Source organism: Microbacterium sp. STF-2, assembly GCF_034650155.1.
GTDB classification, from domain to species: Bacteria; Actinomycetota; Actinomycetes; order Actinomycetales; family Microbacteriaceae; genus Microbacterium; species Microbacterium maritypicum_A.
In genome coordinates this window covers 2,153,083-2,208,328 of sequence record NZ_JARKMW010000001.1, presented here as the reverse complement: position 1 = coordinate 2,208,328, position 55,246 = coordinate 2,153,083, and the positions used below count along the sequence as shown (strand labels likewise).

Here is a 55,246-nt window from a genome sequence, read left to right as displayed (position 1 = left end):
GACGTGCGGCTGGTCGGCGTCGGTCAGACCGGGCGGGCCGTCGAATCCCGCACGACGAGCTCCGGCTGGAACACCACCCGCTCGCGATCGGACCGCCCGCCGGCCTCTCGCAGCATCAGATCGACGGCCGTGTATCCGATGAGTTCCGCGGGCTGACGGATCGACGAGAGCGGGACGACGGCCGCGGCGGCGAAGTCGATGTCGTCGTAGCCGATGAGCGCGATCTCGTCCGGCACCCGGATGCTGCCCCGCATCATGAGCGCCTGCAGGACCCCCATGGCGAGCAGGTCGTTCGCAGCGAAGATGGCGTCGGGCCGGTCCTCCGGAGCCCGCGCGCTGAGGGTCTCTCCGGCGGCGCGGCCGGCGAGCACGCTCAGCGAGTCGGTCAGGATGACCTCGAGTAAGACCTCCGCCTCGTTCGCCGCCTTGCTGGCACCCTCGAGACGGTCGACCACCTGGCGGATGCCCATCGGCCCGCCGACGAAGGCGATGCGGCGCCGCCCCTGGGCAGCGAGGTGCTGCACGGCGAGGTAGCCGCCGCCCACGTCGTCGACCGAGACCGAGGAGAAGCTCTCATCGGCGACCTCACGGTCGACGAGCACCACGGTCGTCCCGCGGTCGCGGAGACGGCGGAGACGCGGGAGGTCGTCGGCGAGGGGGGAGATGAGCAGCCCGGCGATGCGCTGCTCCTCGAACAGGTCGATGTAGGCGCGTTCGCGTTCGACCTTCTCGTCGCTGTTGCCGAGGGTCACCGTCATCCGGGCCTCGGCGGCGCGTTCCTCCGCGCCGCGGGCGATGTCGGTGAAGAACGGGTTGCGCACATCGAGCACCACGAGGCCGATCGAGCGGCTCTGGCCGGCCCGGAGCTGCCGGGCCGCATCGTTGCGCACGAACCCGAGCTTCTCGATGGCTGCCGTGACACGTTCCACCGTGGCGGGAGAGACCTTGTCCGGATGGTTCAGGACGTTCGAGACGGTCCCGACAGACACGGATGCGGCGAGAGCGACATCTCGAACACTGACGACCACGACGTATTCCTTTCCGCGGGATCCGCGAAACCTCTCCCTGAAACGTACCACTGCTCATTCCGTGACTTGACAGCAGCCCACCCAGGGTCGTAATTTACAGGTGCTCCACCTTTTAAAACGATTCAATCCGCAGGGATGATCCTGCAGTTTAGGTCCGATCAATGACGATTCCCTCTGGGGCTCCCGGTGCTCCACCGGCGCTCGAGCTCCGCGACATCCGAAAGTCGTTCGGTGCGGTGGTCGCGCTCCGTTCCGGGACGCTGTCGGTCGACGGCGGTTCCATCCACGCCCTGGTCGGCGAGAACGGGGCGGGCAAGTCCACCCTCGTGAAGATCGTCGCCGGCCTGTACCAGCGCGACGAAGGGATCTTCCGGTTCCACGGCGAAGACGTGGACTTCACCTCGACCGCGCAGTCCAAGAGCGCGGGCGTCGCCGTGATCTACCAGGAGCCGACGCTCTTCCCCGACCTCTCGGTCACCGAGAACATCTTCATGGGCCGCCAGCCCACGGGGCGCTTCGGACGGATCGATCGCAAGGCCATGCGGCACGAGGTCGAGCGGCTCTTCACCCGCCTCGGCGTGACCATCGACCCCGACCGTCCGGCGGAGGGCCTCTCGATCGCCGATCAGCAGGTGATCGAGATCGCCAAGGCCGTCTCCCTCGACGCGAGCCTGCTGGTCATGGACGAGCCCACCGCCGCGCTGTCCGGCGTGGAGGTCGAGCGTCTCTTCACGATCGCGCGCAGCCTCCGCGACGAGGGCCGCGCCCTCATCTTCATCTCGCACCGCTTCGACGAGGTGTTCGCCCTCTGCGACACGGTCACGGTCATGCGCGACGGCGCCTACATCGCCACCAGCGCGATCGCCGACACCTCGGTCGAGGAGATCGTGCACCAGATGGTCGGCCGCGAGGTGACCGAGCTGTTCCCGAAGCAGGAGACCACGGTCGGCGCTCCGCTGCTCGAGGTGGAGAACCTCACCAGCCCCGGTGTCTTCCACGACATCTCGTTCACCGTGCGCGCGGGCGAGATCGTGGGCCTCGCCGGTCTCGTCGGAGCCGGCCGCAGCGAAGTCGCGCGTGCCGTGTTCGGGGTCGACCCCTATCGCGAGGGCACCGTCACGATGCAGGGCGCGCGCATCCCGCGCAACCGCCCCACCGATGCCATGCGGGCCGGTCTCGCGCTCGTTCCCGAAGACCGCCGCAAGCAGGGGCTCGTGATCGAATCGGGCGTCGGCGGCAACATCACCCTCTCGATCCGCCGCCAGCTCGCGAAGCTGGGCTTCCTCACCACCGGGATCGAGAACCGCGCCGCCCGGGAATGGGCCACCCGGCTCGAGGTCAAGACGCACGCCCTCGACACGGTCGCCGCGACGCTCTCCGGCGGCAACCAGCAGAAGGTCGTCCTCGCCAAGTGGCTCGCCACGCAGCCGAAGGTCCTCATCATCGACGAGCCGACCCGAGGCATCGACGTCGGCACCAAGTCCGAGGTGCACCGCCTGCTCTCCGAGCTCGCCGGGCAGGGCATGGGAATCCTCATGATCTCGTCCGAACTGCCGGAGGTGCTCGGCATGGCCGACCGCGTCCTCGTCATGCGCGAGGGGCGGATCACCGCAGAGATCGCCCGCTCGGAGGCCACTTCCGAGAACGTCATGTACGCCGCGACGCACGCATCGGAGCTCTCCTCGTGACCACCGCCATCCCCGTCTCCTCGATGACGAAGAGGTTCGCAGCCCTCGGCAGGGCGCGAGAGTTCGGCATCCTCCTCGCCCTGGCGCTCGTGATCATCGCCGCCACGACGAACAACTCCAACTTCCTGTTCAGCCCCGACGGCTGGCGCGACCTGCTCCTCACGCCCTCGATCCTCGTGCTCGTCGCCGTCGGACAGGCCATCGTCCTCATCACCCGCAACGTCGACCTCTCGGTCGGCTCGGTCATGGGGCTCACCGCCTACCTCACCGGTCGCCTGTTCATCGACGTCCCCGGCATCCCGATCATGATCGTGGTGGTGGCCGCCGTCGTGTTCGGAGCCCTCCTCGGACTCATCAACGGGGCGCTGGTCGCCTTCGCCAAAGTGCCCGCCATGGTGATCACCCTCGGCACGCTCTACGCCTACCGCGGCATCAACGTGCTGTGGACCGGCAGCGACCGGGTGAACGCCTCCGACATGCCGAAGGACTTCCTCGCCCTCGGCACCGGGCAGCTCATCGGCATCCCGATCCTCACGATCGTCGCACTCATCGTGCTCGCCGCAGCCGCCTGGTACATGAAGAACACCCGCGGCGGCCGCGAGTACTACGCGATCGGATCCGATCCCGCGGCCGCGGAGCTCTACGGCCTCCGCGTCACGCGCCGCGTGCTGACCGCCTTCGTCGTCTCCGGTGCACTCGCCGGTCTCGCCGGGGTGTTCTACGCCGCCCGCTACGGCACCATCAACTCGCAGGCCGGAGCCGGGTGGGAGCTCGACGCGGTGGGCGCGGCCGTGATCGGCGGCGTCGCGATCACCGGCGGCATCGGCTCGGTCTGGGGGGCGGCGATCGGTGCGGTGCTGCTGCTCACGATCAACCGGGCCCTTCCCATCCTCGGCATCCCCGACTTCTGGCAGCGCGCCGTCGTCGGCCTCCTGATCATCGGCGCGATCGTGCTCGACCGTGTCCTCGCCGTCCGCCAGAAACGACGGCTCATCGAAGCGAGGGACAAGTCATGACCGCCGCGACCGCGACCGCGACCACCCGGGTGATCCGCGACTTCGACAAGCCGCTCTGGCGGCGTGTGCTCCTCACGAGGGAGATGGCGATCGTCGCCCTGCTCGTCCTCGTCGTCATCGCCTCCGCGAGCACGGTGCGCGGCTTCGGTCAGCCGATCACGCTCACCTACCTGCTCCTCGACATCGCCCCGATCCTCCTGATCGCCCTGCCGATGACGCTCGTCATGATCACCGGCGAGATCGACCTGTCGGTCGGCAGCATGGTGGGGCTCTCCAGCGTCGTCACCGGAGCGCTCGTGCAGGGCGGGATCCCCTTCGAGGTCGCCGCGCTCGCCGCGCTGCTCGTCGGTCTGGTCGGCGGTGCCTTCAACGGGTTCCTCGTGACCGTCGTCGGCCTGCCCTCGCTCGCGGTGACCATCGGAACCCTCGCGCTGTTCCGCGGCCTCGCGGTCGGCCTGCTCGGCACCGCGGCGGTCACGGAGTTCCCCGAGTTCTGGACCGACCTCGCCAAGGCAAAGCTCGCCGGCACGACGATCCCCGTGGTCATGATCCCCTTCCTGCTCCTGCTGGTGGGCTTCATCCTCCTGCTGCATTACACCCCGTTCGGGCGTGGTGTGTACGCGATCGGACTGTCGAAGGACGCCGCCAGGTTCTCGGGCGTGCACGTGGAGCGGACGAAGTTCATCCTCTTCGTGCTCTCCGGGGTGGTCGCCGCGTTCGCGGGGGTGTTCTACACGCTCCGCTACGGCAGTGCGCGAGGGGACAACGCCACCGGCCTCGAGCTGCAGGTGATCGCGGCCGTCGTGCTCGGAGGAGTCTCGGTGTTCGGCGGGCGGGGAAAGATCTACGGCGTCGTCGCCGCGGCCCTGCTCATCGGCTCACTCGCCAGCGCGCTGCGACTGATGAACGTGACCTCCGACGTGATCAACATCATCACCGGCGCCCTGCTGATCGTCTCGGTGGTCGCCGCCAGCATCCTCGCCTGGCTGCAGAAGGCTCGGCGCAGACCAGGACGTTCGACCACCGGCGCCGCACCCACAGCTTCATGACGCCGACGCCGCAATAGCGGCACCCCTCACGAAAGGAACAGAACAATGATGTTTGCACGCAAGCGTGTGACCGCGTTCGCCGCCATCGCGGTGGCCGCAGCGGTCGCCCTGTCCGGATGCGCGAGCACCGGCAGCGGAGACGGCGGCGACGGCGGCGGAGACGGCAACCTCGCCATCACCTTCCTGCCCAAGAACCTCGGAAACCCCTACTTCGACACGTCGAGCAAGGGCGGCAAGGCGGCCGTCGAGGAGTTCGGCGGCACGTTCGCCGAGGTCGGGCCGGCCGAGGCCACCCCCGACGCACAGGTCAGCTACATCAACACCGCCACGCAGCAGGGCGTCGGAGCGCTCGTCGTCTCGGCGAACGATCCGAAGGCGATCTGCGACGCGCTGAACGAAGCGCGCGACGCCGGCGTGAAGGTCGTCACCTTCGACTCCGACACCAACCCGGAATGCCGCGACGTCTTCATCAACCAGGCGGACTCCGAGGGCATCGCGAAGGTGCAGGTCGACCAGATCGCCGAGCAGATCGGCGGCGCCGGAGAGATCGCCATCCTCTCGGCCTCGGCCAACGCGACCAACCAGAACGCCTGGATCGACCTGATGAAGGAGTACCTCGCCAGCGATTACCCCGACATCACGCTCGTCGAGACCGTCTACGGCGACGACGACGACCAGACGTCGTTCGACAAGACCGCGGCCCTGCTGCAGACCCACCCTGACCTCAAGGGCATCATCTCGCCCACGACGGTCGGCATCGCGGCAGCCGCCCGCTACCTGTCCACCTCCGACTACAAGGGCAAGGTCGCCCTCACCGGTCTCGGCACCCCGAACCAGATGCGCGAATACGTCGAGGACGGCACCGTCACGTCGTTCGCGCTGTGGAACCCGGAAGACCTCGGCTACCTCGCGGCCTTCGCGGCGCAGGCGCTCATCGAGGGCGACATCACGGGCAAGAAGGGCGACACCTTCACCGCCGGTGACCTCGGCGAGTACACGGTCGGAGACGACGGCGTCGTGCTGCTCGGCGACCCGTTCGTGTTCAACGCCGACAACATCGGCGAGTTCGACTTCTGATGGACACCGGGCGCCCGGCCGGCACAGTGGTCGGCCGGGCGCTCGCAGAAAGGCCCTCATGACCCGCGTATGCGTCAAGCTCCAGGTGCGACCGGAGCTCCTGGACGAGTACCGCGAGCGTCACGCGCCCGTGTGGCCGGAGATGCTCGCCGAGATCGCGGCGGCCGGACGCCGCAACTACTCGCTGTTCCTCGCTCCCGACGGTGAGCTCATCGGCTACTACGAGACCGATGACGACGCCGCGGCCCAGGCGTATCTCGCCGCGTCGCCCGTCGCCGCGCGCTGGGAGGCCGAGATGAGTCGCTTCTTCGTCGGCCTCGACGGCCGACCGGACCAGGCCGCCCCCACACTTCCCGAGGTGTTCCACCTCGAAGACCAGCTCTCCTCCTCCGGTCTCCAGAACGAAAGCAGTGCATCGTGAGCATCCTCACCCCCTCGAACCTCGCCATCCTCGAGAAGCAGGGCATCGAGCTCCCCAGCTGGGCCTTCGGCAACTCCGGCACGCGTTTCAAGGTGTTCGGCACCCCCGGCACCCCGCGGGATCCGTGGGAGAAGATCGCCGACGCCGCCCAGGTCAACCGCTACACGGCACTCGCTCCCGCGGTGGCGCTGCACATCCCGTGGGACGTGGTGGACTCGTACTCCGATCTGCGCACGCACGCCGAGGATCACGGAGTCACCCTCGGCACGGTCAACTCCAACACGTTCCAGGACGATGACTACAAGTTCGGCGCCCTCACGCACGAGGACGCCGCGATCCGGCGGAAGGCGATCGACCACCACCTGGCCTGCATCGACGTGATGGATGCGACCGGCAGCCGCGACCTCAAGATCTGGCTGGCCGAGGGGTCGAACTATCCCGGCCAGGCCGACATGCGCGGGCGCCAGGACCGCCTGCAGGATTCGCTGCAGAAGATCTACGACCGCCTCGGCGACCACCAGCGCCTCGTGCTCGAGTACAAGTTCTTCGAGCCGGCGTTCTATCACACCGACGTCCCGGACTGGGGCACCTCGTACGCGCAGGTCAGCGCGCTCGGCGACAAGGCGATGGTGTGCCTCGACACGGGCCACCACGCCCCGGGCACGAACATCGAGTTCATCGTGATGCAGCTGCTGCGCCTCGGCAAGCTCGGCTCGTTCGACTTCAACTCGCGCTTCTACGCCGACGACGACCTGATCGTGGGCGCGGCCGACCCGTTCCAGCTGTTCCGCATCCTGTTCGAGGTGATCCGCGGTGGCGGCCTGAACAACCCCGACGTGGCGTTCATGCTCGACCAGTGCCACAACGTCGAGGACAAGATCCCCGGCCAGATTCGCTCGGTGCTCAACGTGCAGGAGATGACGGCGCGTGCGCTGCTCGTCGACCGTGACGCGCTCGCCGCTGCCCAGAGGTCGGGCGACGTGCTCGCCGCGAACGCCCTCTTCATGGATGCCTTCTACACCGACGTGCGGCCCGCCCTGGCCGAATGGCGGGAGTCGCGCGGTCTCGCCGCCGATCCGATGGCCGCCTATCTCGCCTCCGGCTACCAGGAACGGATCGCCGCCGAGCGGGTGGGCGGAGTGCAGGCCGGCTGGGGCGCCTGACCGCAGGTCCTCTGCAGAGCAGTACGCCGCCCGGCTCAGACGTGGGCGGCGTACTGCTCTCGGATGATCGGACGGTGGTCGACCGCGAACGACCGCGCCTCGCCGTCTGCCCAGGACGGGCGCTCGTCCGTGAGGGCCCAGGCCGCCTGCACCGCCGCCCCTCGGGCGACGGCCTCGTCGATGCCCGGCACCACGATCGGCACATCGAACACCTGAGCCGCGATCTGCGAGACGGCGGGATTGCGCGCGGCCCCACCGATGAGCAGGATGCGGGTGGCCGGCACGCCGCACCGACGGATCGCGTCGAGGCCGTCGGCCAGACCGCACAGAAGACCCTCTACCGCAGCGCGCGCCAGCGTCTCGCGTCGGGTCGAGGCGAGCGACATGCCGAACAGCGTGGCGGTGGCATCCGGGCGGTTCGGGGTGCGCTCCCCTTCGAAGTAGGGCTGCAGGACCAGGCCGTCCGCTCCGGGTTCGGCGGCCAGCGCCAGGAGGGCGAGTGCGTCGTGATCGACGCCGAGCAGCCCGGCCACCGTATCGAGCACCCGGGCCGCGTTGAGGGTCGCGACGAGAGGGAGATGATTCCCGCTTCCGTCGGCGAAGCCGGCGACCGTTCCGGTGGGGTCGGCGAGGGGCCGATCCGCGACCGCGAAGACCGTGCCGCTCGTGCCGATCGAGATCATCGCGTCGCCCGGTCGGGCACCGAGTCCCAGCGCACCACCGGCGTTGTCGCCCAGACCGGCTCCGACCGCGGTGCCTCCGGGCATGACGCCCATCCGCTCGGCGGGCCCGAGGACGCGGGGGAGGATCGGGACGCGACCGAACGCACGCTCGAGCAGGTCGAGGTCGTAGGCGCCTGTGGAGGCGCTCCAGTACGCAGTGCCGCTCGCGTCGGAGCGGTCGGTGGCGAGGGCGTCGAGGGCGGGACCGAGCGCGGACGCACCGACGGGCCCATACCCGCGCAGTCGCCAGGAGAGCCAGTCGTGGGGCAGGGCGACCGCAGCGACTCTGGCTGCGTTCGCGGGCTCGTGATCACGCAGCCACCGCAGCTTGGCTCCGGTGAACGACGCCACCGGCACGACTCCGACCCGACGCGCATACTCCTGCGCGCCGACCTCCGCCACGAGCGCCGCCGCGGCGTCCGCACTGCGCACGTCGTTCCAGAGCAGCGCGTCGCGGACGACGTGCCCCTGTGCGTCGAGTGCCACGAGCCCATGCTGCTGCGCGGCGATCGAGATCGCGGCCACGTCGTCCAGACCGCCGGCGTCGACGATCGCGTGCTGCAGGGCCGACCACCACGCCTCGGGAGCGACCTCCGTGCCGGGCGGATGCGATGCCCGTCCGGTGCGCACCACCTCCCCGGTCGCGAGTTCGTGCACGGTCACCTTGCAACTCTGCGTGGACGAATCCACGCCGGCGACGTACGTCGACGGCATCTGCCTCTCCCTCATCCGTGAACGACCCGAGCCGCGAAGACGCCGAAGCACCCTCGCGGCTCGGGTGCGGCCGTCACTCCGACTGGCCGGTGAGACCCTCGTAAGCGATGTTGCCGCTCTTGAGGTTCTTGTTGGTCATCTCGCTGAGGTTCTTCAGGAACGCGTCGCGCTCGGTGACCACGTGGCCGATCGCCTCGTCGACGTTGTCCTTCGTGATCGCGGGCATCAGGTAGACCGGGTTCTCCTTGACGTCCTCTCCGCGCACGATGGCCGCGGCGTAGGCCACGCCGGCCGACAGCTCGACCGTGCCGTTCTGCAGCGAGGTGCCGATGAAGTCGCCGTTCTTCACGGCTTCGAGCCCGTCGGCGATGCCGTCGATGCCGACGATCGGCACATCCGTCATCCCGGCTTCCTTGAGCGCCTGCAAAGCGCCGAGCCCCATGTCATCGTTCTGCGCGATCACGCCGTCGATGTCGTCGCCGAAGGCCGAGATCCAGTTGCTGACCTTGTTGACGGCCTCGTCGCGCTTCCAGTTCGCGGTGTCCTTGGCGAGCACCTTCACGTCGGGGTTCTCGGCGAGCACGTTGTCGATGCCCTTGCCGCGGTTGATCTCGCCCGAGCCTCCGAGTGGACCCTGGAGGATGATGACGTTGCCCTTCCCGCCGAGGGCTTCCATCATCATCTGCGCTTCCTGCTCGCCCGCCGCCACGTCGTCGGGCTGCACCGAGCCGGTGAGGTCGTCGCTGTTGAGCGAGGCGTTGACGTCGAAGAAGGGGATGTCGGCAGCCTTCGCGGCGGCGATCTGCGGCTGCAGCGAGTCGGCTTGCACCGGGATGACCACGATCGCGTCGACACCGGCGGTGACGTACTGGTCGACCTGGGTCGCCTGGGTGTTGACGTCGAGCCCTGCGGAGTTCCACAGGATCTCGATGTTGTTCTCCTCGGCGTAGCGCTCGATGCCCTCCTTGCCCTCGGTGACGAACGACGACATGTCGTAGACGCTCACACCGATGGTGATGCGCTCCTGGCCGCTGTCGTCTCCGCTGCCGGCACTCGCGTTCGGGTCGCCCGCGCCGCATCCGGCGAGCATCAGCGCGGCGACGGAGGTGACGGCGAAAGCCGCGGCGATGCGGCTCTTCTTGGTGAACATGGGATTCCTCTCGTTGGATGGTGCGATGAAGCAGGGTTCTTCGTCGTGATCGGTCAGCGGCTTCGTCGTCGGGTCGCCCACACGTCCACGGCGACCGCCGCGACGATGAGCACCCCCTTGATGACCTTCTGCCAGTAGGCGGGCACGGTCAGGATGTCGAGGCCGTTGTTGAGGGTCTGGATGAGGAGCAGTCCGAGGGCGGTCCCCCAGATCGAGCCGCGGCCGCCGAGCAGGCTCGCGCCGCCGATCACGACCGCCGCGATCGCGTCGAGCTCGTAGCCGACGCCGAGGTTCGGAGCGCCGAGCGTGACACGGCTGGCGAGCATGACGCCCGAGATGCCGGCGAGCATGCCGGAGATGGCATACACGCTGAAGATGGTGCGGCCGACGTTGATGCCCGCGATGCCGGCGGCGATCGGGTTGCCGCCGATCGCGTAGACCCGCATACCCCAGGCGGTGCGGCGCATGATGACCGCGAGTCCCAGGATGCCGACGATCATCAGGATGACCGGCAGGGTGAGCCCGCCGAACTGGGCGTTGGCGATGCGGGAGAAGTCAGCCGGCAGACCGGTGATGGGGGCGCCGTTGCCCGCGACGTAGGCGACACCGGACGCGAGGGTGAGCATGCCGAGCGTCGCGATGAAGGGTGGCACCTTGATCACCGACACCACGAAGCCGTTGATGGCCCCGGCGATGAACCCCACCACGACTCCGGCGACGATCGCGAGCCAGATCTGATCCGGGAACGCCTTCGCGGTGAGGCTGCCGAACACGGCCGCTGCGGCGATCACGCTGCCGACCGAGAGGTCGATGCCACCGGTGAGGATCACGAGCGTCTGCCCGAGGGCGATCAGGGCGAACGGTGCCGCCGCGACCAGGATCGTCTGCAGGTTGTCGACCGTGCCGAAGCGCGCGCTGCGGTAGAGGAAGAAGGCGATGATGAGCACCATCACGATCACCATCGCGTAGCGGATCGCGAGGTCGCCGAACCAGGTCGGGCTGAAGCGCTTCACTTCCGACTCGGGCACGAAGGTCGGCGCGGCGGTGCGGGTGTCGGTCATTGGTCGTCCTTTGCGGAAGGTGCGTCGGAGATGTCGAGTCCGCTCGCGAGTCGGAAGATGCGGTCCTGCACGTCGGGTTGCTGGAGGGCGGTGCGGTCGAGCTCCGCCACCACGCCGCCGTCCTTGAGCACGAGAGCGCGGTGCGACAGGGCGAGGATCTCCGGCATGTCGCTCGACGCCATCACCACGGCCATGCCCGAGGCGGCGAGGTCGGTGATGATGCGGTAGATCTCGCTGCGGGCGCCGATGTCGACGCCGCGGGTGGGTTCGTCGAGCAGCAGCACTTTCACCTCGCCGGTGAGCCAGCGCGCGAGCACCACCTTCTGCTGGTTGCCGCCCGAGAGCGTCTCCATCAGCTGCCCGAGACCACGGCTGCGCAGGCGCACGGAGCTCATCACCTCGGAGACGGCGTCCACGCGGCTGCGGCCCTTGAGCCATCCGGCGACCGAGAACTGGTTCATGCGCGGCAGGGTCGCGTTGGCGAGGATGTCCATGCTGAGCACGGCTCCCGCGCCCTTGCGGTCCTCAGGGACCAAGGCCATGCCGGCGGTGATCGCGTCGGCGGGGCGTCCGCGACGCACGCGAGCGCCTCCGACGGCGATCTCACCCGCAGTCGCGGAGCGCACGCCGAACAGCGCCTCGATCAGCTCGGTGCGTCCGGCACCGACGAGCCCCGCGAGCCCCACGATCTCACCGCGGCGCACCTGCAGGTCGACCGGCTGCGGGGCCGGTGTGTACTCGAGCCCGCGCACCGAGAGGGCGATGTCGTCGGAAGCCGGCGGCAGGTCGGGGAACAGGTCTTCGAGCTCGCGGCCGATCATCGCGGTCACGATGTCGTCGTCGCTGAGTTCTGAGAGCGGTGCATCCGCGACGAGGCCGCCGTCGCGGAGCACCACGACCCGGTCGGCGATCGCGCGGATCTCCTCCATCTTGTGCGTCGTGAAGAGGATCGCGACGCCGCGGTCGCGCAGCATGCGCATGCTCTCGATCAGGCGGGCGACCTCGCGCTCGGCGATCGCGCTGGTCGGTTCGTCCAGCAGCAGCACCCGCGCGCCGGTGCTGGTCGCCTTGACGATCTCGACGATCTGCCGCAGTCCCACCGGCAGCGATCCCATCCGGGCTCCGGGATCGATGTCGACGCCGAACTCGGCGAGCATCTGCCGGGCCTCCCTGGCCATGCGGCGGCGGTCGACCAGCCCGAACCGGTTGCGCAGCTCCCGCCCCACGAAGATGTTCTCGTACACCGTGGTGTCGAGGATCGAGGCCAGTTCCTGCGGCACGATGGCGATGCCGCGCTGGTGGGCGTCGCGCGCGGATCCCGCGGTGAGCTCCTCGCCGCGCACGAGCACACGACCGGCATCGGCCTTCATCTGGCCGGAGGCGATCTTCATGAGAGTCGACTTGCCGGCACCGTTCTCGCCCGCGAGCGCCGTCACGGTGCCCGGCACGAGGTGCAGCCCCACGCCCTTGAGCACGGGCACTCCGCCGAACGCCTTGCGGATGTCGATGCACGCGAGCATGTCGGGCTGCTCGTCGAGGGTGATGTTCCCCGTGCGCTCGAGGTCGGTCATGATTCCCTCGCGTGCTCGCGGTCAGGACGCACGATGCTCTTCAGGGTCGAGGGGTGCGAGGCGGAATCGAGAGCCTCGCGCACCTCGGCGAGGCCGAACGACCCGGTGACCAGCGCATCGAGGTCGACGGCGCCGGACGCGACCAGCTCGATCGCCGTGGGCCAGGTGTTCGCGTAGCGGAAGATGCCGGTGACGATCAGCTCGCGGTTCTGGATCGTGGAGACGGGGAGGGCGATCTCGTCGGCGCCCATGCCGACGAGCACGGCGATGCCGCCGGGCTTCAGTGCCGAGATGCCCTGCTTCACGGCGACGGGGGATCCCGAGGCGTCGACGAAGGCGTCGTATCCCGAGCCGAGCGGTCCGGCCGCCGGGTCGACGGCGGCGGTCGCGCCGAACCGGAGGGCGACCTCGCGACGCTCGGCCATCGGGTCGCTGATCACGATCTCGGTGGCACCGAATGCGCGTGCGGTCTGCGCGGTGACGATGCCGATGGGCCCCGCCCCGGTGATGAGCACGCGGCTCCCGGGTCGCACACCGGCCTTCTGCACGGCCGCGATGGCGACGGACAGCGGCTCCATGAGCGCTGCGGCGTCGTCGCTCACGGAATCGGGAACGGTGTAGGCGAAGTCGCCCTGGATCGCGACGTACTCCGCGAAGGCGCCGTCGATCGGCGGGGTGGCGTAGAACTCGATCCGTGGGCAGAGGTTGTAGCGCCCGCTGCGGCAGAACTCGCACACCCGGCAGGGGTGCTGCGGTTCGATCGAGACGCGCTCGCCGACGCGGGCGTCGTCGATGTCGGCCCCGACCGCGACGATCGTGCCGCCGGCTTCGTGGCCGAGGACGAGCGGCTCCTCCACGACGAAGTCGCCGATGCGCCCCTCGTGGAAGTAGTGGACGTCGGAGCCGCAGATGCCGACCGCGTTCACCCGCACGATCACCTGATCGGCGGACGGGATCGGCACGGGGCGGGTCGCCACCGTGAGCTCGCCGGCGCGCACCAGCACGCTCGCACGCATGGTCGTGGGCAGTTCAGTGCGCTTCATCGGGCTCCTCGTGGTGCGGGTGCAATCGTGGGGTCGTGATTGCTCGACCGACATTAGCCATGCATGACGGATGAGACAACTGGCCGCTCATATGAGCGCAGAAGGAGAAACCGGGATATGCTGAACCGACCTGACACGACGCGAGACGAAGAGGCGACATGGGACCCGATGAACTGGTGCGGATCTCGCACGTCGCGCGCCGGCACTACCTGGACGGGCGGACGAAGATCGAGATCGCCGACGAACTCGGCCTCTCCCGTTTCAAGATCGCGCGGATGCTGGAGGATGCGCTCGAGCAGGGGCTGGTGAAGATCACGATCGAGGCACCGGACTCCCTCGATCTCGACCTGTCCATGCAGCTGCGCGCCCGCTTCGGGCTGACGCGCGCTCTCGCGGTGCTCACTCCCGGCACCACGCCTGACCTCATTCAGGATCGGCTCGGGCGCGCAGCTGCCGACCTGCTCAGCGAGATCGTCACCGAGGGCGACGTGCTGGGGCTCACGGCCGGACGCACCCTGACCGCGATGGCCGGACACCTGCGCACCTTAGCGACGTGCGAGGTGGTGCAGCTCGCCGGCGTCGCCGCCCCCACGCCCGAGAACGGCGTCGAGGTGATCCGCCAGGTGAGCCGTATCTCCGGGGGACGCTCCCGCGCGATCTTCGCCCCGTTGCTGGTCGAGACCGCCGCCACCGCCTCGGCCCTGCGTCGCGAGCCCGGCATCATGGAGACCTTCCGCCGCTTCGACTCGGTGACCAAGGCCGTCGTCGCGATCGGTTCCTGGAGCCCGCCCGACTCGCAGCTGTACGACAATGCCGGGCGCGCGGGCGCGCTCGACGAGCTGCTCGCGGCGGGGGTGAAGGCCGAGATCTGCGCGACGCTCATCGACGAGAACGGTGCCGTCGTGGGGTCGGTGGCCGAGCGGTCTCTCGCGGTATCCACCGAGCAGCTGCGCCGTATCCCCGAGGTGATCGCGGTCGCGGGCGGAACCTCGAAGACGGGTGCCGTCGCTGCCGCCCTGCGGTCAGGGATCGTCGACTCCCTGGTGACCGACGCCGCTCTCGCCCGGCGCCTGCTCGAGACCGCGGTCTGAGCAGGACCGACCTGCCCGCTCAGCGGCGGACGGGCTCGTAGCGCCGCAGCTCGGTGGAGGCGCGCACCACGCGGCGCAGATCGCCGAGACCTCCGTGCACCGCGCTGTGCGCGCGGGCCTGCACCAGGATGTTGCCCATCGACGTGGCCTCCGACGGCCCCGCGACCACGGCGCGCCCCGAGCGGTCGGCGACGGCCTGCGCCAGGATCGACGACTCGGAGCCGCCGCCGACCAGGTGGATCACCCGCACGTCCACACCCGAGAGCGCCGCTGCTTCGTCGACCTGTCGGGCCACGAACGCCCCGAGACTCTCCAGCACCAGCCGCACCACGGCGGCGCGGTCGGTGGGCATGCGTCCGCCGGCCTCGGCGACGAGTTCCGCGATGCGCGCGGTCATCTGCCCGGGGCGCAGCAGGCGAGGGTCTCCGGTGTCGATCGGCACCCCGGTGCTCGGGGCGGCGTCGGCACGGGCCAGCAGCTCGCGACGGGCGGCGGTGCTGCGCGCTCCCCAGCCGTCGAGCCCCCATTCCCGCATGCACTCGTTGATGATCCAGAGCCCGGCGGCGATCCGGAGGAACCGCACGGTGCCGTCGAGGCCGAGCTCGTTCGTGAAACCCGCCTCGCGGGCCCGGTCGCTCGTGATGAGGCGATCGACCTCGACACCCGTGAGGATCCACGTGCCGCACGACACGAAGGCGAAGTCCTCGTCGCGCGCGGGGACGGCGATCACGGCGCTGGCGGTGTCGTGCGAGGCGACGGCGGTGATGTCGGTGGCATCCCCGGGCGCCAGGATGCCGCCAGCCACACGCCCGGTCACGGTGCCGGGCGCGACGATCTCGGGGAAGATCCGCGCCGGCAGGCCCAGCGCGTCGATCCGGCCGGCATCCCAGCCGGCACCGCGGGGGAGGGCGAGGCCGGTGCTGGAGACGTTCGTCGCCTCGGCGACCTCTTCGGCGCCGAGCCAGTGCGCGAGCAGATCGGGCATCAGCAGCATCCGCTGCACGGTGTCGAGGCGCCCGGCCTCCCGGTCGGCCATCAGCTGGTAGATCGTCATGATCGGGAGGGCGGTGACCCCGGTGTCTCGAAAGGCATCGGCGGCGGGGAGGATCGCGTCGACGAGGGGGAAGCTGCGGTCGGTGCGGGCATCGCGCTGGTGGAAGGGAGCATCGAGCAGGCCGTCGTAGGCGAGCAGCCCGTAGTCTCCCGACCAGGCGTCCACGCCGACGCTGGCGAAGGCGGGTCCTTCGCGGCGAAGCGCCGCGAGACCGGCGACCGCGTCGCGGCACAGCCGCTGGGCATCCCACCGCAGTCCGAGCTCGTCCGTGAACGCGCGGTTGCGGAACCGGTGCACCCCGTCGATCCGCAGCCGATCCCCGTCGACGGTCGCGCTCACGACGCGACCGCTGGACCCTCCGAGGTCGACGGCGGCAGCTCGGAAGGTCGCCGAGCCGAGGGGCAGTTCGGGCATGTCCCTCAGCCTAGGGTCCGGGCTTCCCGTCCGGCGGCCTCTCACACGCTGGTGTAACCACCGTCGATGAGGATGCTCTGCCCGATGACGTAGCTCGACCGCTCGCTCGCGAGGTAGACCAGGAGGTCGCCGAGCTCTTCGGGCTCCCCCATCCGCCCGGCGGGGATGCGCCGCACCCACTCGTCGGCCATCTCGGGGTTCTCCGCCACGAAGTCCCTGGTCATGTCGCTGGCGAAGTATCCCGGGGCGATCGCGTTGACGCGGATGCCGTGCGGCCACCACTCGATCGCCGCGCTCTTGGTGAACATCGACACCGCGGCTTTCGACGTGTTGTAGACCGCTTGGGTCTGCGGGATGTTCACCGCGAACGCCGACATCGACGACACGTTGACCACGCTGGCCGGGTTTCCTCGTGCGGCCTCGACGTGCCGACGCGCGAACTCACGGCTCGTGACGAATGTGCCGGTGACGTTGACGTCGAGCACCCGCCGCCAGTCCGCTGGCGTGGTGTCGAGGAGGGGCGTGCCCAGCGTGATGCCCGCGCTGTTGACGAGCACGTCGGCCACGCCCAACTGCGCGGCGACGGCGTCGAAGGCAGCCGCGACGGAGGCGTCGGAGGTGACGTCGACGCTGACGCCGATGCCACGCCGCCCCGTCTCGGACTGCAGGGCGTCGGCGGCATCGGCGACGGTGTCGAGGCGGTCGAGGAGGGCGACATCGGCGCCGGCGGTCGCCAGTGCCTCGGCCATGGCGTAACCGAGGCCCCGCGCCCCGCCCGTGACGACGGCGATGCGGCCGAGAAGAGGTTCCGTGGTGTTTCCGAGCATGAGCAGAGCCTAGCGGCGGCGCTCACCTCACGACACCAGCCGCTCATATGAGCGCAAAGAGCGAGGGTCGATGATCGGGGGATCGGCCCCGGCGTGCACACCGGATAGATTCCTCCCATGGCTCTTTCCGGCAATCTCGAGGCGCAACGACGTCGAGACGAACTCGTCGAACTCGCGAACGGCCCGCAGGGCGTGATGATCGAGGCCGCTGCCGAACTGTTCGCGGTGTCGTCGATGACGATCCGACGCGACCTGCTCGAGCTGGAGGCGGAGGGCCGAGTACGTCGGGTGCGAGGTGGGGCGACCGCCGCCCCCAGAGCGCGCCCGTTCGATGCGCGCCGGGCCATCAGGGCGAGCGCGAAGAGGACGATCGCCGAGAAGGCGCTGCGACTCGTCCCGGCTCGTGGCAGCATCGCGCTCGACGCGTCGTCGACCGTCAACATGCTCGCCTCGGTGATCGGTCCGCGCGCCGGGCTCACGGCGTACACGAACTCCTTCGAGTCGTTCCAGGTGCTGCATCCGCTCGACGGCGTGACGGCGGTGATCTCCGGTGGCACCGCGGAGCCCACCACGGGCAGTCTCGTCGGCCCGATCGCCAGCCGGAGCATGCGTTCGGTCTACTTCGATACCTTCTTCTCCTCGGCCGACGCGCTCGACGGCGCCGACGGCACGTCCGAGGTCTCGGTGGACGAAGCCGAGCTGAAGCAGGCGATGGCCGCGAACGCCGGCACCACGGTGGTGTGCATCGACTCCAGCAAGCTCGGGCGCCGGTCGGTGGCCCGCGCGCTCGAGCGCGACGAGATCTCGGTGCTGATCACCGAGCTCGATCCCGGCGACGAGCGGTTGGATGCCTTCCGGGATATCGCCGACATCCTCTGAATCTCCCAGACGCCCTCGCCAGACACCCTTTCTCCAGGACGTCAGTTCGTGTTATCTTTCACAAGAAGTAACAGCACGAGTGCACACGGTCGTGTGCATCGCCCCTGTCTTGGAGAGTCATGACCAACGCCACCGCCGCCGCTCTGATCGCCCGGTCGAACCGCCTCGGCGCCGACCCGAAGAACACCAACTACGCCGGAGGAAACACCTCGGCCAAGGGCACCGAGACCGATCCCGTCACGGGCCAGCCGGTCGAGCTGATGTGGGTCAAGGGCTCTGGCGGCGACCTCGGCACCCTGACCGAGAGCGGTCTCGCCGTGCTGCGCCTCGACCGCATGCGCGCGCTCGTCGACGTGTACCCCGGACTTGACCGCGAAGACGAGATGGTCGCCGCCTTCGACTACTGCCTGCACGGCAAGGGGGGTGCCGCCCCGTCGATCGACACCGCCATGCACGGCCTGGTCGACGCCGCGCACGTCGACCACCTGCATCCCGATTCGGGCATCGCGATCGCCACCGCGGCAGACGGCGAAGCGCTGACCACGAAGATCTTCGGCGAGAAGGTCGTCTGGGTGCCGTGGCGTCGTCCCGGCTTCCAGCTCGGACTCGACATCGCCGAGATCAAGAAGCAGCACCCTCAGGCGATCGGCTGCATCCTCGGTGGACACGGCATCACCGCGTGGGCCGACACGTCGGAGGAGGTCGAGGCGAACTCCCTCTGGATCATCGACACCGCGGCCGCCTACATCGCCGAGCACGGCAAGGCCGACCCGTTCGGCGGCGTCCGCCCGGGCTTCGAGGCCCTCCCCGCGTCCGAGCGCCGTGAGCGCGCTGCGGCCCTCGCCGGCACCATCCGGGGCATCGCCTCGACCGACAAGCCGATGGTCGGACACTTCACCGACGCCGACGTCGTCCTCGACTTCCTGGCATCGGAACAGGCGCCCGCCCTCGCCGCGCTCGGCACCAGCTGCCCCGACCACTTCCTGCGCACCAAGGTGAAGCCGCTGATCCTCGACCTGCCGGCCACGGCGTCTGCCGAGGAGCAGATCGCGCGCCTGCACGAGCTGCACGAGCAGTACCGCACCGACTACCAGGCGTACTACGACGCGCACGCGACGGCCACGTCTCCTGCCATCCGCGGCGCCGACCCGCTCATCGTGCTGATCCCCGGTGTCGGCATGTTCTCCTACGGTGCGAACAAGCAGACCGCCCGCGTCGCCGGCGAGTTCTACGTCAACGCGATCAACGTGATGCGCGGCGCCGAGGCCCTGTCGACCTATTCGCCGATCTCCGACGCCGAGAAGTTCGACATCGAGTACTGGGCGCTGGAGGAGGCCAAGCTGCAGCGCATGCCGAAGCCGAAGTCGCACCAGGGCCGTATCGCCTTCGTCACCGGCGCCGCATCCGGCATCGGCAAGGCCATCGCGACCCGCCTCGCGGCCGAGGGCGCCTGTGTCGTCGTCGCCGACCTCGACGCTTCGAAGGCGCAGGCCGCTGCCGCCGAGCTCGGCAACACCGATGTCGCGATCGGCATCGCGGCAAACGTCGCCGACGCCGAGGCCGTGCAGGCCGCCCTGAACGAGGCGGTGCTCGCGTTCGGCGGTGTCGACCTCGTGGTCAACAACGCCGGGCTCTCGCTCTCGAAGCCGCTGCTCGAGACCACCGAGAAGGACTGGGATCTGCAGCACGACGTGATGGCCAAGGGATCGTTCCTCGTGTCCAAGGCCGCCGCCCGCGTTCTCATCGACCAGAAGCTCGGGGGTGACATCATCTACATCTCATCCAAGAACTCGGTCTTCGCCGGCCCCAACAACATCGCCTACTCCGCCACCAAGGCCGACCAGGCGCACCAGGTGCGGCTGCTCGCGGTCGAGCTCGGCGAGTACGGTATCCGTGTGAACGGCATCAACCCCGACGGCGTGGTCCGCGGCTCCGGCATCTTCGCCTCGGGCTGGGGCGCGAACCGTGCCGCGACCTACGGCGTCGCCGAAGAAGACCTCGGTCAGTACTACGCGAACCGCACGATCCTCAAGCGCGAGGTCGTGCCCGAGAACGTCGCCGACGCCGTCTACGTGCTGACCGGCCCCGAGCTCAGCCGCACCACGGGTCTGCACATCCCCGTCGACTCCGGCGTCGCCGCGGCGTTCCTGCGATGAGCGTGCGCGCGGTCGCGGCCGTCGATCTCGGGGCGACCAGCGGCCGTGTGATGATCGGGCGGATCGGGGAGGGGAGGCTCGAGCTCGAGCTCGTGTCGCGCTTCCCGAACGGCCCTGTCGAGCGCGACGACGGTCTGCACTGGGACTTCTCGGCCCTGTACGAGCACGTCGTGGCGGGTCTGGCTGAGGCGGTACGGCGCGAACCGGCGATCGAGAGCATCGGGATCGATTCCTGGGCCGTCGACTACGGGCTGCTCGCGGACGGCGCTCTTCTCGCCGAGCCGTTCCACTACCGCGATTCCCGCACCGCCCGGGGCGTCGCAGAGGTGCACGACATCGTTCCTTTCGCCGATCTCTACGCCCGCGACGGACTGCAGTTCCTGCCTTTCAACACCCTGTACCAGTACCGGGTCGACGAGCGGATCGCGGACGCGGACGTGGCGCTGCTCATCCCCGACCTGATCGCGTTCCTGCTCACGGGCGTCAGCGCGGCGGAGCGGACGAATGCCTCCACGACGGGGTTGCTCGGAGTGGACGACGGGGAGTGGGACACCGATCTCGCATCGCGCATCGGCATCCCGTCGCGCATCCTCCCTCCGCTCATCGACCCCGGCGCGGTGATCGGGTCGCTGCGTCCGGATCTCGCCGCCCGGATCGGCGCCGACATCCCGGTGATCGCGGTCGGTTCGCACGACACCGCCTCGGCAGTGGTCGCCGTGCCGATGACGTCGCCTTCCGCCGCGTACATCTCGTGCGGCACGTGGGGTCTCGTCGGACTGGAGCTGACCGAACCCGTGCTGACGGATGCCGCGCGCGAGGCGAACTTCACCCACGAGCTCGGCGTCGATGGTCGATACCGCTTTCTGCACAACGTCACCGGTCTGTGGCTGCTGAGCGAGAGCGTGCGGGCGTGGGAGGGGGAGGACGGCGCGTCGATCGATCTGGCGGAGCTGCTCGCTGCGGCAGCCGCGGTCTCGGATGGGGTGCCGCTGTTCGATGCGAACGATCCTTCGCTCAGCGCGCCCGGCGACATGCCCGCCCGCATCGCCGCGCTGATCCAGGCGGACGGGGCCTCTGTTCCGACGAGCCGTGCGGCGTTCGCGCGCAGCATCGTGGAGAGCATCGCGGCGGCCTTCGCCGCGACCGTGCGGACGGCATCCGCCCTCTCGGGCCGCGAGGTCGACGTGATCCACCTCGTCGGGGGCGGCTCGCTCAACGCGCTCCTCTGCCAGGCCACCGCCGATCGCTCCGGGCTCCCGGTGCTGGCCGGTCCCGTCGAGGCGACCGCTCTCGGCAACGTGCTCGTGCAGGCGCGTGCCCTGGGCGCTGCTGCTGCCGACCTGGAGGGGCTGCGCGCGCTCGTCGCGGCGACACACCCGGTGCGCCGATTCGATCCGCGAGGCTGACGCGACGTCGGGAACGCGGCCGCGGCTCAGAGCACGCGCGTGTTCGGCAGCGAGCTCACGGTCGGTCGGGCGTAGGCGCGGCGCCGGGCGGAGATGTCGGTCGGTCGTGCGGCACGCGGAACGCTCCGCTCCACGGCGATCACCTCGAACTCCTGGATCTGTGCGGGGCGCACCGGGGTGAGGTGGATCATGCAGATCAGCTCGCCGCGTTCGGCGGGGATCGACCAGGTGATGTCCGCCGGGGTCGCCGCGGAGACGACCTCGGGCGCGCCGCGGTCGCGGAGCAGCGGGCCCACCTGGGCGATGAGCTCGTCGATCGCAGCTCGGCGCTGGGAGAGCGGGCGGTCGAAGTCGATGTTGTCGGCGAAGATCGCGGCGGCCGTACCGTCGTCCCAGGAGCGGATCAGCTCGTCGGCGGCGGACATCAGCCGATGCGTCTCCGGCCACGGCTGCACGGTGCGGGCGGGGGTGTCGTGGAAGGCGAGGGCGCGGAACAGGGCGTCCTCCGACAGGGCGACCGGGTTGCTCCGGTGGCTGTTGGTGAACACGACGACGCCCTTCCCGGATCCTGCGTGCCACACCATGTTCAGGATGAATCCCGGAAGGCCGCCGCTGTGCGTGACGATGCGTCCGCGGTGCAGGTCTTCGCGCACGAAGAGTCCGAGCGCGTAGCCCCCGGTGACGAACTTCCAGGTGCCTTCGGGGCGTGCCTGGAGCGACGGGATGTCGACCTGATGGATGCGCTGCAGTTCGCGCCGTGACGCCCGGCTGACGACGGCATCGTCACCGCTCGCGGGTGTCGACGCGGGTTGTGTGGCGGCGGCGAGGAAGCGCACCCAGATGCTGAGGTCGTTGATCGTCGACTGCATGCCGCCGGCTGCGGCCATGGCATCGGACACGGCGGGAGGGAACCCCACCCAGTCGCCGTCGGTGTTCAGCGAGTAGCCGACCGCTCGGCGGAATCCCTCTTCCGGTGCGCGGTTGTCGAACCAGGTGCTGTTCATCCCGAGCGGATGCAGGATCTCGTCGGTGACCCAGTCCTCCACGCGTCGGCTCACGGCTTTGCCTACGGCGAGACCGGCCATCGTGAAGCCGATGTTCGAGTACTCGAAGGCGCTTCCCGGATGGGTGCTGTAGTTGAAGCCGGGTCTGATCCGTTCGACCAGCTCCGCCTCGGAGAGGCCCAGGAACGGGTCGACCCACGAGTTGTCCTCGGTGAGTCCGCCGCCCATGCTGAGCAGCTGCCGCAGCGTCGGGGCGGCAGCCGGTTCGTCACCCACCGTGCCGTGCCACTCCGGATAGAAGTCGGTGATGGGGGCTTCCAGGTCGAGGAGCCCGCGGTCTCGGGCGAGCAGGGCGCCGAGTGCGACGAAGCTCTTGGTCATCGAGGCGATCGGGAAGACCGTGTCGGCGTCAGGGGCGGTGCCGTCGTCGTCGGCGGTCCCGAACCCCCGGGTGTGCTCCAGTCCGTCGGTGCCGACGAGTCCGTACACGAGCCCCGGCGACTGACCCGCAGCCGTGTACTGACCGAAGAATGCGTCGAGCTGGTCGACGAGCGGCACGACCAGGGTTTCGCTGGACATGGAGACTCCTTTGTTCGGGCGTGCTCTCGCGGCGGGTGCTCTCAAGCAGAACGCCGGTTCGTCTCCACACTCTCGTGCCGGGCGGGCGAAGTCATGTCCGCGGGCACCGAGTGTCGGGGCCCGATGTGTGCGGGCAGACGAAGTCGGTAGCCTTCGAGCGTGGGATTCTCACCGCTCGGGCTGATCGTGAGCATCGTCGTGCTCGCTCCCAATCTCCTGCTGCTGTGGTTCCCTCCGCGCGGGCGGAACGTGCTCGTGCGCGCGCCGCGACCCCTCGAAGGCGTCGAACGGGCGGGGCAGGCGCTGTGCCTCGTCGTGCCGGCGATCACGGTCCCCGGCGCGATCATCTGGTGGTGGGTGCTTCCTGCCGCTGTCGCGCTTGCGACCTACGACGTGCTGTGGTGTCGGTACCTCGTCGAGGGCCGCGAGCAGACTCTGCTCTACGCCTCGCTCTGGCGCGTTCCGGTGACGATGGCGGTCATGCCGGTGGTCGTGTTCCTCTGCGCTGCGGGGTGGCTGAGCAATCCATGGATCGCGCTCGCCGCGGTCGTCCTCGCTGCCGGTCACATCCCCGTCGCGCTCCTCACCCGCCGCGCGATCCGGTCTACGCCGCCGTCTCCTGCACCGCCCCCCGCGTGAGCTTCGGGATCAACACCGGCGTGTTCTCGCGGTAGGCGATGTAGTCGGCGCGATCGCCCCACTTCTTCTCGGCGCGCGCTTCCAGCAGCGGGACGCCGCTGACCCGGGTGAGCAGCAGGATCACGAACAGCGGCGAGAGCAGCGCGATCCACTGCCATCCGACGAGCACGGGGGCGGCGGTGAGGAACACGCCCACCCAGATCACGATCTCGCCGAAGTAGTTCGGGTGGCGCGACCGCGACCACAGTCCCGTGCGGATGAACTCGTCCCGGTTGCGCGGGTCTGCACGGAATGCCGACTTCTGCGCGTCGGCGACGATCTCGACCACCATGCCGAGAACCCACACGACGATCCCGACGACGGTCAGCCATCCGATGGGTGCGCGGGTGGCGGAGTCCGCACTGATCGCGATCCATGCCGCGGCCGCGGTCAGCGACACCCACGCGCCCTGGATGATCCACACCTGCAGGAACCGCAATGGGGAGCCCTTGATCTGGTCGAAGCGTCCGTCCGAGCCGGCCTTGTGCACGCGCAGGGCCAGGAAGGATCCGAGGCGCACCGCCCACAGCATCACCATCCCCGCGAGGATCCAGCTGCGCGCGTCGGGCTGTGGCGTCAGCAGGACCAGCGCCGCAGAGATCGCGAAGAAGGTGAGGCTGCCGGTGAGGTCGAAGAATCGCTCGGTCTGCAGGAGCATCGCCGGGATGAACGCGATGACCTGGATCGCGAACGCGGCGGCGACGGCCAGGGCGAACAGCGGGATGCCGCCGATCGTCGCGCCGTTCTGGCTGCCGGCGACCGCGACGAGCGCGCCGATCACGAGGGCCGCGAGGATCGCGATGACCGAGGAGCGGGATGACTTGGCGTCGGAGGGCGTGGGGGAGGACATGGCGTGCTTTCTGTTTCTCAGAGGTACAGGTCTTCGACGGTGACGGCCGCGCGATCCAGCACGACGCTCCGCTTGAGCTTCATGGTGGGTGTGACGAGCCCGCGGTCGTCGAGGTCGGCGAAGACCACGCTGAACCGGCGGACCTGCTCGCTACGCGCCACGAGTGCGTTGGCGGCGTCGACGGCGCGCTGCAGGTGAGCGCGCAGCGTCGGGTCGTCCACCGTGCGGATGTCGGATGGCGTCCTCGAGCTGACGCTGACCCCCTCGGAATCGGCCCATTCCGCGGCCTGTTCCGGGTCGAGCACGAGCAGCGCCGAGAGGTACGGCTTCCCCTCGCCGACCATCACCGCATGCGAGACGAGTGGATGAGCTTCGACCGCGCTCTCCCAGCGGGTCGGCACGATCGTCTTGCCGTTCGAGGTCACGATCACGTCTTTGAGCCGCCCTTCGAGGATCAGCCGGCCCTGCGCATCGAGACGACCGAGGTCGCCGGTGCGGAAGAAGCCGTCGACGAAGGCGCCGTCGTCGTGAGCCGGGTTGCGGTAGCCGTCGAACACGCCGATGCCGCGAGCGAGCACCTCGCCCTCGTCGCTGATGCGCACCGTGAGTCCGGGGAGGGGCGCGCCGACGCTGCCCGAGGCGATGCGTCCCGGCAGGTTGCCGGTGAGCGGTGCAGTGGTCTCGGTGAGCCCGTAGCCCTCGATCACGGGGACCCCGATGCCGCGGAAGAAGAGCGAGAGGTCGGTGTCGAGGGCCGCTCCGCCCGAGAGGATGTAGCCGACGCGCCCGCCCATCACGGCACGCAGACGCCGGTAGAAGAGGGCGTCGAAGAGGCGGTGACGCACGTGGAGGCCGCGGTCCCTCGCGACGCGTCTGCCGGCATCGACCCGCTCGGCGCGGCGACCCCAGGCGATCGCCGTCGATTCGGCCTTCGCCCAGACTCCCGCCAGTCCTTTGTCGGCGGCCTTGCCCGCGGCGGCCGCCTGGATCTTCTGCAGCACTCGCGGCACGACGACCAGGAACGTCGGGCGCAGCGTGTCGAGGGTGGCGACGACCGTCGAGGGGTCGGAGAGGTGCGCGATGCGCATGCCGCTGGCCAGGCAGATCAGCTGGAGGCCGCGTGCCAGCACGTGCGCGAGCGGGAGGAAGATGACGGTGTTGCCGTCTTCGTTCACGATCTCGCTGTACGCCGCGGCGATGTTCAGCACCTGACCGAGGAAGTTCCGATGGGTGAGGACCACTCCCTTGGGCTCACCCGTGGTGCCCGAGGTGTAGACGATCGTCGCGGGGTCGTCCTGAGTGGCGGTCGTCCTGCGGGCCTCGAGCTCCTCATCGGTGACGCCGCTGCCGCTCGCGACCAGCGCGGCGAGGGCGGCGGATGTCCCGGCATCCATCGTCCAGGCCCCGATCGTGTCGGAGTCCGACACCGCCAGTGCGTCCTGCAGGAGTGCCGCGTGCTCGGCGGTACCGCCGATCGCCAGGCGCACACCGGCATCGGCGACGATGGCATCCACCTGCGATGGCGACGACGTGTCGTAGATCGGCACGACGACGGCGCCGGCGAACCAGGCGGCGAGGTCGGCGACGGCCCATTCGTAGCGCGTCGGCGCCATGATCGCGATCGGGTCGCCCGCCCGGATGCCCTGGGCCATGAAGCCCTTCGCCAGCGCGCGCACCTCGGTTTCGAAGGCGCGCGTCGTGATCGGCCGCCACGACCCGGAGCGCGCGTCCTCGACCTCGAAGGCGACGTGATCCGGAGCCGAGGCGGCGCGCGCCACGAGCAGGTCGGTGACGTTGCGGTAGCCGTCGAGCGCGGCGAGCGGCGGTGTCGTCGATTCGATCATCGGGGCTTCTCTCGGTCGTGCATACGGTGCGGAGGGCGCACGAATATCGCCCATCGACCGTTGTTCGGAACCGATGGTGATTCGGATGGGATCATCTGCAGGCTCGCGTCGGAGGACAGCGCGGTGGTGGAAGACGGCATGTCGTCGGAACGGCAGGAGGCGGTTGATGAGCGTCAGGTACGACCCGGAGGCGGACGCCGCCTACATCTCGATCGGTCGCGAACTCCTCCCAGGCGAAGCCGCCGCCCAGGTCGCCGGCATCCGTGACCCTCGCGGAGAGGGCGAGATCATCCTCGATTTCGACGCGAAGGGTCATCTCTTCGGTATCGAAGTCCTTCGCGCATCGAGAATCCTCCGGGTTCAAGACCTCGATCGTTCCACCCGCACCGAGACGACGGAGCCGTAGCCGGCTGGGAACGAGAAAACCCCCGGGGAGCCCGGGGGTTACATGGATGTCACTTCTAAAGCTATTTCGGACTACTGGGGCTCTTTCGACGTGTTCTCCGGACTGATGTTTCCGCCGAACTCGAGGAGTTGGTGAGGTGCGCATTCCATAGCCACTTCGGACAAACTCAAGAGAAAATACCAGATCAGATTGGAGATCTGGATCTCGTCCCTGCTCGAGAACGGAGCCGCGCGTCCTGCTTAGCTGCCTGGGACTGCGTGCACAGTCGCCCGGGCTATCGGTGGAATGGGTAACGATGGCTGCCATATGGCGGCTGTGCGCGGTACGGGCGCACGGTCAGCGGCTGAATGGGCGACTGTCCGCCCGGCGGCCTAGAAGAGTCCGTTGAATGCAGCGACGGCGGCGGCTATGAGGATGACCGCCCCGACGAGAATCACCCACCCGACCCAGGCTCTCTTCGGCGGGCGTCCAGTGGCTGGCGGCTCGCCAAGGCTGTTCCGGAGCTGGTCAGCCTCTTCTTCAAGCTCCTCGGATCGCCGTTCTATAGCGGGAGTCCATGAGTTCGGTAGACGCCGCAGCCGTCGCCGAGAGATGTCCTCGAGTTCAGCAGTCACTTCGTTCAACCGGGCGCGAGGATCCTGCGCCTCGTCCCCGGCGGGTCGTTGTCGCTGATTCTCCGGACGGTCCGTCATTCGCTCACCCTATCCCGGGCTTCGGGCCTGCACCGCGGTCGAATCGGCCAATGCGGTGCGGTGCAGGTCCGAAGCCACAGTCTCGTAGCTGCCCTCTCTTTGTCGTCTGCTCACTGGTCGCAGACGAAGTAGGCACCCTCCTTGGGCTCGTCGTTGAAGTTGTTGATGCCTTCGACCACGTGGTACACCTTCATCCACGGAAGCGGGTTCGCGATTGCCTCGATCCACGGGCCGATGAGGGCTCCGGCTTGGCGCCAGCAGTCTGCAGAGACGTCCAGGCCAGTGCTGTCGGACAGGTTCACCGGGTCGCACGCGGCATAGCTGTACGGGCTTCGTTCCTGGCCACTGGGATCCATCTGGGTGAACCGGCCCTGGCCCGGGTCATAGAACCGCGCCCCGAGCTTGTAGACCCCGGTGCTGTCTTGGTGCTCACCGATGTAGCGGAGGTTGTTCGCTGCGACTGCAGCGTTTGTCGAGGTGAATCGGGCCTCGCCGTACGGCGAGTAGCTGTAGCCACCGCTGTACCCTCCTGCGGCTGTTGCGAGGCCGACGACGGATCCGAGGTGGTCCTGGAAGTAGTAGCTCGGCGATGCCCCTCGCTGTCCGACGACCGTGCCGTCCGGGGTGCGCGTGTAGTTCACGGTTGCTCCGGAGGTCACCCTCTGCATCAAGCCAATGGCTGAGTTGTTGAAGGTCACCGCCCCCGACGAGAGCCGGTCAGTGTTTCCGGTACCAAAGAAGGTGTTCGTCGGGGTGGGGCGGTCGGATGCGTCCCGGGTCGTCACCGTGGTCGCACCGCCTGGCGTCGTTCTCTTGGTCTCGAGTGAGTTGTTGTTGTACTCGAAGAGGACACAGCCGGAGTTGGCCGCCAGCACGCCGCTCGCCGGGCACGTCCCGCCGGGTTCTTGCAGTCTGGTGAGCTGGTTCGCAGCGTCGTAGCTGTACGTCACCGTTCCACCCGAGTCGGCGTACGTGAGCATGTTCCCGACCTCGTCGTATGTCATCGTCTGCGTGACCCCGGCTCGTGGTCCCGTCTGCTTGAGGATCAGGCCCTGATGGTTGTAGTCGAAGTTGATTGCTCCACCGCCCGAGTCCACTCGGGTGTCTTCGAGTCCGTTCGCCAGGTAGGTGCTGGTGACGGTCTGTCCGTCCTGGTAGGTGGTGAGGACGATGCGGCCCCTGGCGTCATAGTCGTATCTGGTGGTGTTCCCGTTGCCGTCCTTCACGGACGTGACGCGTCCGAGTGAGTCGTGGGTGTAGGTGGTCGCGCCCACTCGTCTGCGGACATATACGAGTTCGCCAGGGGGAGGTCTCGCATCCAGAGCACGTCGACCTCGACGGTGCCGACCTGATAGACGCACGCGACAGTCTGGTCGGTTGCAGGCAGCAAGAACTATCTCCTCGCACACAGAAAAGCCGTGGTTGGGACCTGGAGGTTATGGCAGCCACAACAGCCTCCTGGTGGCGCCGGCGGACGTCCTTTAGGCGTCATCGAGAACCACGGCGTTGCCCCAGACCCAGCAGCGGAAGATGGTGTCGCCGGCGCGGAACTCGATTCCTGCGGCTGACGGCGTGGAGCGGGCGAGCTTGGCGTCGACGCGGATGGCCTCTGGCCCGAACCGCACCCACGCCCGGACCACTCGGTAGGGCTGCGGGTAGATGGTGACCGGCTGTTCCCGGAGGGCGAGCTCGCGGTCGGTGAGTGACTGGAGCGGGCCGGATCGCGCAGCCGTGAGGATCGCCTGATGTTGGGAGCGCATGTCGTAGTGCTCGGCCAGACGCTTGCTCGAACCCATGCCGGCTCCCTTCTCCGGCCTGGACCCAGGGCAGCAACATTCGAATCTATGTTCTATTCTGTGATCATGCGACCGGCGACCGACCATTTCCCCACGACCCTATGGATGGTCGACGACATTCCCTCGCGCATGGTGTTCGCGGGGCGCCGGTGGAGAGTGTCCGACACGCCCACGCGGCTGCGTCACTCGATCTGGACGGCGTCACCGGAACAGAACCACGGACTCTACGGGTGGCGTTTCCAAGGCACGGACGACGATGGTCTGTCGCTGGTGTTCGACGTGTTCAAAGGTGAAGACGGCTGGCACGTGCACCGCAGCTACGACTAGAAGTCACCAACCTGGTCGCGGGAGTTGAAAACTTCAGTCTGAAGTAGCTCAAGAATGTCCGGAATAGCTTTGGAAGTCACACAAGTGGAGGGGCTGACGGGAATCGAACCCGCGCTGTCTGCTTGGGAAGCAGAAGTTCTACCATTGAACTACAGCCCCGTACCCGCCCGAGAGCAGGTGAGGGCAAGCCTACCTGTGTCTCGGGCGTTGGCCAAAGCCCGGCTCAGAGTCGCGTGTCGACCAGGCGCTGCCGCTGCCGCCCGAGCGCTTCGATGCCGATCTCGACGACGTCCCCAGAGCGGAGGTACGGGTAGCGGCCCGACAGCGCGACGCCCTGTGGGGTGCCCGTATTGATCAAGTCGCCCGGTTCGAGCACGAGGTACTGCGACAAGTGGTGCACGATCTGCGCCACGGTGAAGATCATGTCTGCGGTGTTCGAGTCCTGACGGGGTTCGCCGTTCACGGTCGACCAGAGTCGCAGTGCCTGCGGGTCGACCTCGTCTGCGGGCACGAGAGCCGGGCCGAGCGGATTGAAGGTCTCCGCGTTCTTTCCCTTCGACCACTGCCCGCCGGACTGCTCGACCTGGAACGCGCGTTCGGAGACATCGTGCGAGACGACGTATCCGGCCACGTGTGCGAGTGCCTGTTCCGGGCTCTCGAGATATCGAGCTCGAGTGCCGATCACCACACCGAGTTCCACCTCCCAGTCCACCTTCTCCGCGCCGGGCGGAATCATCACGTCGTCGAATGCTCCGATGATCGTGTTGGGGTGCTTGTGGAAGAGGATCGGCACGACAGGCGGAGTATCGCCCGACTCGGCCGCATGAGCGGCATAGTTCTGCCCGATGCACAGCACCGCCATCGGACGGGCGATCGGCGGGCCGACCCGCAGCGCCGCAGCACCGTCGAGTTCGGTGAGAGCGCCGGCAGCGAGGGCTTCACGGGTACGGGCTATCCCGTCGCGAGCGAGGAAGGCGCCATCGATGTCTTCAGTAAGGACGGTGAGATCGTGGACGCGGCCGTCCTGGCGCACGGCGGGTCGTTCGGCGCCGGCCGCCCCGAGTCGGAGGAATTCCATGTGTCGTGTCTCCATGTTCAGTGCGTGTAGGGGCGGTGCTTGTCGATCGTGTGGGAGAGCTCGACACCGAAGCCGGGAGTCTCCGGAACCTTGAGTCGGCCGTTCACCGGAACGGGCTCGCCGACGAGCATCGGAGAGAACATCGGGACGATCTCCTCGGCGGTCGGATGCATCATGAGGAACTCGGCGAATGGGCTGTTCGTCCGCGTCACGACGAAGTGGTACGAGTACACGGATGAGCCGTGCGGAACGACCATGGTGCCGTGGGCGTCGGCGAGGGCGGAGATCTTCAGTAGCTCGGTGATGCCGCCGCACCATCCCACGTCGGGCTGGATCAGATCGACGCCGGTCTCGAGCAGCTGTCGGAACCCCCAGCGAGTGGCCTCGTGCTCGCCGGTCGTGATCAACATCGACGCCGGTGCCCGCTTGCGCAGTTCTGCGTATCCCCAATAGTCGTCGGGGATGAGCGCCTCCTCGATCCATTTGAGGCCGTAGTCGGCAGCGGCATGGGCGAGGCGCGTCGCGTAGTCGACGTCGAGCGACATCCAGCAGTCGTACATCAGCCAGAAGTCATCGCCGACCCTCTCCCGCATCTCGGCCAGCAGAGCGATGTTCTTCCGCATCCCTTCCTCGCCCTCGGCAGGGCCGTGGTGGAGCGGCATCTTCCCACCGATGAACCCGAGCTCCTTCGCACGATCGGGGCGCGCGCCCGTGGCGTAGAACTGGAGCTCGTCGCGCACCGGGCCACCCAGCAACTCGAACACCGGAACCTGCCGTACCCGGCCCAGCAGGTCGTAGAGGGCGAGATCGACGCCGCTGATCGCGTTCAGGACCACGCCTCGACGCCCGTAATACAGGGTCGACTTGTACATCTGATCCCAGATGCGTTCGATGTCGGTGATCTTCCGACCCTCGAGGAATCGAGCGAGGTGTTTCTCCACGATGAATGCGCCGATCTCGCCCGCGGTCGTCACAGAGAACCCGACCGTGCCGTCGCTGGCCTCGATCTCTACCACCAGGGTGCCCAGCACGTTGAGCCCGAGACTCTGGCGCGACTGCCGATACTCCGGGTAGACGCTCATGGGAGTCGCGATGTGATCGTCGATCCAGTGGTCGGCTTCTTGGTCGTGGTAGTCCGCCCCACCGCCGCGGACGGTGTAGGCGCGGACCTCGCGGATGGTGGGAGTGCCGGTCATCGTGTCGTTTCCTCTCGGTCGAACCGGACAAGGACCTTGCCCGGGGTGCCGTCGCCCGCTGCGAGGGCGGTGAAGGCGTCGTCGGCGGCGGAGACGTCGATCTCGCGGCTGATCAGCGCTCGATAGACCTCCGGTTCGGCGCCGATGATCTCGGTGGCGTCGGTGAAGTCATCTGATCCATACGTGAAGCTGCCGATGAGCGATCTCTCCTCGGTGCTGACGAGAAAGGCGTCGATGCTCACCTGCGGGGCGCCCATCCCGACCAGGCAGATCGGCGCTCCGAGGGTCGTGCTGGTCAACGCGTCACGCAGCGTAGGAGTGATTCCCACCGCGTCCAGAGCAGCATCGACGAGGCCTCCACGCGCCCGAAGCTGGTCGGCGATCGGACCATCAGCGGGATCTATGGTCTCGGCTCCGAGGCGCTGGACGAGCTCGCGGCGAGCGGCGTCCATCTCGCTCACGAACACCGTCCCCGCGCCCGCATCACGCAGCGCGATCACGATGGACTGCCCGATCGGGCCACCGCCGATAACGAGCACCCGGCCGAGGCTCCCGGCAGGGAGGCGGCGCACGGCGTGCACCGCCACGGCGAGCGGCTCGATCAGCGCGCCCAGTTCGATCGGCAGACCATCGGGCAGTGCGACCACGTTGCGTCCGGGCACGACGACGTAGTCCGCGAACGCAGCGGGGACGTCCCGCGCCACCCCGATGACGTGCTTGCCGGGATGGTGCTGCTCGCGCCCGGCGAAGGCGGCCGCATCCGCGGCCGGAACGACGACCGGATTGAAGGTCACCGGTGTGCCCTCGGCGAGACCGTCCACCTCCGCCCCGGTGGCGGCGATCGTCCCGCTGGACTCGTGCCCCATCACCTGGCCGGGAAAGCGTCGGCCATTCTCTCCGGTGTACCCGTGGACGTCGGATCCGCAGATCCCGGTCGCCGCCACGCGGATGAGCACTTCGTCGGGGCCCGGGGTCGGGATCGGGGCTTCGTGGACCTCGAGGCGTCCGATCTCGGTGAGGATGAGCTCGCGCATGAGGGTGTCTCCTTTTCTGCCGGACGCGGTCAGCGTGGGCGGGCTGTGGTGGTTGTGGCGAGTCCGATGCCGTCCGTCTCGCGAACGGCGGGGCTCACGACCCGGCTCAGGGCGATGAGGGCGGCGCCGGACAACGCGATGATGGCCAAGATGATGAGTCCTGCGTTGTCGCCGAAGGTGGCGTCGGCCCAGTTCTTGAGAATCGGCGCGAGGAAGCCGCCGAGACTGCCGAGCGAGTTGATGAGCGCGATGCCGCTCGCCGCGGCAGCTCCGAGGAGGAACGAGGTCGGCAGCGTCCAGAACACCGGCTGCACCGAGATGAACCCCGCGGCGCCGACGCTCAGAGCCGCCAGCGCGATGAGCGGATCCTGGATCACGGCGGACAGGACGATCCCGACCCCCGCGGCGGCGAGTGCGCACGTCGCGATGAGGCGACGCTGGCCGGTGCTGTCCGCGAGCCGGGAGAGCACGAAGGTGACGATGAGCGCGAACGTCCATGGCACGGCTGTCAGCAGGCCCACCTCGAGGCCGACGGGTTTGCCGACGATCGTGGCGATCTGAGTGGGCAGGTAGAAGGTCACGCCGTAGACGCTCATCTGGATCGTCAGGTAGATCGCGGCGAAGTAGAGCACGATCGGGTTCCCGAGCGCGCGCAGAGCGCCCCGTGGCGAGTGGTTCTCCTTGGCGGAATCCTCTGCCTCGAGGGCGGCCAGCAGGCTCGAGCGCTCGCTTTCACGCAGCCACTTCGCGTCCTTCGGGCCGTTGTCGAGGTAGAAGAAGGCGACGACGCCGACGAGCACGGTGAGGATGCCGGTCACCAGGAACATCAGCTGCCAGCCGTGGATGCCGACCTTGTCGTCCAGGTCGAGCAGCATGCCGGACAGTGGTCCACCGAAGATGAACGCGAGAGGTGCGCCGAAGTAGAAGAGTCCATTGACGCGCGCGCGGAACTGCAGCGGTACCCAATACGTGAGGAACAGGATGACACCGGGGAAGAACCCGGCCTCGGTGATGCCGAGGAGAACCCGCAGCCCGTAGAAGATCCACTCGTTCGTGGCGAACACCATCAATGAGGACACGATGCCCCAGGAGATCATGATGCGAGCGAGCCAGATCTTGGCTCCGACCTTGCGCATGATGAGGTTCGACGGCACCTCGAAGAGGGCATAGCCGAGGAAGAAGATGCCGGCGCCGAGGGCGTAGGCGGCATCCGAGATCCCGGTATCGGCTTGCCAGGCCGCCTTGGCGAATCCGAGGTTGGCTCGGTCGAGGAAGGCGAGGATGTACATCAGGAGCAGGATCGGGATCAGCCGGAGCGTGACCTTGCGGACGATGGCGGCCAGTTCGGGCCGCACGGAGGACGGGGTGGACATCAGGGCATCTCCATTGACGAGGGAATCCAATGCGTTCACGTATATGAACGAGATGTCTCAGACCTGAACGCGCGATAGTGTGGCACACGTTCGCGTCGGACACAACGCAGCCATCGAGGGAGATATGACGGACACCGCGCAGGCCCCCCTTGCCGTGAAATCCGCCGGTCGGGCTCTGGAGATCATCGAGCACCTTGCGACGACCGAGGGTCAGACCTTCCCTGCGCTCCTCGCTGAACTGGGATTGCCGCGGTCGAGCGCGCATGGGCTGCTCCGCACGCTGGTCGCCGCGGGGTGGGTCGAATACGACGTGTCGAGCAAGCGGTACTCGCTGGGGCTCAAGGCCTGGCAGATCGGGCAGCGATACGACGGGCACAGTCTGCTTCTCGAATCGGGGCCAGCGCTCATGCGTGCGCTCACCGACGAGACGCGAGAAACCGTGCAGATGGCGCGGCTGGACGGCGTGGAGAACGTCTATATCGCGATCAGTCCTTCGCCGAACCCCATGCGCCTGGCGTCGAGTGTGGGCATGCGCCTCCATGCGCACGCAACCGGCATCGGGAAGGCTCTGCTGAGCACGCTCGGCGACGACGACGTGATCCACCGCCTGCATCAGGTCGCGATCCCGCGGCTCACGGCCCGGACTATCACCGACCCCGACGACATCCTCGCCGTCATCGAGAAAGGGCGTGATGTGGGCTACTTCGTGGATGATGAGGAGTTCATCGAGGGCTGCAGATGCGTGGCGATGCCGCTGACGTGGCCCGAGGAGACGGGCGTCGCCGCTGCGGTGAGCATCACGATGCCGACCAGTCGCACTGACGAACGATGGCCGCACTCGATGGTGGAACCTCTTCGACGTACCGTGCTGCGCATTCGAACCGGGATGCGCCTCCACGGTCTCGCTCCCGGCAACTAGGCTGAACCCGTGCTTCTCAGCGACCGCGACATCAAGGCAGAACTCGCATCCGGCCGCATCGGCCTCGACCCGCGTGAAGACGGGATGATCCAGCCGTCGAGCATCGACGTGCGTCTGGACCGGTACTTCCGCCTGTTCGACAACCACAAGTATCCGTTCATCGATCCGTCGGTCGACCAGCCGGAGCTCACGCGCCTGATCGAGGTCGACCCCGACGAGCCGTTCATCCTGCACCCCGGCGAGTTCGCGCTCGGGGCGACGTTCGAGCAGGTCACGCTGCCCGCCGACATCGCGGCACGTCTCGAGGGCAAGTCGTCGCTCGGACGCCTCGGACTCATCACGCACTCGACCGCGGGTTTCATCGATCCCGGCTTCACAGGGCACGTCACGCTCGAACTCGCGAACGTCGCGACTCTGCCGATCAAGCTGTGGCCGGGCATGAAGATCGGTCAGCTGTGCTTCTTCCGGCTCACCTCTCCCGCCGAGAACCCCTACGGATCCGGCCCCTACGGCAACCGCTACCAGGGTCAGCGCGGACCGACGGCCTCCCGGTCGTTCCAGAACTTCCATCGGACGGATGTCGGCACCACCGACGTCGGAGCAGTCGGAGGCTGAGATGAGCGATGTCAGCGGCGCGCGGCCCGAAGAGCCGGTCGTCCCGGAGGAACCGTTCTCCCCTGACGGTGTCGAGGTTCCCGACGAGTCGCTGATCCCGCCCGCCGACGTCGTCATCCCGCCGCCCCCACCCGAGATCCCGATCCCGGAGGGTCTGCTGACCCCGCCACCCGCGGACATCCCCTCCGACGTATCCGCGTCCGACGCGGTGATCCCGCCGCCTCCGCCCGCGACGCGTCGTGGTTCCGACCGTCCGCGTCCGACTCCCGCCATCCTCGAGGGGGAGCCGCCCGCCGCGGTCGCCGACGACTGGGCGCTGCCCTCCGTCGCCCCCGAGGTTCCGACATCGGGCGGCTACCGCGTGCTCACCGTCGTGATCTTCGCCTTCCTGTTCCTGCTCTTCGTCGCCGCGATCATCGTGGGCGTATACCTGCTGAACACCACGACCTTCCCATTCGCGGGCGCAGACGTCGCCGGTGTCGATCTCGCGGCATCGATCTCGTTCGCGTCGATCACGTAGGCGTCGCCTGCGGGTCTGGACTGCTGAGTCTCAGGATTGCTGAGGCTCAGGCCCGCCTCGGCAGCTGGCGGCGCCGGAGGGCCGCCGACGCCACGGCGACCAGAGTGCCCACAGCCACTCCGATCACGGTCTCGATCGCGCGGTCCTGCAGCAGCATGTCGACCGGTGTCGGCGCGGCGAGGTGCACCATGAGCAGTGCGAGCGGGGTGATGAACACCATCGCGATGCCGTAGTTGCGGCCGACGAACAGCTCGGCGGCAGCCTGCAGCACGACCACGAGGGCGATGACGGCGAGCGGCGGCAGGTCGATGGCGAGGATGCCTGCTGCGACCAGGACGCCGAGCAGGGTGCCGACGAGGCGCTGGATGCCGCGGATCACCCGGGCATTCAGCTGCGGCCCGCTGACTGCGGCGACCGCGCCGACGGCCGCCCAGTACCAGTGCGAATCCATGATCAGCAGACCGGCGAAGCCCGCACCCGCGATCGCGATGCCGACCGACACCGCCATCTCCCCGGCGATGGGACCGACAGGCTGCCGGACTTTCGGCGCCGCATCCGCGGTGCTGCGCGTGAGGATGCCGACCAGCGCGGTGATGGCCAGCCCGAACAGCACGCTCGGTCCGCCGACCACGAGCACGTCGCCGAACGAGGCGGCGGTGGCCGGGATCGTGGCGCACGCCCCGACCGCGAACACCGGGAACAGCGGCCCCGGCGGATGCCAGCGCATCGTGTAGGCGAGCAGGGTGACGGCGGAGGCGATGACCGCGACGACGAGGATGCTGACCGCGGCGGGAGCGGCGAGCACCGACAGCGCGGTGCCGATGAGCATGGAGGCGAGGATCACACCGCCCGTGCTGGCCTGCATCCGGATGCGATCACGGAACACGTCATGGCGCCCGTAGAGCGCGGCGAAGGCGCCGAAGCTCGCGTAGATGCTCAGGTCGAGGCGTCCCAGCATCCACAGCACGAGCAGCGGTACCGCCACACTGACCGCGGCGCGCAGCGCCACCCTGTGGTCACCGCGGTGCGGTTCGACGCGCAGAACGCCGGTCCACACTCTTCCCCGGGAATCCGCCACCGATCCAGCCTACGTCGCCCTCGGAATCCTTCGACGCGGTCAGGGGGTATGCGCCCGCGACCAGGGCGACGACCGCATCGAGCGTGGCATCCGCCGACAGCACCCGCGTGTGGCCGAGACCCTCGGTGCGGACGAGGCGCGAGCGGTCGCCGTGGGCGTCGTGCAGCCGGAGGGAATCGTGGTCGGGCATGCGCCGGTCGTCACGGTCGTGCACGACGAGGAGTGCGGTGCCGGCGGGGAGCGGATGACGGGCGGCGTCATAGCGCGCTGACACCTCGGACCGATCCATGCCGAGCCTCCGACGGAACCGCTCGGAGAGGCGCGCCGTCGTGGCGTCGTCGAGGCGGAGGTCGTCGGCGAACCGGGCGACGAAGGCGTCGGGACTCGCGGCTCCGGCGATCGCGACGACCGCCGGAGTGGGAACGGTCGACCGCGCGATGGTCAGTGCGGCCAAGGCGCCGAACGAGTGTCCGATGATCGCGTCGAACGGTCCGTGGTCGGTCTGCAGCTGCTCGGCGGCATCGATCCAGTCCCGGATGTCGGTGCCCCGCCCGGGCGAGGCGCCGTGGGCCGGGGCGTCGAACGCGATGACACGGAACCCTTCGGCGACGAGCTCTCGCACGAGCGGTGCGAACTGCGAGGCCCGCCCGCGCCATCCGTGCAGGAGTAGGAGGGTTCGTGCCCCGGCCCCCCATTCGTACGTGGCGACGTCGACGCCGCGCACTGTGATTCCTCCGCGGCGCGCGTCGGCGTGGGTGGGGGCATCCGCCTCGCGCACCGCCATCCGCGGAGTCGTCGTGAAGAACAGGCGGTAGGCGATGTCGCCCGCGATCCGGGGCGAGACCGCGGCGGCGGTATGGATGCTGCGGGCGAGCAGCGCGGGAACGGACGGCATGAGAGCTCCTTCGCCAGAACAATACGAACGATCATACGTATATTAGGCGAACGATCGTTCGTATACTAGGCAGATGGTGGAGAGTGCGGTCGTGGACGGGCGGAGAGCCCGCGGCGATGCGTCGCGACGTATCGTGCTGCAGAGCGCGACCGACCTCGCGTCGGTCGAGGGCCTCGACGGGCTGACGATCGGCCGCCTCGCCGAAGCCTCGGGGTCGAGCAAGAGCAGCATCGCCACGCTCTTCCAGAGCAAAGAGGGACTGCAGCTGGCGACGGTCGCCGCTGCCCGCGAGATCTTCACGGCCCGGATCGTCGAGCCGGCGCGCGCATACCCCCGCGGGGTGCACCGTCTCGCCGCGCTGCTGCGCAACTCGCTGACGTACTCGAAGGACCGTGTCTTCACCGGCGGGTGCTTCTTCGCCGCGACCGCCGCCGACGTCGACTCGAAATCCGGACCGGTGAGCGATGCCGTACGCGCGGCGCTGGTCGACTGGTACGGCTACGTCGAGGCGCAGCTGCGTCACGCGGTGGACGCGAGCGAGGTCGATGCCGACCCCGAGGTGCTCGCGTTCGAGCTGGTCGCCCTGAACGAAGAGGCCAACTCGCGCTCACTGCTGTTGGACGACGCGCGACCGTATGCGCTCGCCGCCGCGGCGATGCGTGCCCGGCTGCGCGCGGCGGGTGCCGACGAGTCGGCCATCGCTCTGCTCGAGCTCTGAGGACGCGAAACGCCCCACCCGATGGGTCGGGTGAGGCGCTTCGCGGACGTTCTTCTCGCGGTCAGGCGTCGCGACCGCGGGTGAAGCCCGCGTCGAAACCGCGCTCGAACGCGTGCTGAGCGATGCGCTCCGCACGGTGCGGACCGTGTCCGCGGTGTCCGTGGTCGCCGTGGTCGCCGTGACCCGGGTGTCCGTGTCCGCGACCGCGGTGACCGGCGCCGGGCTCGCCGTGGCGGCATCCGTGCTCGGCATCCGCATCCGCGCCGAAGCCGTGTCCGGGGCCGAATCCGCGCCCGAACGGGCGTCCGAATCCGCGCGGGAAACCGCGTCCGTGGCGCGGGCCGCCGAAGCCGTGTCGGCGTCCGCGGGGGAGAGGGGTCTCCTCGTCCCATCCGAATGCGCGGGCGATCTTCTCGAGCGACGCCAGCGTGGTGGCCATCTCCTCGGGGGAGACGGCATCGCTGACCTTCGCGCGGATCTCGTCGACGATGGCGCCGAGGCGTTCCTTCGCTGCGCGGCCGTCGTCGGTGAGCGTCCAGCCGTCTCCCTCGGGGGAGACCCAGCCGCGCTCGACGAGTCGATGCATCTTGTGGCCGCTCAGCGGACGGTCGGATGCGACCGTGCCGTCGACGATGTTGAGGAGGCGCCAGTCGCGACGACTCGCATGCTCGCTGTCGAAGGCGGTGGCGAACTCGGCCGCCATGAGGCGGTCGGCGGCCTTCAGCCAGTAGCCGAAGGGGCGGTCGGTGTTCTCGGGGCCCTGTGCGGGCCCGTTCTGTGATTCAGAGGTGTTCATGGGAAGTCCTTTTTGTCGGTGTCGATTTGATGTCAGTGTGCATGTGCATGTCACAGTGCATGTACATGTAGTGTGACATGAACTCTCAATGCATGTCAAGTCGCATGTAAAATCGAACGGTGACCACCGAATCGAACGACGCCGAATCGAACGACGCCGCACCGGATCCCGCCGAAGCCATCGCGCAGGCGTTGTCCCGCCTGCGCGGTCGGCGACCCGGCGAGCGGGGCCCCGGGGGAAGAGGAGTGGACGGCCGCGGTCGCGGTCACGGCGGCCCCCGCGGCTGGCACGGCGGCCCGCACGGTGACCGTGACGGTGGGCACGACGGCGACGATCCCCACGACCACTTCGCGCATCACCGCGGACACCCGGGGATGCCTCCGTGGATGGCCGACCCCTCCGGCCGGCTCGGCGGCCCGGCCCGCATGCGCATGCTGGAGGCGCTGGCCGCGGCATCCGCCCCGCTGAGCGTGAGTGACCTCGGCGCCGCGATCGGGGTTGACCAGCCGCGAGCCTCACGGCTGGTGCAACAGGGCGTGGAGCGAGGGTTCGTGCGCCGCGAGGCCGACCCCGACGACGCACGTCGCACGCGCATCGCACTGACCGACGAGGGCCGACGCCTCGCTCGCGGCATGCGGGGGGAGCGTCGCGAGATGCTGACGACCGCGCTCACCTCGTTCACCGACGACGAGCGCATCGAGCTCGCCCGACTGCTGAACAAGCTCGCCGACAACTGGCAGCGCTGAGCACAGGGCTCGGCCTGCGCTGCGGGGTCTGCCTAAGCCGAAGCGAACTCCGCCGACGGCTCGTCGTCGACCGACAGCGACAGCACAGCGGTCTCGACGGCTTCGTGCTCCTCGATCCGCTGTTCCAGATCACGCAGTCGCCGCGCCACATCGTGCTCACGCGCATCGCCGGCCAGGTCGACCTCGGCGACGATGAAGAGTCGGTTCGGCCCCACGTATTCGATGTGCAGGTAGGTCACCCGCTCGATCTGGGGCAGGCCGAGCAGGGCCCTCCCGACGCGCGCCCTCAGCTCGGGTGCGGCCGTCGCGCCCACGAGGAAGGCGATGTTCCGGCGGATGAGGATGATCGCCACCACGCCGAGGAGCACACCGACCAGGATCGAGCCGATGGCATCCCAGGCGGCGACGCCGGTGATCTGGTGCAGGAGGATGGCGCCTCCTGCCAGGACCAGGCCGATGAGCGCCGCCGAATCCTCGAAGAACACGGCTCGCAGCGTGGTGTCGCTCGTCTCCAACACGAAGTCCCAGGTCGACGAACCGCGCTCCTTCGCGAGTCGGCGGGACTTCACCATCGCCTGGGTGAACGACGCGCCCTCGAGCACGAAGGAGATCCCCAGCACGATGTAGGCCACCATCGGGCTCTCCACCGGACCGGTGTCGGAGAGCTCCTGGATGCCGTGCATGATCGACACGATCGACCCGGCCGTGAAGATCCCGAACGCGGCGATCAACGACCATACGAACGCGTTGCGCCCGTAGCCGAGCGGATGCCGCGCATCCTTCGCCTTCGCCCCACGGCGGTCGGCGATGAGGAGGAACACCTCGTTCCCCGCGTCCGCCCACGAGTGCGCCGCCTCGGCGACCATCGACGCCGACGAGGTGATGATCGCGGCGACGGTCTTCGCCACCGCCACGAGGATGTTGGCGAGGAAGGCGAGGAACACGGTCACGCGGTCAGGCTACTCCCGCCGCGCGACACGGGTCGTCAGCGCGGCGCCTTTACCGGCAGCAGGAGCAGGAAGCCCGCGATCAGGACGATCACGATGCCGAGGATGCCGAACGCCGTCTGGGCGGTGAGCACGATCAGGAGCGTCCAGGCGCCGGAGGCCATCCAGCTCGCGGCCCGACCGGTCGTGGCGTACAGCCCGAAGATCTCACCCTCGCGTCCGGCCGGGGTGACCCTCGCGAGGAAGGAGCGGGCGGAGGCCTGTGCGGGACCGACGAAGGCGCAGAGGATGAGTCCGCCGATCCAGAAGACGATGGTCCCGCCGTCGCGCAGGAAGAACACGCCGAGACCGGCGACCACCATCGAGCCGAGCGACAGCAGGATGATCCGCTTGGGGCCGAACCGGTCGTCGAAGCGTCCGGCGATGATCGTGGAGATGCCCGCGATGAGGTTGGCGGCGATGCCGAAGATCACGATGTCGAGGAAGGCGAAGTGGAAGACCGTCGACCCGATCACGGCGCCGAACGCGAAGACGCCGCCCAACCCATCGCGGAACACGGCGCTCGCGAGCAGGAACCAGAACGTCGGCCGCGTCTCGGGGGAGCGGTAGAGGCCGATGACGTCCTTGACCAGCAGGCCGTAAGAGGCGAAGAAGCCGACCTTGCGCTCGGGGCGGCCGAGCGAGGGCTCCGGCACGTTCAAGAAGATCGGGATGCTGAACACGATCGCCCAGACCGCGCAGCCGACCGCGATGATGCGGAACGGCAGTCCGCCGTCCGAGGGGAGGCCGAACCAGTCCATCATGTAGAAGACGATCACGATGACCAGGGCGATGATGCCGCCGAGGTAGCCGAACCCCCACCCGAGTCCCGAGATGCGCCCCACGGTCTTGGGGTTCGCGATGCCGATCAGCATGGCATTCGAGTTGACCGCCGCGATCTCGCCGAACACCGAGCCGGCCGAGATCAGCGCCACGCCGAGCCAGAAGAGCGTGGGGGTGGGCTCGACGAACCAGAGCCCGAACATGCAGAGGATGAGCGCGCCCGTGCCGATGCCGAGCCAGAGCTTCTGCCGTCCCGCCGCGTCGGCGCGCTGACCGAGCACCGGTGCGAGGAGCAGGATCGCGAAGGCCGCGATGGTGGAGCCGAGTCCCAGGCCTGAGGTGAGATCGGCGATGGCCGCCTCGTGCGCCCGGCTGTTCGGGTCGAGGGCGGCGACGTCGGCGGGGAGGAATGCGTCGGTCGTCAGGTACAGCGCTGTGAAGATGAACGTCAGGATGACGGTGTTGAAGGGCTGCGTCGCCCAATCCCACAGCGCCCAGGAGTAGACCTGCTTCTTCGGTGCCGGCGTCTCGCCGCGCAGGTCGAGGCCGACGACGGCCACGGCGCCGCTGTTCGCGGTCGCCACGGGTTCGGGCACGGCGCCGTGCCCCTCGGTTTCGCTCATTCTCGAAGTCTGGCGGCCCCCGGTGAACGCCCGGTGACGGCGCGCCGCACTGATATTCGGGGTCACGCTCGTTCCGGTCGCAGCTCCCGCCGCGCGAACGCGCCGGAGGCGGCAGCAACTGTGACCGGAACGGAGGGACGGTGGGGGATGCGACTCAGTCCGTGCGGAGAGGGCGCAAGGTGCGGGCGTAGTCCTCCTTGAGCACGGCGAGGTGCAGCCAGGCCTCGATGCGCGTGACTCCCGGCAGCGCGCGCAGACGCTCCAGACTGGCGTACAGGGCTCCGGCCGATGGCTCGACGAGCGTGGCCACGGCGTCGAAACGGCCGAGGGTGCGCGCGGCGAAATCCACACCGCGCCCGCGTCGCAGCTCGTCGATCACGGCTTCGTCGTCGTCGCCGAGCGTCATGCCGACGCCCATCGACAGCTGCCGGTGCGCGAGCCCGCGAGCCTCCACCGCGCTGATCTTGATCACCCCGGCGTCGATCATCCGCTGCACCCTCGTCGCGACGGCCGAGGGGGAAAGGCGCACCTCCTCACCCAGCGCGCGGAAGCTCTTGCGCCCATCGGCCTGCAGCTGCTCGATCAGCGCCTCGTCGATCGTGTCGAGCGTGACCCCGCCGTGGTACTCCGAGACGAAGAAGCCCTTGATCACGGTCGAGTAGATGATCGTGCTGATGTCGAGGACGCCGTCGATCGCGCGGATCAGGGCCAACAGGTCGTGCAGCTCCGACATCGAGCCGACGCGCACCTCGGTGACCACGTCGTGCGCCCCGCCCACCGCCGACACCAGCACGGTCTCGCTCATGTCGCGCAGGTGCTCGGCCACGAGTTCGACCGACCCGTCGGTGCGGATCGACACGTGGGCGAGCACGTGCTGGCCGAGGAAGACCGGGTCGACGGCGGCCACGACCCGCACGGTGCGGTCGGCGAGCATCGTGCGCAGCCGGGCGGCGACCGCGGCCCGGGACTGCCCGAGCCGTTGCGCGAGCGAGAGGATGCTGGCGCGGCCGTCTTCCTGCAGTGCGCGGATGAGTTCGGCGTCGAAATCCATGGTTCCGCTCATTTCGTCAGTTTCCCGCGATCGCACGCTTCGTCGTGCGCAAGTTCAGTGTAGGAGGCAGGCTTGCCATCGGGAAGGCGTGCATTGTGCGGATGCGCGATCATATATCCAGTGAATCCCCGTTATCGCTGGAGTTCTGCCCTTGCTGGCAGCGCTGCACGTCCGTAGCATCCTTCGCTATCCGACATCTTCCGCAAAGGAGCGGGCACCCCCATGACTACTACCCCCACCAGCGGCACCCACAGCCGGGCGCGCCGCGCCGGCATCGCCGCCTTCGTCGGTACCACCATCGAGTGGTACGACTTCTACGTCTACGCGACCGCCGCGGCGCTCGTCTTCGGTCCGCTGTTCTTCCCGAGCGGCGACCGACTGGCCGAGACCGCAGCAGCCTTCGCGACCTTCGCTGTCGCCTTCCTCGTCCGCCCGCTCGGTGGCATCATCTTCGGGCACATCGGCGACAAGCTCGGCCGGCGCACGTCGCTCGTGATCACGCTGCTGATGATGGGCGCGGCCACGGTGCTCGTGGGCTGCCTGCCCACGTACGAGAACATCGGCATCCTCGCCCCGATCCTCCTCATCCTGCTCCGTGCGGTGCAGGGCCTCGCCGTCGGCGGCGAGTGGGGCGGCGCGGTGCTCATGAGCGTCGAGCACGCCCCCGAGAAGTCCAAGACCTTCTATGGCGGCTTCACGCAGCTCGGCAACCCGGCCGGTGCCCTTCTCGCCTCGGGCATCTTCGCGATCATGACCCGCATGGGCGACGACTTCATCATCAACGGAGGCTGGCGCATCCCGTTCCTGCTGTCGATCGTGCTGGTCGGCGTCGGCTTCTGGGTGCGCTACCGCGTCGAGGAGACGCCGGTCTTCGAGGCGAAGGTCGAGGGACGCAAGCAGTCGATGCCGCTGGCCTTCGCCCTGCGCACCAACTGGCGTCCGATCCTGCTCGGCATCGGCATCCTGCCGATCTCGACCGGCGGCTACTACCTGGCCACCACCTTCGCCACGGCCTACGCCACCGGCGACACGGTCGCGATCAGTGAGCAGGTCATCCTCGACGCCATGACGATCGCGTCCTTCGTGGAGTTCGTCGTTACCCTCCCCGTCGCCTGGCTGGGCGACAAGTGGGGCCGCAAGAACGTCATGTACATCGGCCTGATCACCTCGGTGCTCACGTTCGTGCCGTTCCTGCTGATCCTGCCCGGACGCATCGAGCCGCTCATCTTCCTGTTCGCCTCGTTGGTGCGCATCGCGATGAGCGCGACCTATGCGCCGATCGCCGCACTGCTCTCGCAGATGTTCCGTCCGCAGGCCCGCTACACCTCGATCGCGCTGTCGTACGGCGTGGGCGCGGCTGTCTGGGCCGGCTTCTCGCCCTGGTTCGCGACGCAGCTCATCGCCTGGACCGGCAGCATCTGGTCGGTGATCGCGATGTTCATCGGCATGGCGCTCATCGCCGGGATCTGCACGCGGCTCGCGCCGCAGCACTCCGACGAGGCACCCGTGACGGCGTCCTTCACCGCACGCACGGACACGACGGCGAACCGCCTGCCCTGACGGCGCACCGACCCCGACGACGTCCCCTCCCGCACGCCACGACCGCGAACAGGTTCCCCATGAGAAAGCTCACCCCCTTCGACCGCTCGGCCCAGACGGCACCCGTCCTGCTGACCGCGCACGCGATCCACACGGCAGATGTCGCGGCCTCCACCGCCACGGCGATGCTGACCGATCGCGGGCGGATCCTCGCGATCGGCACCCTCGCCGACTGCGAGGCCGCGGCCGAGCGGGGTGGGCTCTCTCCGGAGCGCATCGACCTCGGTGACGGGGTCGTGGTCCCCGGCTTCGTCGACGCCCACGCGCATCCGCTCATGTTCGGGCAGATGATGAGCTGGGTCGACTGCGGGCCCGAGAAGGCCGGCAGCATCCCCGAGATCGTGGCCCTGCTGAAGGCCGCGGCTGCCGACCTGCCCGCGGGGCGCCCGGTGCGCGGCTACGGCTACGAGCAGCGCAACCTCGCCGAGAAGCGGCATCCCACCCGCTTCGAGCTCGACGAGGTCGCCGCCGACCGCGAGGTGTACCTCATGAACGCCTCCGGCCACGGTGGGGTCGTGAACTCGCACACCCTCACGATCAACGGCGTCGACCGCGACACCCCGAACCCCGACGGCGGTGAGTTCTTCCGCGATGCCGAGGGCGAGCTGACCGGCGAGCTGTCGGATGCCGCGTGCAACATCCTCACCGGAGTGCATGGCGTGAAGATCGGCCACCACGGTCCGAACTTCCACCTCGCCGACGAGCCCGAGGAGCACCTGCGCCAGCTGGACGCCGCGACCCAGCGGTTCCTCGCCGGCGGGGTCACCTCGATCGGCGACGCCCAGGTCACGCGCCGCGAGTTCGACATGTACCTGCGACTCGCCGAGGCCGGGCGCCTGGAGCTGCGGGTGTCGATGTACCTGCTCTCGCACCTGCTCGACGAGGCGCTCGAGATGGGGCTCGTCGGGCAGTTCGGCAACGCGCACCTGAGCTTCGCCGGCATCAAGTTCTATGCCGACGGCACGCTCGGTGGCTGGACCGCGTACTTCCCCGACGGCTACGTCGGCGACCCGTGCCGTACCGGGCAGCTCTACCACGAGCCCGCCGAGTACGCGGGGCTCATCAGCAAAGCGCACGCCGCGGGGCTGCAGACCGCCACGCACGCCCAGTCGCCTACCGCGATCGAGATGGTCGTGTCGGCGATCGAGGCCGCGCTCGCCGAGCATCCGGATGCCGACGCCCGCCACCGCATCGAGCACTGCGGCCTGCCCACGCCCGAGCAGATCGAGCGGATGGCCCTCTCCGGAATCCGTCCGGTCAACCAGACCCAGCACTACTTCAACTGGGGTGAGGGCGTGGAAGAGGCCATCGGCACCCCGGGCGAGCGCTTCAACCCGCTGGGAGAGTTCGAGCGGGCGGGTGTGCCGTTCACCATCTCGTCGGATGCTCCGGTCGCCGAGCCGATCCCGCTCGAAGCCATCCAGACCGCCGTCACCCGCGTCACCCGCCGCGGACACAAGCTCGGGCCGGACGACCTGCGGGTCTCCGCGCTCGCGGCCCTGCGCGCACACACGATCGAGGGTGCCGTATCGATCGGGCGCGAAGACGACCTGGGTTCGCTCGAAATCGGCAAGTACGCCGATTTCGTGGTGCTCTCCGGCGACCCGCTGGTCGTGCCGGCCGAGGAGATCTCGGCGATCACGGTGCGCGAGACCTGGGTCGACGGCACGCGTCGTCACCGAGTGTGAGGATGACACGATGAGCACCGACACCACGACGGCAGGGCAGTACGCCGACACCGCAGGGCGAGCCGTGCTGGAGACGATCCGCGCCTACGGCGTGACCGCGATCTTCGGCATCCCCGGCACCCACAACCTCGAGCTCTACCGGCCGCTCGCCGACCTCGGCATCCGCGCGGTCACGAACCGCCACGAGCAGGGGTCGGGCTACGGGGCCGACGGTTGGGCGCAGCATACCGGCCTCCCCGGCGTCGTCATCACGACCTCGGGCCCCGGACTGCAGAACGCCATGAGTGCGATCGGCACGGCGTTCTGCGAATCACGGCCGCTCATCGTCCTCTCACCGGGGGTGCCCCTCGGTGCGGAGTTCGCCGACGTGGGCACCCTGCACGAGACGAAGGACGCCACGGCCATGGTCGGCGCGATCGCCGAGTGGTCTCGTCGCGTGACGAGCGCCCCCGAGGCCGTCGAGGCCGTCCATGATGCGTTCGCGCTGTTCCGCACCGGCCGTCCTCGTCCCGTGCACATCGAGATCCCGCTCGACGTGCTGGAGGCTCCGGCCGATGTCTCCGCCGAGGCGCGGCGACCGCGCCCGGTGCCGACCCGGGTCTCCGGGGAGCCGACCGCGCTCGCCGAGGCGGCCCGTCTGCTCGCCGACGCGAAGACCCCGGTGATCGTCGCCGGTGGGGGAGCGGTGGATGCCGCGCACGAGGTCACGACCCTCGCCGAGCGACTCGGCGCCCCGGTGCTGACCACGCTGAACGGCAAGGGCGTCGTCGATGAACGGCACGCGCTCTCGCTCGGTTCGAACCTGCGTCTCGCCGCGGCCCGTGCGGTCGCGGAAGACGCCGACGTGCTGCTCGTGGTCGGCTCGAAGCTCGGTGAGGCCGAGCTGTGGGCACCGCGACTCGAAGCCCGTGGAACCGTGATCCGCATCGACATCTCACCGGCGCAGCGCGACAAGAACCTCGCCGCGACCGTCGGGATCACGGGCGATGCGGCCGCCGTTCTGGAGGCGCTGCTGACGTCCCTCCCCGCCGAGACCCGCCCGCCGCGCGACCTCACGGCCGAACGTGCGGCGATCGACGTCGAGATGCGGGAGACCGCACCCGAGACGGTCGCCCTCGCCGAGATCATCGCCGACGCCCTGCCCGACGACGCGGTCGTCGCGGGCGACTCGTCCCAGATCGTCTACATGGCGCTGGGCAGCGTGCTGCGGGCGGCCCATCCCCACTCTCTGCTCTACACCCCCACCTACGCGACCCTCGGCTACGGCCTGCCCGCGGCGATCGGCGCACGGGTCGCGCAGACCGAGCACCCGGTCGTGACCGTGATCGGCGACGGCGCCCTGATGTTCTGCGTGAACGAGCTGGTCACCGCGGTCGAGCAGCGCCTCGATGTCACGGTCGTGTGCGTCGACAACGGCGGGTATGCCGAGATCCGGCAGAACGAGGTCGATCGCGGCATGGCCCCGATCGGCGTCGACCTGATGCAGCCCGACTGGGCGGCGCTCGCGACGGCCTTCGGGGCGACCGGCCGCCGCGTGGAACGGCGCGACGACATCGCGTCGAGCATCCGCGCCGCGATCACCGCCGGGGGCGTGCAGCTGGTGCACATCCCGCAGCACGCCCTCTGAGCCCCACTGACCCTCCAGATCACCCCGACGAACAGGAACGAGCAATGACCGAGAACGTGGGCCCCATCGACGCGTCCGTGAACCCCCGCTACTCCGGCATCGCGACCTTCGCGCGCCTGCCGCGCATCGAAGACGTGCCCCGTGCCGACATCGCGGTCGTCGGCATCCCCTTCGACTCCGGCGTCAGCTACCGGCCGGGCACGCGGTTCGGTCCGTCTCACGTGCGCGAGTCGTCGCGCCTGCTGCGGCCGTACAACCCCGCGCAGGATGTGTCGCCGTTCGCCATCGCGCAGGTCGTGGATGCCGGTGACATCCCGGTCAACCCGTTCGATCTGACCGAGGCCGTGACCGAGGTCGAGCGTGCGGCGCTGGCCCTCGGCGAGCAGGTGCAGCGTATCGTCACGATCGGCGGCGATCACACGGTGGCGCTGCCACTGTTGAGGGCGGTCGCCGCGAAGCACGGTCCGGTCGCGGTCCTGCATTTCGACGCCCACCTCGACACGTGGGACACCTACTTCGGGGCTCCCATCACGCACGGCACCCCCTTCCGCCGGGCGAGCGAGGAGGGACTGATCGACCTCACCGCCAGCTGCCACGTCGGCACCCGCGGACCCCTGTACTCGAAGCAGGACCTCGAGGACGACGAGCGCCTGGGCTTCTCGATCGTGTCGAGCGAGTACATCGAGGAGCACGGGGTCGAGGCCGGCATCGCCCGCATCCTGCAGCGCATCGGCGACAAGCCGCTGTACGTGTCGATCGACATCGACGTGCTCGACCCCGCTCACGCACCCGGTACCGGCACCCCGGAGGCCGGTGGGCTCACCAGTCGCGAGCTGCTGCGGATCCTGCGCGCCCTGAAATCGCAGAACATCGTCGGGGCGGACGTGGTCGAGGTCTCGCCCGCCTACGACCATGCGCAGATGACCGGCATCGCCGCGAGCCACGTCGTCTACGAGCTCGTGACGCTGCTGGCCGCCCGCCTCGCCGCCTGACGTCGCAGCTTCTGCCGCTCGCATCCGTCCCGCCCCTCCGACCCGCGGGCCGGTTCCGGTCGCGGTTCCTGCCGCGCCGCACGCCGCCGGGCGGCAACAACTGCGACCGGAACCTCCCGGATGCGACCGACACCCTCCCGGAGGCGACACCTCACGTGTACGACGCGGCGAGCATCTCGGCGAACAGCTCCTCGGGGTCGCAGTCGACGCGGCGGCGGGTGAACCAGTCGCAGATGTTCACGCAGTCGCGGTGCAGCAGGCCGAGCCCCTGCGGGTTCGCGATAATGTCGACGATCTGCGGCAGGTCGATCACCCGCACCCGCCCGTCGTGCACGAGCAGGTTGTAGGCCGAGAGGTCGCCGTGGGCGAAGCCGGCTGCGGCGAAGATCCGCATCAGGTCGACGACCTGCGCGTAGTAGCCCTGCAGCTCGGCGCGGTCGGCGCGCACCTGGGCCAGGCGGGGCGCGGCCGCGCCGTCGGCGTCGCCGAGGAACTCCATCAGAACCTCGGTGCCGTTCACCTGCACGGGATACGGCACCGGGGCACCGAGCTCCCACATCCGGCACAGCGCCTCGAACTCGGCGAACGACCACTGCGCGGCGGCCACCTCGCGACCGTGGTCGGACTTCTTGGCGAGGGCCCGTGCATCACGGGTGTTCCGTGTGCTGCGGCCCTCGGTGTAGACGGATGACCGGTGGAAGCTGCGGTGTTCTGCGCTGCGGTAGCGCTTCGCCGCGAGCAGCGTGTGCTGCGAGGGATCGCCCGGCACCGCACGTTCGAGCAGGAACACGTCGGCCTCCTTGCCGGTCTTGAGGATGCCGCGCTCGGTGTCGAGTGCGCCCGCCGAGGTCACGACCCACTCCGGCCACGGCTCGGGGCCGCGCTCGGACGGGGTGATCGCCGGCCAGGTGGACCAGCGCTGGCCCTCGCCAGGATCGACGTCGGCGAAGGAGAGCTCGGTTTCGAGGGCGTCGAAGGACGAAGCGTCGAAGGGTGAAGCATCGAAGGACGTGGCGTCGAAGGACGGGGCGTCAGAAGCAGGGGGATCGAAGGAGGAAGCATCGAAGGAGGGGCTGACGGGCGTTGCGTCCGAGGACGCGGCTTCCGAAGAAGCGAAGAGATCAGACAAGGTGTTGCTCCGGGAGCAGGAGGCCACACCAGGATCAGGAGCGGGCGGCCTCGAAGGGAAGATGGTCGGCGGAGAGCTCGACAAAGACGGTGTTCATGTCCTCGGCTCCTTCCGCTCGGGCTTCCCGGGCTCGTCCCGGTGCGTCGTCGAGCCTAGGGCGTTCGCGGCGGGCTTGTCTAGACCCGCGGACGTTCGCCCCGTCGGTAGTTCCGTCGAGGGTTCGGCCCGACGCGCCCGGACGAATGGTCGGGTGCCGCGGACGACCGGTCGGGCGACGCCGTCCCGATCCTGCGAACGTGGAACCATGACCACGACCGCCCCCGTTCCCACCCTGCCGTCCTCCGCAGCGTCCCGTATCCGCTACGGCGGGCTCATCGTGCTGATGCTGATGGGCTTCCTGCTGGTCACGGCCGAGTTCCTGCCCAACGGCGTGCTCACCGAGATGGCCGACGGGCTCGGGGTCACCCCGGGTCAAGCCGGACAGACCGTGACCGTGACCGCGCTGGTCGGACTCGTGGTCGCACCGACGGTCGGACTCATCTTCCCGCGCCTCGACCGCCGGTCGCTGCTGGTGTGGATGGCGCTCGCCGCCGCGGTGTCGAACCTCATCGTGGCGATCGCGCCGAATCTGATCATCGTGCTGCTGGCGCGCTTCCTGCTTGGGGCGGCGATCAGCGCGTTCTGGGCGATGTCGATCACGGTCGCTGCACGTCTCGCGGGACCGGCGAACCTCGGCCGCGGTGTGATGTTCACCTCGGCCGGCGTCTCGCTGGCGACCGTGGCCGGCGTACCGCTGGGCGTCATGCTGAGCGAGCTCGTCGACTGGCGGATGGTCTTCGCCATCGCGGGTGTGCTGATGGTCGTGCTCGCGGTCGTCCTGCGGTTCGCGCTGCCGTCGGTGCCGGCGGAACGGGCATCGAGCCTGCGTCTGCTCGTCGACACCCTGCGCCGTCCCGGCATCGGTCTCGGCATGGTCGGGCACGTGCTCGTCGTGCTCGGGCACTTCCTCGCCTACACGTACGTGCGTCTCGCGCTGGAGCGCATCCCGGAGGTCGACGCCTCGACCATCGTCGTGCTGCTCGCGCTGTTCGGCGTCGGCGGCCTGCTCGGCAACATCACGATCGGCCTCGTCATCGACCGCACGTTCGCCTTCTTCGCAGTGTTCGCGCCGCTGGTGATCGCGGTGTCCGTCATCTCGATGATCCTGTTCTCGGGGTCGGTCATCGGCGTCGGCATCGTCGTGCTGGTGTGGGGCTTCTTCTTCTCGTCCTGGCTGATCGTCGCCAACACCTGGGTCGGGCACCGCATGCCCGATCGGCTCGAAGCCGGCGGCAGCCTCGTCGTGGTGGGCTTCCAGGGGGCGATCACGCTCGCGGCCGGCATCGGCGGACTGCTCGTCGACACGCTGAACGTCGAACTGGTCTACGTGATCGGCGCCATCTCGCTGCTCGCGGGCGCGGTGCTCTTCGGCGCCTCGAACCGCGTCAGCAGCAGGGGCTGAGAGGGCTCGGAATCTTTCCGGCGGGATCTTTCAGGCGGGGACAGGAGTGCGGTTCGCGAGCCGCCAGGCGGAGGGGGTCTGTCCGGTGCGGCGTCGGAACGCCCGACTGAACCCTTCATCCGAGGCGTAGCCGAGTTCGCGGGAGACATCCGAGACGCTCCGTCCGGCGTCGAGCATCCGCTTGGCCGCGTCGACGCGAACTTCGGTCACGTAGTCGGCGGGCGAGCGACCGACGGCGCTGCGGAACCGCTCGGCGAACGTGGAGCGCGACATGGCTCCGATGCCGGCGAGGCGCTCGACCGTCCAGTCGCGGCCGGGCTCCTCGCGGATGGCGTCGACGACCCGGTCGAGGAAGGGGTCGTTCGACAGCGACGGCCAGCCCGAGGGAGCGCAGCCGTTCGCAGCCCAGGCGCGGATGACCGATAGCAGCACCGTCGTCGCCATCATGCGGCAGATGATGGGATCGCCCTGGCGGGCGGGCTTCAGGGTGTGGTCGATCACGCCCATGTTCAGGGCGAGGGCCGCGGCGGCCGGCTCCACGGTGTCGAACCCGGTGACGGTGAGGAAGGGCGGCAGCAGTGCGGGCAGCGGCGACGCCGCATCCGCGAGTTCGATATCGGCGATCATGAGGCTCGTGGTGCTCGCGGCCTCGAGGACGAACGCTGAGCGGCCGATGGTCAGGAAGGCGTCGCCCGCGACCAGCACGTCATGCCGGTTCTCCGGGGTGGAGGGGCGCGTCTTCCAGTCCGGGTCGACGTCGAGTCGGCAGCCGTCGCCGAGCGGAGGGTGCCCCAGGACTCCGCCCTCCACGACGTAGACCAGCGTGATGGCACCGGCAGGGATCGGCAGCAGCGCTCCCGCAGCGAGAGAGGTGCGCCGGCCGATGCCGACGCGGAGGTCGACGGCGCCGAGCACGTTCGAGAGCGCGTCCGCATCCACTGTCACCATGCCTTCGGCAACATCGCGAGGCGGTGAGCTATTCCACTGCCGGCGGGGTCAACCGTTCGATTGATTCGAACGAGATGTCCGGCGGATACGGTGGAGGGACCCCACCCGAGGAGTACCGTGTTCCGCACACCCGACCGTCTGTTCCGAGTTCTCGCGATCGCGGAGGCGATCACCTGGACGATCCTGATCGCCGCGATCATCGCCCGCGCCGTCGGCGCTCCGGGGATCGTGGTGACCGTGGGCGGTGGCATCCACGGGTTCGTGTTCCTGTCGTACGCGGCGACGGCGATCCTGGTCGCATTGAACCAGCGTTGGCACGTCGGCGTCGGCGTGCTCGCCGTGGCCAGTGCCATCGTCCCCTACGCGACGATCCCGATGGAGATCTGGCTGCATCGCACCGGTCGACTCGCCGGCGACTGGCGCCTCGATGCGACGGACGACCCGCGGGATCGCCGCTGGTACGACCAACTGATGCGCTGGTTCCTGCAGCGGCCATGGGTGCTCGCGCTGTTGCTGGTCGTCGGCATCGTCGCGCTGTACGTCATCCTGTTGCTGATCGGCCCTCCGGGCGGCAAGTGAGTCCATGCGGTCGCGCCGCCGCTGCGCTCAGGGAGTGACGACGACCGCGTTCTCCTCGTTGATCGCGGCCATCGTCGCCTCCGCATCCGCGGCGGTGCAGTCCACGATCACCGACAAGCCGACTCCGGTCTGAGTGAATGCGCGCGCGGCCATGAGCCAGGTGCGGCTGCCGTCCACGCCCACCACCTGGCGCATCTCGACGCCCCCGCTCCCGCCGGCCATATAGCTGAACTCGCCGGTGGTCGCGAGCGCGGTGACCTCGCTGGTCGGAGTCTGCAGCAGCACACCGAGGATCGCATCGGATGACGCGCTGTCGTCCCCGGCGACCACGGGCACGTCGGTCGTGTACCCCTGCCAGAACCGTGCTGTGCAGGTGCCGTCGACCGTGCCGTAGGTCCAGCCGCCGTTGCCGTCGTCGGGTGAGACCGTCTTCCACCCGTCGTCGGCCATGAGCCCGTCGCCCCATTCGATGTAGGTGTCGTCGGCGAGATCGAGGCCTTTGGCGAAGGTCAGGGTCGAACCGGGCGCCTCGTCGACGGGTGCATCGGTCTCCGTGCTCGGCGAGGTGGCGTCGGACGGCGATGTCGCGGGGATCTGCGCGTACAGGCATCCGCTCAGCGAGAGCACTCCCGTGACAGCGATCGCGGTGGCGGCCAGGCGCAGGGGGATGGAGGAGGTGCGCGTCATGCGGGCCAGCCTAGCCCCGCGCCCCGCGCCCCGTCCTCGACTCCCGTGCCGTCCTCGACTCCTGCTCAGTGGGCGGTGGCGATGCCGATCGAGTCGTGCACGATCACCGCGGCGACCCGAGCGCCGGCCCCTGCCGCCACGATCAGCTGCTGCGGACCCGGTGCCGCGGCATCCCCTGCGGCATAGAGTCCCGGCACGTCGGTGCGACCGGAGCGGTCGGTGAGCAGGTGCCCGGCATCGTCCGTCGCCGGGGTGATCCCGTCGAGGAAAGCCAGCGTGGTGTCCCACTCGGGGCGCACGAAACCGCCGTCGACGCCGACCGCGGTGCCGTCGGCGAGGCGGATGGCTTCGAGCTGGCCTCGGTCGCCCACGAGCTCGG

52 protein-coding genes and 1 tRNA gene (2 of these 53 running past the window's edge) are annotated in these 55,246 nt (G+C 68.9%); 25 read left to right on the top strand and 28 right to left on the bottom strand.

Translation table 11 applies throughout. From position 1 onward, the window contains the following. Nucleotides 1-2 carry a 2-nt sliver of a hypothetical protein gene (locus MicroSTF_RS10640; protein ID WP_021201636.1) on the top strand. The gene continues 202 nt to the left of window position 1, outside the view, so only 2 of the gene's 204 nt are visible here; its start codon lies beyond the left edge, outside the window; the stop codon is cut by the window's left edge — 2 of its three bases fall inside, at nt 1-2. Between the two features lie 21 nt (nt 3-23). Here MicroSTF_RS10640 and MicroSTF_RS10635 read toward each other — a convergent pair whose 3' ends face one another. Next, the gene (locus tag MicroSTF_RS10635) at nt 24-1,028 is read right to left on the bottom strand and encodes a LacI family DNA-binding transcriptional regulator (protein WP_322955455.1); all 1,005 of its coding nucleotides are present in this window, start codon (nt 1,026-1,028) and stop codon (nt 24-26) included. A gap of 161 nt (nt 1,029-1,189) precedes the next feature. Here MicroSTF_RS10635 and MicroSTF_RS10630 point away from each other — a divergent pair, with 161 nt between their 5' ends. The 6 genes from MicroSTF_RS10630 to rhaI are packed head-to-tail and all read left to right on the top strand — an operon-like array spanning nt 1,190 to nt 7,442. Next, on the top strand, nt 1,190-2,716 hold the full coding sequence (locus MicroSTF_RS10630; protein ID WP_029259385.1) for a sugar ABC transporter ATP-binding protein: 1,527 nt from the start codon (nt 1,190-1,192) through the stop codon (nt 2,714-2,716). A gap of 23 nt (nt 2,717-2,739) precedes the next feature. Then, entirely contained in the window at nt 2,740-3,732 is a 993-nt protein-coding gene (locus MicroSTF_RS10625) for an ABC transporter permease (protein ID WP_136024779.1), read from the top strand. Further along, nucleotides 3,729-4,781, top strand: coding sequence for an ABC transporter permease (locus MicroSTF_RS10620; protein WP_297557622.1), 1,053 nt, complete (start codon nt 3,729-3,731; stop codon nt 4,779-4,781). Before MicroSTF_RS10625 ends, MicroSTF_RS10620 begins: the two co-directional genes overlap by 4 nt. 45 nt (nt 4,782-4,826) lie before the next feature. Next, nucleotides 4,827-5,858 carry a rhamnose ABC transporter substrate-binding protein gene (gene rhaS / locus MicroSTF_RS10615; protein ID WP_021201641.1) on the top strand — a complete coding sequence of 344 codons (1,032 nt, stop codon included), beginning with the start codon at nt 4,827-4,829 and terminating at the stop codon, nt 5,856-5,858. Between the two features lie 58 nt (nt 5,859-5,916). Beyond that, nucleotides 5,917-6,279: an L-rhamnose mutarotase gene (locus tag MicroSTF_RS10610; protein ID WP_021201642.1), complete on the top strand. Its 363-nt coding sequence runs from the start codon at nt 5,917-5,919 to the stop codon at nt 6,277-6,279. Beyond that, on the top strand, nt 6,276-7,442 hold the full coding sequence (gene rhaI, locus MicroSTF_RS10605) for an L-rhamnose isomerase (RefSeq protein WP_315068436.1): 1,167 nt from the start codon (nt 6,276-6,278) through the stop codon (nt 7,440-7,442). The genes MicroSTF_RS10610 and rhaI overlap by 4 nt, the downstream gene beginning before the upstream one ends. Before the next feature lie 35 nt (nt 7,443-7,477). Here rhaI and xylB read toward each other — a convergent pair whose 3' ends face one another. The 5 genes from xylB to MicroSTF_RS10580 all read right to left on the bottom strand — a co-directional run bounded on the left by xylB (nt 7,478) and on the right by MicroSTF_RS10580 (nt 13,703). Next, the gene (gene xylB / locus MicroSTF_RS10600) at nt 7,478-8,878 is read right to left on the bottom strand and encodes a xylulokinase (protein WP_322955449.1); all 1,401 of its coding nucleotides are present in this window, start codon (nt 8,876-8,878) and stop codon (nt 7,478-7,480) included. Nucleotides 8,879-8,951: 73 nt separating this feature from the next. Next, on the bottom strand, nt 8,952-9,968 hold the full coding sequence (locus MicroSTF_RS10595) for a substrate-binding domain-containing protein (protein ID WP_416338487.1): 1,017 nt from the start codon (nt 9,966-9,968) through the stop codon (nt 8,952-8,954). 113 nt (nt 9,969-10,081) lie between these two features. After that, on the bottom strand, nt 10,082-11,089 hold the full coding sequence (locus MicroSTF_RS10590) for an ABC transporter permease (RefSeq protein WP_322955445.1): 1,008 nt from the start codon (nt 11,087-11,089) through the stop codon (nt 10,082-10,084). Further along, complete coding sequence (locus MicroSTF_RS10585; RefSeq protein WP_081859627.1) at nt 11,086-12,660, bottom strand: sugar ABC transporter ATP-binding protein; 1,575 nt, start codon at nt 12,658-12,660, stop codon at nt 11,086-11,088. The genes MicroSTF_RS10590 and MicroSTF_RS10585 overlap by 4 nt, the downstream gene beginning before the upstream one ends. Beyond that, entirely contained in the window at nt 12,657-13,703 is a 1,047-nt protein-coding gene (locus tag MicroSTF_RS10580) for an NAD(P)-dependent alcohol dehydrogenase (RefSeq protein ID WP_292766291.1), read from the bottom strand. The genes MicroSTF_RS10585 and MicroSTF_RS10580 overlap by 4 nt, the downstream gene beginning before the upstream one ends. Nucleotides 13,704-13,861: 158 nt before the next feature. Here MicroSTF_RS10580 and MicroSTF_RS10575 point away from each other — a divergent pair, with 158 nt between their 5' ends. Next, the gene (locus tag MicroSTF_RS10575) at nt 13,862-14,794 is read left to right on the top strand and encodes a sugar-binding transcriptional regulator (RefSeq protein ID WP_322955441.1); all 933 of its coding nucleotides are present in this window, start codon (nt 13,862-13,864) and stop codon (nt 14,792-14,794) included. Nucleotides 14,795-14,813: 19 nt separating this feature from the next. Here MicroSTF_RS10575 and MicroSTF_RS10570 read toward each other — a convergent pair whose 3' ends face one another. Both MicroSTF_RS10570 and MicroSTF_RS10565 read right to left on the bottom strand, forming a co-directional pair. Continuing rightward, on the bottom strand, nt 14,814-16,262 hold the full coding sequence (locus MicroSTF_RS10570; protein WP_322955439.1) for a rhamnulokinase: 1,449 nt from the start codon (nt 16,260-16,262) through the stop codon (nt 14,814-14,816). A gap of 41 nt (nt 16,263-16,303) precedes the next feature. Further along, entirely contained in the window at nt 16,304-17,089 is a 786-nt protein-coding gene (locus MicroSTF_RS10565) for an SDR family NAD(P)-dependent oxidoreductase (protein WP_021201651.1), read from the bottom strand. Between the two features lie 117 nt (nt 17,090-17,206). Here MicroSTF_RS10565 and MicroSTF_RS10560 point away from each other — a divergent pair, with 117 nt between their 5' ends. The 3 genes from MicroSTF_RS10560 (at nt 17,207) to MicroSTF_RS10550 (ending at nt 21,530) form a co-directional block, all read left to right on the top strand. After that, entirely contained in the window at nt 17,207-17,968 is a 762-nt protein-coding gene (locus tag MicroSTF_RS10560; RefSeq protein WP_297557645.1) for a DeoR/GlpR family DNA-binding transcription regulator, read from the top strand. 119 nt (nt 17,969-18,087) lie between these two features. Next, a complete protein-coding gene (locus MicroSTF_RS10555) occupies nt 18,088-20,124 on the top strand; it encodes a bifunctional aldolase/short-chain dehydrogenase (protein ID WP_322955435.1) in 2,037 nt (678 codons plus the stop codon). Further along, the gene (locus MicroSTF_RS10550; protein ID WP_322955433.1) at nt 20,121-21,530 is read left to right on the top strand and encodes a rhamnulokinase family protein; all 1,410 of its coding nucleotides are present in this window, start codon (nt 20,121-20,123) and stop codon (nt 21,528-21,530) included. The genes MicroSTF_RS10555 and MicroSTF_RS10550 overlap by 4 nt, the downstream gene beginning before the upstream one ends. Nucleotides 21,531-21,556: 26 nt before the next feature. Here the strand turns inward: MicroSTF_RS10550 and MicroSTF_RS10545 are convergent, their stop codons facing one another. After that, nucleotides 21,557-23,113 (bottom strand): serine hydrolase domain-containing protein, encoded by a 1,557-nt coding sequence (locus MicroSTF_RS10545; RefSeq protein ID WP_029259378.1) that lies wholly within the window; start codon nt 23,111-23,113, stop codon nt 21,557-21,559. Nucleotides 23,114-23,272: 159 nt separating this feature from the next. Between MicroSTF_RS10545 and MicroSTF_RS10540 the strand changes: the two genes are divergently transcribed. Then, nucleotides 23,273-23,752 (top strand): hypothetical protein, encoded by a 480-nt coding sequence (locus MicroSTF_RS10540; protein WP_322955431.1) that lies wholly within the window; start codon nt 23,273-23,275, stop codon nt 23,750-23,752. On the opposite strand, the gene MicroSTF_RS10535 is transcribed toward MicroSTF_RS10540, so the two are convergent. Both MicroSTF_RS10535 and MicroSTF_RS10530 read right to left on the bottom strand, forming a co-directional pair. Beyond that, nucleotides 23,718-24,641 carry a DUF1295 domain-containing protein gene (locus tag MicroSTF_RS10535; RefSeq protein ID WP_322955430.1) on the bottom strand — a complete coding sequence of 308 codons (924 nt, stop codon included), beginning with the start codon at nt 24,639-24,641 and terminating at the stop codon, nt 23,718-23,720. The genes MicroSTF_RS10540 and MicroSTF_RS10535 overlap by 35 nt on opposite strands. A 17-nt stretch (nt 24,642-24,658) precedes the next feature. Then, entirely contained in the window at nt 24,659-26,485 is a 1,827-nt protein-coding gene (locus MicroSTF_RS10530; protein WP_322955428.1) for an AMP-dependent synthetase/ligase, read from the bottom strand. 166 nt (nt 26,486-26,651) lie between these two features. Between MicroSTF_RS10530 and MicroSTF_RS10525 the strand changes: the two genes are divergently transcribed. Continuing rightward, nucleotides 26,652-26,891: a DUF2283 domain-containing protein gene (locus tag MicroSTF_RS10525; RefSeq protein ID WP_322955426.1), complete on the top strand. Its 240-nt coding sequence runs from the start codon at nt 26,652-26,654 to the stop codon at nt 26,889-26,891. 802 nt (nt 26,892-27,693) lie between these two features. Here MicroSTF_RS10525 and MicroSTF_RS10520 read toward each other — a convergent pair. Together MicroSTF_RS10520 and MicroSTF_RS10515 are read right to left on the bottom strand one after the other, a co-directional pair. Then, complete coding sequence (locus MicroSTF_RS10520; protein WP_322955424.1) at nt 27,694-28,857, bottom strand: RHS repeat-associated core domain-containing protein; 1,164 nt, start codon at nt 28,855-28,857, stop codon at nt 27,694-27,696. Between the two features lie 207 nt (nt 28,858-29,064). Continuing rightward, the gene (locus MicroSTF_RS10515; protein ID WP_322955422.1) at nt 29,065-29,379 is read right to left on the bottom strand and encodes a hypothetical protein; all 315 of its coding nucleotides are present in this window, start codon (nt 29,377-29,379) and stop codon (nt 29,065-29,067) included. A 66-nt stretch (nt 29,380-29,445) separates the two neighbouring features. On the opposite strand from MicroSTF_RS10515, the gene MicroSTF_RS10510 reads away from it, so the two are divergent. Beyond that, on the top strand, nt 29,446-29,706 hold the full coding sequence (locus tag MicroSTF_RS10510) for a hypothetical protein (RefSeq protein WP_322955421.1): 261 nt from the start codon (nt 29,446-29,448) through the stop codon (nt 29,704-29,706). Nucleotides 29,707-29,791: 85 nt separating this feature from the next. On the opposite strand, the gene MicroSTF_RS10505 is transcribed toward MicroSTF_RS10510, so the two are convergent. The 5 genes from MicroSTF_RS10505 to MicroSTF_RS10485 form a co-directional block, all read right to left on the bottom strand. Continuing rightward, a tRNA-Gly gene (locus tag MicroSTF_RS10505) sits at nt 29,792-29,865 on the bottom strand. Nucleotides 29,866-29,929: 64 nt separating this feature from the next. Then, nucleotides 29,930-30,784, bottom strand: coding sequence for a fumarylacetoacetate hydrolase family protein (locus MicroSTF_RS10500; RefSeq protein WP_322955420.1), 855 nt, complete (start codon nt 30,782-30,784; stop codon nt 29,930-29,932). 17 nt (nt 30,785-30,801) lie between these two features. Further along, nucleotides 30,802-31,980 carry an L-rhamnonate dehydratase gene (gene rhmD / locus MicroSTF_RS10495; RefSeq protein WP_322955418.1) on the bottom strand — a complete coding sequence of 393 codons (1,179 nt, stop codon included), beginning with the start codon at nt 31,978-31,980 and terminating at the stop codon, nt 30,802-30,804. Further along, complete coding sequence (locus MicroSTF_RS10490; RefSeq protein ID WP_322955416.1) at nt 31,977-33,014, bottom strand: zinc-dependent alcohol dehydrogenase; 1,038 nt, start codon at nt 33,012-33,014, stop codon at nt 31,977-31,979. The genes rhmD and MicroSTF_RS10490 overlap by 4 nt, the downstream gene beginning before the upstream one ends. Before the next feature lie 29 nt (nt 33,015-33,043). After that, nucleotides 33,044-34,387: an MFS transporter gene (locus MicroSTF_RS10485; protein ID WP_322955414.1), complete on the bottom strand. Its 1,344-nt coding sequence runs from the start codon at nt 34,385-34,387 to the stop codon at nt 33,044-33,046. Nucleotides 34,388-34,511: 124 nt separating this feature from the next. Here MicroSTF_RS10485 and MicroSTF_RS10480 point away from each other — a divergent pair, with 124 nt between their 5' ends. The 3 genes from MicroSTF_RS10480 to MicroSTF_RS10470 are packed head-to-tail and all read left to right on the top strand — an operon-like array spanning nt 34,512 to nt 36,441. Continuing rightward, the gene (locus tag MicroSTF_RS10480) at nt 34,512-35,306 is read left to right on the top strand and encodes an IclR family transcriptional regulator (protein WP_322955412.1); all 795 of its coding nucleotides are present in this window, start codon (nt 34,512-34,514) and stop codon (nt 35,304-35,306) included. Nucleotides 35,307-35,315: 9 nt separating this feature from the next. Next, a complete protein-coding gene (gene dcd, locus MicroSTF_RS10475; RefSeq protein ID WP_322955410.1) occupies nt 35,316-35,921 on the top strand; it encodes a dCTP deaminase in 606 nt (201 codons plus the stop codon). Nucleotide 35,922: 1 nt separating this feature from the next. Continuing rightward, complete coding sequence (locus tag MicroSTF_RS10470) at nt 35,923-36,441, top strand: hypothetical protein (protein ID WP_322955407.1); 519 nt, start codon at nt 35,923-35,925, stop codon at nt 36,439-36,441. 46 nt (nt 36,442-36,487) lie between these two features. On the opposite strand, the gene MicroSTF_RS10465 is transcribed toward MicroSTF_RS10470, so the two are convergent. Beyond that, a complete protein-coding gene (locus MicroSTF_RS10465; RefSeq protein WP_322955405.1) occupies nt 36,488-37,519 on the bottom strand; it encodes an FUSC family protein in 1,032 nt (343 codons plus the stop codon). Beyond that, entirely contained in the window at nt 37,458-38,414 is a 957-nt protein-coding gene (locus MicroSTF_RS10460) for an alpha/beta hydrolase (RefSeq protein WP_322955403.1), read from the bottom strand. Before MicroSTF_RS10460 ends, MicroSTF_RS10465 begins: the two co-directional genes overlap by 62 nt. A 73-nt stretch (nt 38,415-38,487) precedes the next feature. Here MicroSTF_RS10460 and MicroSTF_RS10455 point away from each other — a divergent pair, with 73 nt between their 5' ends. After that, entirely contained in the window at nt 38,488-39,132 is a 645-nt protein-coding gene (locus MicroSTF_RS10455; RefSeq protein WP_322955401.1) for a TetR/AcrR family transcriptional regulator, read from the top strand. A gap of 61 nt (nt 39,133-39,193) precedes the next feature. On the opposite strand, the gene MicroSTF_RS10450 is transcribed toward MicroSTF_RS10455, so the two are convergent. Continuing rightward, complete coding sequence (locus tag MicroSTF_RS10450) at nt 39,194-39,928, bottom strand: helix-turn-helix domain-containing protein (RefSeq protein ID WP_315073918.1); 735 nt, start codon at nt 39,926-39,928, stop codon at nt 39,194-39,196. A gap of 119 nt (nt 39,929-40,047) precedes the next feature. Here MicroSTF_RS10450 and MicroSTF_RS10445 point away from each other — a divergent pair, with 119 nt between their 5' ends. Further along, nucleotides 40,048-40,674: a MarR family winged helix-turn-helix transcriptional regulator gene (locus tag MicroSTF_RS10445; RefSeq protein ID WP_322955399.1), complete on the top strand. Its 627-nt coding sequence runs from the start codon at nt 40,048-40,050 to the stop codon at nt 40,672-40,674. A gap of 32 nt (nt 40,675-40,706) precedes the next feature. Here the strand turns inward: MicroSTF_RS10445 and MicroSTF_RS10440 are convergent, their stop codons facing one another. The 3 genes from MicroSTF_RS10440 to MicroSTF_RS10430 all read right to left on the bottom strand — a co-directional run bounded on the left by MicroSTF_RS10440 (nt 40,707) and on the right by MicroSTF_RS10430 (nt 44,129). Next, the gene (locus tag MicroSTF_RS10440; RefSeq protein WP_322955397.1) at nt 40,707-41,624 is read right to left on the bottom strand and encodes a cation diffusion facilitator family transporter; all 918 of its coding nucleotides are present in this window, start codon (nt 41,622-41,624) and stop codon (nt 40,707-40,709) included. A gap of 35 nt (nt 41,625-41,659) precedes the next feature. Next, nucleotides 41,660-43,066 carry an MFS transporter gene (locus tag MicroSTF_RS10435; RefSeq protein ID WP_136024655.1) on the bottom strand — a complete coding sequence of 469 codons (1,407 nt, stop codon included), beginning with the start codon at nt 43,064-43,066 and terminating at the stop codon, nt 41,660-41,662. Between the two features lie 154 nt (nt 43,067-43,220). Beyond that, nucleotides 43,221-44,129 (bottom strand): Lrp/AsnC family transcriptional regulator, encoded by a 909-nt coding sequence (locus MicroSTF_RS10430; RefSeq protein ID WP_231479798.1) that lies wholly within the window; start codon nt 44,127-44,129, stop codon nt 43,221-43,223. A gap of 210 nt (nt 44,130-44,339) precedes the next feature. Here MicroSTF_RS10430 and MicroSTF_RS10425 point away from each other — a divergent pair, with 210 nt between their 5' ends. From MicroSTF_RS10425 to speB, 4 genes are read left to right on the top strand one after another with little or no spacing between them, the layout of a single operon-like run. Next, nucleotides 44,340-45,677 (top strand): MFS transporter, encoded by a 1,338-nt coding sequence (locus MicroSTF_RS10425; protein WP_113681436.1) that lies wholly within the window; start codon nt 44,340-44,342, stop codon nt 45,675-45,677. Nucleotides 45,678-45,736: 59 nt separating this feature from the next. Further along, nucleotides 45,737-47,404, top strand: coding sequence for an amidohydrolase (locus tag MicroSTF_RS10420; RefSeq protein ID WP_021201676.1), 1,668 nt, complete (start codon nt 45,737-45,739; stop codon nt 47,402-47,404). A 10-nt stretch (nt 47,405-47,414) separates the two neighbouring features. Next, nucleotides 47,415-49,031 carry a thiamine pyrophosphate-binding protein gene (locus MicroSTF_RS10415; RefSeq protein ID WP_322955392.1) on the top strand — a complete coding sequence of 539 codons (1,617 nt, stop codon included), beginning with the start codon at nt 47,415-47,417 and terminating at the stop codon, nt 49,029-49,031. 44 nt (nt 49,032-49,075) lie between these two features. Further along, nucleotides 49,076-50,023, top strand: coding sequence for an agmatinase (speB, locus tag MicroSTF_RS10410; RefSeq protein WP_021201678.1), 948 nt, complete (start codon nt 49,076-49,078; stop codon nt 50,021-50,023). A gap of 151 nt (nt 50,024-50,174) precedes the next feature. On the opposite strand, the gene MicroSTF_RS10405 is transcribed toward speB, so the two are convergent. After that, on the bottom strand, nt 50,175-51,152 hold the full coding sequence (locus MicroSTF_RS10405) for a serine protein kinase RIO (RefSeq protein ID WP_322955388.1): 978 nt from the start codon (nt 51,150-51,152) through the stop codon (nt 50,175-50,177). Nucleotides 51,153-51,456: 304 nt separating this feature from the next. Here MicroSTF_RS10405 and MicroSTF_RS10400 point away from each other — a divergent pair, with 304 nt between their 5' ends. Then, entirely contained in the window at nt 51,457-52,653 is a 1,197-nt protein-coding gene (locus MicroSTF_RS10400; protein ID WP_322955386.1) for an MFS transporter, read from the top strand. 30 nt (nt 52,654-52,683) lie between these two features. Here MicroSTF_RS10400 and MicroSTF_RS10395 read toward each other — a convergent pair whose 3' ends face one another. Further along, complete coding sequence (locus MicroSTF_RS10395; protein WP_322955384.1) at nt 52,684-53,601, bottom strand: AraC family transcriptional regulator; 918 nt, start codon at nt 53,599-53,601, stop codon at nt 52,684-52,686. Nucleotides 53,602-53,718: 117 nt separating this feature from the next. Here MicroSTF_RS10395 and MicroSTF_RS10390 point away from each other — a divergent pair, with 117 nt between their 5' ends. Then, a complete protein-coding gene (locus MicroSTF_RS10390; RefSeq protein WP_322955382.1) occupies nt 53,719-54,180 on the top strand; it encodes a DUF3817 domain-containing protein in 462 nt (153 codons plus the stop codon). A 27-nt stretch (nt 54,181-54,207) separates the two neighbouring features. Here MicroSTF_RS10390 and MicroSTF_RS10385 read toward each other — a convergent pair whose 3' ends face one another. Continuing rightward, entirely contained in the window at nt 54,208-54,867 is a 660-nt protein-coding gene (locus MicroSTF_RS10385; RefSeq protein WP_322955380.1) for a hypothetical protein, read from the bottom strand. A 65-nt stretch (nt 54,868-54,932) separates the two neighbouring features. After that, on the bottom strand, nt 54,933-55,246 hold the 3' portion of the coding sequence (locus MicroSTF_RS10380) for an NAD(P)/FAD-dependent oxidoreductase (protein ID WP_029264782.1). Its footprint extends 637 nt past the window's final position; only the last 314 of its 951 coding nucleotides appear in the window; its start codon lies off the right edge, out of view; it ends in the stop codon at nt 54,933-54,935.

What these genes read in the sequence shown, in the direction of transcription:
- MicroSTF_RS10535 (WP_322955430.1), bottom strand. Translation starts at nt 24,641, where the DNA reads ATGTCCTCCCCCACGCCCTCCGACGCCAAGTCATCCCGCTCCTCGGTC.
- MicroSTF_RS10510 (WP_322955421.1), top strand. Translation starts at nt 29,446, where the DNA reads ATGCGACCGGCGACCGACCATTTCCCCACGACCCTATGGATGGTCGAC.
- MicroSTF_RS10570 (WP_322955439.1), bottom strand. Translation starts at nt 16,262, where the DNA reads ATGCCCGAACTGCCCCTCGGCTCGGCGACCTTCCGAGCTGCCGCCGTC.
- MicroSTF_RS10620 (WP_297557622.1), top strand. Translation starts at nt 3,729, where the DNA reads ATGACCGCCGCGACCGCGACCGCGACCACCCGGGTGATCCGCGACTTC.
- MicroSTF_RS10400 (WP_322955386.1), top strand. Translation starts at nt 51,457, where the DNA reads ATGACCACGACCGCCCCCGTTCCCACCCTGCCGTCCTCCGCAGCGTCC.
- MicroSTF_RS10530 (WP_322955428.1), bottom strand. Translation starts at nt 26,485, where the DNA reads ATGATCGAATCGACGACACCGCCGCTCGCCGCGCTCGACGGCTACCGC.
- MicroSTF_RS10450 (WP_315073918.1), bottom strand. Translation starts at nt 39,928, where the DNA reads ATGAACACCTCTGAATCACAGAACGGGCCCGCACAGGGCCCCGAGAAC.
- speB (WP_021201678.1), top strand. Translation starts at nt 49,076, where the DNA reads ATGACCGAGAACGTGGGCCCCATCGACGCGTCCGTGAACCCCCGCTAC.
- MicroSTF_RS10575 (WP_322955441.1), top strand. Translation starts at nt 13,862, where the DNA reads ATGGGACCCGATGAACTGGTGCGGATCTCGCACGTCGCGCGCCGGCAC.
- xylB (WP_322955449.1), bottom strand. Translation starts at nt 8,878, where the DNA reads ATGCCGTCGACGTACGTCGCCGGCGTGGATTCGTCCACGCAGAGTTGC.
- MicroSTF_RS10420 (WP_021201676.1), top strand. Translation starts at nt 45,737, where the DNA reads ATGAGAAAGCTCACCCCCTTCGACCGCTCGGCCCAGACGGCACCCGTC.
- MicroSTF_RS10455 (WP_322955401.1), top strand. Translation starts at nt 38,488, where the DNA reads ATGGTGGAGAGTGCGGTCGTGGACGGGCGGAGAGCCCGCGGCGATGCG.
- MicroSTF_RS10630 (WP_029259385.1), top strand. Translation starts at nt 1,190, where the DNA reads ATGACGATTCCCTCTGGGGCTCCCGGTGCTCCACCGGCGCTCGAGCTC.
- MicroSTF_RS10590 (WP_322955445.1), bottom strand. Translation starts at nt 11,089, where the DNA reads ATGACCGACACCCGCACCGCCGCGCCGACCTTCGTGCCCGAGTCGGAA.
- MicroSTF_RS10580 (WP_292766291.1), bottom strand. Translation starts at nt 13,703, where the DNA reads ATGAAGCGCACTGAACTGCCCACGACCATGCGTGCGAGCGTGCTGGTG.
- MicroSTF_RS10545 (WP_029259378.1), bottom strand. Translation starts at nt 23,113, where the DNA reads ATGTCCAGCGAAACCCTGGTCGTGCCGCTCGTCGACCAGCTCGACGCA.
- MicroSTF_RS10415 (WP_322955392.1), top strand. Translation starts at nt 47,415, where the DNA reads ATGAGCACCGACACCACGACGGCAGGGCAGTACGCCGACACCGCAGGG.
- MicroSTF_RS10625 (WP_136024779.1), top strand. Translation starts at nt 2,740, where the DNA reads ATGACGAAGAGGTTCGCAGCCCTCGGCAGGGCGCGAGAGTTCGGCATC.
- MicroSTF_RS10425 (WP_113681436.1), top strand. Translation starts at nt 44,340, where the DNA reads ATGACTACTACCCCCACCAGCGGCACCCACAGCCGGGCGCGCCGCGCC.
- rhmD (WP_322955418.1), bottom strand. Translation starts at nt 31,980, where the DNA reads ATGACCGGCACTCCCACCATCCGCGAGGTCCGCGCCTACACCGTCCGC.
- MicroSTF_RS10550 (WP_322955433.1), top strand. Translation starts at nt 20,121, where the DNA reads ATGAGCGTGCGCGCGGTCGCGGCCGTCGATCTCGGGGCGACCAGCGGC.
- MicroSTF_RS10500 (WP_322955420.1), bottom strand. Translation starts at nt 30,784, where the DNA reads ATGGAATTCCTCCGACTCGGGGCGGCCGGCGCCGAACGACCCGCCGTG.
- MicroSTF_RS10525 (WP_322955426.1), top strand. Translation starts at nt 26,652, where the DNA reads ATGAGCGTCAGGTACGACCCGGAGGCGGACGCCGCCTACATCTCGATC.
- rhaS (WP_021201641.1), top strand. Translation starts at nt 4,827, where the DNA reads ATGATGTTTGCACGCAAGCGTGTGACCGCGTTCGCCGCCATCGCGGTG.
- MicroSTF_RS10490 (WP_322955416.1), bottom strand. Translation starts at nt 33,014, where the DNA reads ATGCGCGAGCTCATCCTCACCGAGATCGGACGCCTCGAGGTCCACGAA.
- MicroSTF_RS10395 (WP_322955384.1), bottom strand. Translation starts at nt 53,601, where the DNA reads ATGGTGACAGTGGATGCGGACGCGCTCTCGAACGTGCTCGGCGCCGTC.
- MicroSTF_RS10480 (WP_322955412.1), top strand. Translation starts at nt 34,512, where the DNA reads ATGACGGACACCGCGCAGGCCCCCCTTGCCGTGAAATCCGCCGGTCGG.
- MicroSTF_RS10485 (WP_322955414.1), bottom strand. Translation starts at nt 34,387, where the DNA reads ATGTCCACCCCGTCCTCCGTGCGGCCCGAACTGGCCGCCATCGTCCGC.
- MicroSTF_RS10585 (WP_081859627.1), bottom strand. Translation starts at nt 12,660, where the DNA reads ATGACCGACCTCGAGCGCACGGGGAACATCACCCTCGACGAGCAGCCC.
- MicroSTF_RS10560 (WP_297557645.1), top strand. Translation starts at nt 17,207, where the DNA reads ATGGCTCTTTCCGGCAATCTCGAGGCGCAACGACGTCGAGACGAACTC.
- MicroSTF_RS10595 (WP_416338487.1), bottom strand. Translation starts at nt 9,968, where the DNA reads ATGCTCGCCGGATGCGGCGCGGGCGACCCGAACGCGAGTGCCGGCAGC.
- MicroSTF_RS10515 (WP_322955422.1), bottom strand. Translation starts at nt 29,379, where the DNA reads ATGGGTTCGAGCAAGCGTCTGGCCGAGCACTACGACATGCGCTCCCAA.
- MicroSTF_RS10555 (WP_322955435.1), top strand. Translation starts at nt 18,088, where the DNA reads ATGACCAACGCCACCGCCGCCGCTCTGATCGCCCGGTCGAACCGCCTC.
- MicroSTF_RS10470 (WP_322955407.1), top strand. Translation starts at nt 35,923, where the DNA reads ATGAGCGATGTCAGCGGCGCGCGGCCCGAAGAGCCGGTCGTCCCGGAG.
- MicroSTF_RS10435 (WP_136024655.1), bottom strand. Translation starts at nt 43,066, where the DNA reads ATGAGCGAAACCGAGGGGCACGGCGCCGTGCCCGAACCCGTGGCGACC.
- MicroSTF_RS10565 (WP_021201651.1), bottom strand. Translation starts at nt 17,089, where the DNA reads ATGCTCGGAAACACCACGGAACCTCTTCTCGGCCGCATCGCCGTCGTC.
- MicroSTF_RS10460 (WP_322955403.1), bottom strand. Translation starts at nt 38,414, where the DNA reads ATGCCGTCCGTTCCCGCGCTGCTCGCCCGCAGCATCCATACCGCCGCC.
- MicroSTF_RS10430 (WP_231479798.1), bottom strand. Translation starts at nt 44,129, where the DNA reads ATGAGCGGAACCATGGATTTCGACGCCGAACTCATCCGCGCACTGCAG.
- MicroSTF_RS10385 (WP_322955380.1), bottom strand. Translation starts at nt 54,867, where the DNA reads ATGACGCGCACCTCCTCCATCCCCCTGCGCCTGGCCGCCACCGCGATC.
- MicroSTF_RS10610 (WP_021201642.1), top strand. Translation starts at nt 5,917, where the DNA reads ATGACCCGCGTATGCGTCAAGCTCCAGGTGCGACCGGAGCTCCTGGAC.